This is a genomic window from Pseudomonas californiensis (assembly GCF_021147775.1).
GTDB classification, from domain to species: Bacteria; Pseudomonadota; Gammaproteobacteria; order Pseudomonadales; family Pseudomonadaceae; genus Aquipseudomonas; species Aquipseudomonas californiensis.
Genome location: NZ_JAGTPK010000004.1, coordinates 57,672 through 115,342, shown reverse-complemented (window position 1 = coordinate 115,342; position 57,671 = coordinate 57,672). Strand labels below are relative to the sequence as shown.

The 57,671-nt window shown below is 58.1% G+C and carries 52 protein-coding genes and 2 pseudogenes (2 of these 54 cut by a window edge); 26 read left to right on the top strand and 28 right to left on the bottom strand.

The window, feature by feature from the left end; translation table 11 throughout:
- From KDX37_RS05555 to KDX37_RS05545, 3 genes and pseudogenes are all read right to left on the bottom strand, one after another.
- Window positions 1–239, bottom strand: the 5' portion of a protein-coding gene (locus KDX37_RS05555; protein WP_231651684.1) for a lysozyme inhibitor LprI family protein. 148 nt of this gene lie to the left of the window's left edge; only the first 239 of its 387 coding nucleotides appear in the window; the start codon lies at window positions 237–239; its stop codon lies off the left edge, out of view.
- A 50-nt stretch (window positions 240–289) separates the two neighbouring features.
- Complete coding sequence (locus tag KDX37_RS05550; protein WP_231651683.1) at window positions 290–892, bottom strand: glutathione S-transferase family protein; 603 nt, start codon at window positions 890–892, stop codon at window positions 290–292.
- Between the two features lie 41 nt (window positions 893–933).
- Window positions 934–2,100, bottom strand: a pseudogene (locus tag KDX37_RS05545) (aminotransferase-like domain-containing protein).
- Window positions 2,101–2,182: 82 nt separating this feature from the next.
- Here KDX37_RS05545 and KDX37_RS05540 point away from each other — a divergent pair.
- On the top strand, window positions 2,183–2,653 hold the full coding sequence (locus tag KDX37_RS05540; RefSeq protein ID WP_231651682.1) for a MarR family winged helix-turn-helix transcriptional regulator: 471 nt from the start codon (window positions 2,183–2,185) through the stop codon (window positions 2,651–2,653).
- Window positions 2,654–2,799: 146 nt separating this feature from the next.
- The gene (locus KDX37_RS05535) at window positions 2,800–3,993 is read left to right on the top strand and encodes a benzoate/H(+) symporter BenE family transporter (RefSeq protein WP_231651681.1); all 1,194 of its coding nucleotides are present in this window, start codon (window positions 2,800–2,802) and stop codon (window positions 3,991–3,993) included.
- Between the two features lie 51 nt (window positions 3,994–4,044).
- On the opposite strand, the gene KDX37_RS29685 is transcribed toward KDX37_RS05535, so the two are convergent.
- The 3 genes and pseudogenes from KDX37_RS29685 to KDX37_RS05525 form a co-directional block, all read right to left on the bottom strand.
- Window positions 4,045–4,749: a methyl-accepting chemotaxis protein gene (locus tag KDX37_RS29685; RefSeq protein ID WP_406641397.1), complete on the bottom strand. Its 705-nt coding sequence runs from the start codon at window positions 4,747–4,749 to the stop codon at window positions 4,045–4,047.
- A 204-nt stretch (window positions 4,750–4,953) separates the two neighbouring features.
- A pseudogene (locus KDX37_RS29680) lies at window positions 4,954–5,130 on the bottom strand (hypothetical protein); the annotation flags it as partial.
- A gap of 1,117 nt (window positions 5,131–6,247) precedes the next feature.
- Window positions 6,248–7,183: a S66 peptidase family protein gene (locus KDX37_RS05525; protein WP_231651679.1), complete on the bottom strand. Its 936-nt coding sequence runs from the start codon at window positions 7,181–7,183 to the stop codon at window positions 6,248–6,250.
- Window positions 7,184–7,410: 227 nt separating this feature from the next.
- Here KDX37_RS05525 and KDX37_RS05520 point away from each other — a divergent pair, with 227 nt between their 5' ends.
- A complete protein-coding gene (locus KDX37_RS05520) occupies window positions 7,411–8,433 on the top strand; it encodes an NADP-dependent oxidoreductase (RefSeq protein WP_231651678.1) in 1,023 nt (340 codons plus the stop codon).
- A gap of 57 nt (window positions 8,434–8,490) precedes the next feature.
- On the opposite strand, the gene pyrF is transcribed toward KDX37_RS05520, so the two are convergent.
- Entirely contained in the window at window positions 8,491–9,189 is a 699-nt protein-coding gene (gene pyrF / locus KDX37_RS05515; protein WP_231651677.1) for an orotidine-5'-phosphate decarboxylase, read from the bottom strand.
- 349 nt (window positions 9,190–9,538) lie between these two features.
- Here pyrF and eat point away from each other — a divergent pair, with 349 nt between their 5' ends.
- Both eat and KDX37_RS05505 read left to right on the top strand, forming a co-directional pair.
- Window positions 9,539–10,903, top strand: a complete 1,365-nt coding sequence (gene eat / locus KDX37_RS05510) for an ethanolamine permease (protein WP_231651676.1) — start codon at window positions 9,539–9,541, stop codon at window positions 10,901–10,903.
- A 116-nt stretch (window positions 10,904–11,019) separates the two neighbouring features.
- A complete protein-coding gene (locus KDX37_RS05505; RefSeq protein WP_231651675.1) occupies window positions 11,020–11,187 on the top strand; it encodes a DUF2897 family protein in 168 nt (55 codons plus the stop codon).
- A 40-nt stretch (window positions 11,188–11,227) separates the two neighbouring features.
- Here the strand turns inward: KDX37_RS05505 and KDX37_RS05500 are convergent, their stop codons facing one another.
- Entirely contained in the window at window positions 11,228–12,055 is an 828-nt protein-coding gene (locus KDX37_RS05500; protein ID WP_231651674.1) for a substrate-binding periplasmic protein, read from the bottom strand.
- A gap of 261 nt (window positions 12,056–12,316) precedes the next feature.
- Between KDX37_RS05500 and KDX37_RS05495 the strand changes: the two genes are divergently transcribed.
- Both KDX37_RS05495 and ppnP read left to right on the top strand, forming a co-directional pair.
- Window positions 12,317–12,859 carry an exonuclease domain-containing protein gene (locus KDX37_RS05495; RefSeq protein ID WP_231651673.1) on the top strand — a complete coding sequence of 181 codons (543 nt, stop codon included), beginning with the start codon at window positions 12,317–12,319 and terminating at the stop codon, window positions 12,857–12,859.
- 130 nt (window positions 12,860–12,989) lie between these two features.
- Complete coding sequence (ppnP, locus tag KDX37_RS05490) at window positions 12,990–13,271, top strand: pyrimidine/purine nucleoside phosphorylase (RefSeq protein ID WP_231651672.1); 282 nt, start codon at window positions 12,990–12,992, stop codon at window positions 13,269–13,271.
- A gap of 69 nt (window positions 13,272–13,340) precedes the next feature.
- Here ppnP and KDX37_RS05485 read toward each other — a convergent pair whose 3' ends face one another.
- Entirely contained in the window at window positions 13,341–15,119 is a 1,779-nt protein-coding gene (locus tag KDX37_RS05485) for an ABC transporter transmembrane domain-containing protein (RefSeq protein WP_231651671.1), read from the bottom strand.
- Between the two features lie 291 nt (window positions 15,120–15,410).
- On the opposite strand from KDX37_RS05485, the gene KDX37_RS05480 reads away from it, so the two are divergent.
- Window positions 15,411–15,587, top strand: a complete 177-nt coding sequence (locus KDX37_RS05480; protein WP_231651670.1) for a PA1571 family protein — start codon at window positions 15,411–15,413, stop codon at window positions 15,585–15,587.
- 61 nt (window positions 15,588–15,648) lie between these two features.
- On the opposite strand, the gene pdxB is transcribed toward KDX37_RS05480, so the two are convergent.
- From pdxB to rlmM, 3 genes are all read right to left on the bottom strand, one after another.
- On the bottom strand, window positions 15,649–16,791 hold the full coding sequence (pdxB, locus tag KDX37_RS05475) for a 4-phosphoerythronate dehydrogenase PdxB (RefSeq protein ID WP_231651669.1): 1,143 nt from the start codon (window positions 16,789–16,791) through the stop codon (window positions 15,649–15,651).
- A 77-nt stretch (window positions 16,792–16,868) separates the two neighbouring features.
- Complete coding sequence (gene tusA / locus KDX37_RS05470) at window positions 16,869–17,123, bottom strand: sulfurtransferase TusA (RefSeq protein WP_231651668.1); 255 nt, start codon at window positions 17,121–17,123, stop codon at window positions 16,869–16,871.
- A gap of 104 nt (window positions 17,124–17,227) precedes the next feature.
- Window positions 17,228–18,310: a 23S rRNA (cytidine(2498)-2'-O)-methyltransferase RlmM gene (gene rlmM / locus KDX37_RS05465; protein ID WP_231651667.1), complete on the bottom strand. Its 1,083-nt coding sequence runs from the start codon at window positions 18,308–18,310 to the stop codon at window positions 17,228–17,230.
- Between the two features lie 189 nt (window positions 18,311–18,499).
- Between rlmM and acnA the strand changes: the two genes are divergently transcribed.
- From acnA to KDX37_RS05445, 4 genes are all read left to right on the top strand, one after another.
- Entirely contained in the window at window positions 18,500–21,244 is a 2,745-nt protein-coding gene (gene acnA / locus KDX37_RS05460; RefSeq protein ID WP_231651666.1) for an aconitate hydratase AcnA, read from the top strand.
- A 219-nt stretch (window positions 21,245–21,463) separates the two neighbouring features.
- On the top strand, window positions 21,464–23,029 hold the full coding sequence (locus KDX37_RS05455; protein ID WP_231651665.1) for a methyl-accepting chemotaxis protein: 1,566 nt from the start codon (window positions 21,464–21,466) through the stop codon (window positions 23,027–23,029).
- Between the two features lie 317 nt (window positions 23,030–23,346).
- Entirely contained in the window at window positions 23,347–24,012 is a 666-nt protein-coding gene (locus tag KDX37_RS05450; RefSeq protein WP_231651664.1) for a hypothetical protein, read from the top strand.
- Between the two features lie 418 nt (window positions 24,013–24,430).
- Window positions 24,431–24,964 (top strand): hypothetical protein, encoded by a 534-nt coding sequence (locus tag KDX37_RS05445; protein WP_406641321.1) that lies wholly within the window; start codon window positions 24,431–24,433, stop codon window positions 24,962–24,964.
- A 67-nt stretch (window positions 24,965–25,031) separates the two neighbouring features.
- On the opposite strand, the gene KDX37_RS05440 is transcribed toward KDX37_RS05445, so the two are convergent.
- Complete coding sequence (locus KDX37_RS05440) at window positions 25,032–27,128, bottom strand: autotransporter outer membrane beta-barrel domain-containing protein (RefSeq protein WP_231651663.1); 2,097 nt, start codon at window positions 27,126–27,128, stop codon at window positions 25,032–25,034.
- Between the two features lie 435 nt (window positions 27,129–27,563).
- Here KDX37_RS05440 and KDX37_RS05435 point away from each other — a divergent pair, with 435 nt between their 5' ends.
- The 3 genes from KDX37_RS05435 to KDX37_RS05425 all read left to right on the top strand — a co-directional run bounded on the left by KDX37_RS05435 (window position 27,564) and on the right by KDX37_RS05425 (window position 32,958).
- Window positions 27,564–29,393, top strand: a complete 1,830-nt coding sequence (locus tag KDX37_RS05435) for a hypothetical protein (RefSeq protein WP_231651662.1) — start codon at window positions 27,564–27,566, stop codon at window positions 29,391–29,393.
- 46 nt (window positions 29,394–29,439) lie between these two features.
- On the top strand, window positions 29,440–32,385 hold the full coding sequence (locus tag KDX37_RS05430) for a hypothetical protein (RefSeq protein WP_231651661.1): 2,946 nt from the start codon (window positions 29,440–29,442) through the stop codon (window positions 32,383–32,385).
- 114 nt (window positions 32,386–32,499) lie between these two features.
- Window positions 32,500–32,958 carry a hypothetical protein gene (locus tag KDX37_RS05425; RefSeq protein ID WP_231651660.1) on the top strand — a complete coding sequence of 153 codons (459 nt, stop codon included), beginning with the start codon at window positions 32,500–32,502 and terminating at the stop codon, window positions 32,956–32,958.
- Between the two features lie 49 nt (window positions 32,959–33,007).
- Here KDX37_RS05425 and KDX37_RS05420 read toward each other — a convergent pair whose 3' ends face one another.
- Window positions 33,008–33,697, bottom strand: a complete 690-nt coding sequence (locus KDX37_RS05420) for an alpha/beta family hydrolase (RefSeq protein WP_231651659.1) — start codon at window positions 33,695–33,697, stop codon at window positions 33,008–33,010.
- A gap of 743 nt (window positions 33,698–34,440) precedes the next feature.
- Between KDX37_RS05420 and ccoN the strand changes: the two genes are divergently transcribed.
- The 9 genes from ccoN to KDX37_RS05375 are packed head-to-tail and all read left to right on the top strand — an operon-like array spanning window position 34,441 to window position 43,024.
- Entirely contained in the window at window positions 34,441–35,886 is a 1,446-nt protein-coding gene (gene ccoN / locus KDX37_RS05415; RefSeq protein ID WP_231651658.1) for a cytochrome-c oxidase, cbb3-type subunit I, read from the top strand.
- Window positions 35,883–36,491, top strand: a complete 609-nt coding sequence (gene ccoO / locus KDX37_RS05410; RefSeq protein WP_231651657.1) for a cytochrome-c oxidase, cbb3-type subunit II — start codon at window positions 35,883–35,885, stop codon at window positions 36,489–36,491. The genes ccoN and ccoO overlap by 4 nt, the downstream gene beginning before the upstream one ends.
- Window positions 36,492–36,496: 5 nt before the next feature.
- Window positions 36,497–36,688, top strand: coding sequence for a cbb3-type cytochrome oxidase subunit 3 (locus KDX37_RS05405; RefSeq protein ID WP_231651656.1), 192 nt, complete (start codon window positions 36,497–36,499; stop codon window positions 36,686–36,688).
- Entirely contained in the window at window positions 36,685–37,662 is a 978-nt protein-coding gene (gene ccoP / locus KDX37_RS05400; protein WP_231651655.1) for a cytochrome-c oxidase, cbb3-type subunit III, read from the top strand. Before KDX37_RS05405 ends, ccoP begins: the two co-directional genes overlap by 4 nt.
- A 54-nt stretch (window positions 37,663–37,716) precedes the next feature.
- Window positions 37,717–39,129 carry a cytochrome c oxidase accessory protein CcoG gene (gene ccoG, locus KDX37_RS05395; protein ID WP_231651654.1) on the top strand — a complete coding sequence of 471 codons (1,413 nt, stop codon included), beginning with the start codon at window positions 37,717–37,719 and terminating at the stop codon, window positions 39,127–39,129.
- Between the two features lie 10 nt (window positions 39,130–39,139).
- Window positions 39,140–39,679 carry a FixH family protein gene (locus KDX37_RS05390; RefSeq protein WP_231651653.1) on the top strand — a complete coding sequence of 180 codons (540 nt, stop codon included), beginning with the start codon at window positions 39,140–39,142 and terminating at the stop codon, window positions 39,677–39,679.
- A 2-nt stretch (window positions 39,680–39,681) separates the two neighbouring features.
- Complete coding sequence (locus tag KDX37_RS05385) at window positions 39,682–42,102, top strand: heavy metal translocating P-type ATPase (RefSeq protein ID WP_231651652.1); 2,421 nt, start codon at window positions 39,682–39,684, stop codon at window positions 42,100–42,102.
- Window positions 42,102–42,320, top strand: coding sequence for a cbb3-type cytochrome oxidase assembly protein CcoS (gene ccoS, locus KDX37_RS05380; RefSeq protein ID WP_231651651.1), 219 nt, complete (start codon window positions 42,102–42,104; stop codon window positions 42,318–42,320). The genes KDX37_RS05385 and ccoS overlap by 1 nt, the downstream gene beginning before the upstream one ends.
- Window positions 42,321–42,340: 20 nt before the next feature.
- Window positions 42,341–43,024 carry a sulfite exporter TauE/SafE family protein gene (locus tag KDX37_RS05375; protein ID WP_231651650.1) on the top strand — a complete coding sequence of 228 codons (684 nt, stop codon included), beginning with the start codon at window positions 42,341–42,343 and terminating at the stop codon, window positions 43,022–43,024.
- A gap of 199 nt (window positions 43,025–43,223) precedes the next feature.
- Here KDX37_RS05375 and KDX37_RS05370 read toward each other — a convergent pair whose 3' ends face one another.
- Complete coding sequence (locus tag KDX37_RS05370) at window positions 43,224–43,703, bottom strand: FlxA-like family protein (protein ID WP_231651649.1); 480 nt, start codon at window positions 43,701–43,703, stop codon at window positions 43,224–43,226.
- Window positions 43,704–43,854: 151 nt separating this feature from the next.
- On the opposite strand from KDX37_RS05370, the gene fnr reads away from it, so the two are divergent.
- Window positions 43,855–44,589 carry a fumarate/nitrate reduction transcriptional regulator Fnr gene (fnr, locus tag KDX37_RS05365; protein WP_231651648.1) on the top strand — a complete coding sequence of 245 codons (735 nt, stop codon included), beginning with the start codon at window positions 43,855–43,857 and terminating at the stop codon, window positions 44,587–44,589.
- 63 nt (window positions 44,590–44,652) lie between these two features.
- Window positions 44,653–45,201, top strand: coding sequence for an adenine phosphoribosyltransferase (locus KDX37_RS05360; protein WP_231651647.1), 549 nt, complete (start codon window positions 44,653–44,655; stop codon window positions 45,199–45,201).
- A 131-nt stretch (window positions 45,202–45,332) separates the two neighbouring features.
- On the opposite strand, the gene KDX37_RS05355 is transcribed toward KDX37_RS05360, so the two are convergent.
- From KDX37_RS05355 to flhF, 13 genes are all read right to left on the bottom strand, one after another.
- Window positions 45,333–45,734: a DUF2802 domain-containing protein gene (locus KDX37_RS05355; RefSeq protein WP_231651646.1), complete on the bottom strand. Its 402-nt coding sequence runs from the start codon at window positions 45,732–45,734 to the stop codon at window positions 45,333–45,335.
- On the bottom strand, window positions 45,735–46,214 hold the full coding sequence (locus tag KDX37_RS05350) for a chemotaxis protein CheW (protein ID WP_231651645.1): 480 nt from the start codon (window positions 46,212–46,214) through the stop codon (window positions 45,735–45,737).
- A 57-nt stretch (window positions 46,215–46,271) separates the two neighbouring features.
- Window positions 46,272–47,201 carry a CheW domain-containing protein gene (locus KDX37_RS05345; protein ID WP_231651644.1) on the bottom strand — a complete coding sequence of 310 codons (930 nt, stop codon included), beginning with the start codon at window positions 47,199–47,201 and terminating at the stop codon, window positions 46,272–46,274.
- Window positions 47,202–47,303: 102 nt separating this feature from the next.
- On the bottom strand, window positions 47,304–48,092 hold the full coding sequence (locus KDX37_RS05340) for a ParA family protein (protein WP_231651643.1): 789 nt from the start codon (window positions 48,090–48,092) through the stop codon (window positions 47,304–47,306).
- Window positions 48,093–48,145: 53 nt separating this feature from the next.
- Complete coding sequence (gene motD / locus KDX37_RS05335) at window positions 48,146–49,033, bottom strand: flagellar motor protein MotD (protein ID WP_231651642.1); 888 nt, start codon at window positions 49,031–49,033, stop codon at window positions 48,146–48,148.
- 6 nt (window positions 49,034–49,039) lie between these two features.
- Window positions 49,040–49,780 carry a flagellar motor protein gene (locus KDX37_RS05330; RefSeq protein WP_231651641.1) on the bottom strand — a complete coding sequence of 247 codons (741 nt, stop codon included), beginning with the start codon at window positions 49,778–49,780 and terminating at the stop codon, window positions 49,040–49,042.
- Window positions 49,780–50,958, bottom strand: coding sequence for a protein-glutamate methylesterase/protein-glutamine glutaminase (locus tag KDX37_RS05325; RefSeq protein ID WP_231651640.1), 1,179 nt, complete (start codon window positions 50,956–50,958; stop codon window positions 49,780–49,782). Before KDX37_RS05325 ends, KDX37_RS05330 begins: the two co-directional genes overlap by 1 nt.
- Window positions 50,959–51,010: 52 nt before the next feature.
- Complete coding sequence (locus KDX37_RS05320; RefSeq protein WP_231651639.1) at window positions 51,011–53,254, bottom strand: chemotaxis protein CheA; 2,244 nt, start codon at window positions 53,252–53,254, stop codon at window positions 51,011–51,013.
- A gap of 31 nt (window positions 53,255–53,285) precedes the next feature.
- Window positions 53,286–54,071: a protein phosphatase CheZ gene (locus KDX37_RS05315; protein WP_231651638.1), complete on the bottom strand. Its 786-nt coding sequence runs from the start codon at window positions 54,069–54,071 to the stop codon at window positions 53,286–53,288.
- Between the two features lie 19 nt (window positions 54,072–54,090).
- Window positions 54,091–54,465: a chemotaxis response regulator CheY gene (locus KDX37_RS05310; protein ID WP_231651637.1), complete on the bottom strand. Its 375-nt coding sequence runs from the start codon at window positions 54,463–54,465 to the stop codon at window positions 54,091–54,093.
- Window positions 54,466–54,720: 255 nt separating this feature from the next.
- Window positions 54,721–55,461 (bottom strand): RNA polymerase sigma factor FliA, encoded by a 741-nt coding sequence (gene fliA, locus KDX37_RS05305; protein ID WP_002554271.1) that lies wholly within the window; start codon window positions 55,459–55,461, stop codon window positions 54,721–54,723.
- Window positions 55,458–56,291: a flagellar synthesis regulator FleN gene (gene fleN, locus KDX37_RS05300; protein WP_003412391.1), complete on the bottom strand. Its 834-nt coding sequence runs from the start codon at window positions 56,289–56,291 to the stop codon at window positions 55,458–55,460. Before fleN ends, fliA begins: the two co-directional genes overlap by 4 nt.
- A gap of 115 nt (window positions 56,292–56,406) precedes the next feature.
- A protein-coding gene (gene flhF / locus KDX37_RS05295; RefSeq protein WP_231651636.1) for a flagellar biosynthesis protein FlhF crosses the window boundary here: on the bottom strand, window positions 56,407–57,671 show its 3' portion. 64 nt of this gene lie beyond the right edge of the window; 1,265 of the gene's 1,329 nt are visible here — the last part of the coding sequence; the start codon falls outside the window, past its right edge — the gene reads right to left on this strand; its stop codon occupies window positions 56,407–56,409.

Here is a 57,671-nt window from a genome sequence, read left to right as displayed (position 1 = left end):
GCGTCACGCAGCGCGATCCACTTCAACTGCGCGTCCTTGAACGCCTGTCGGGTGGCCGGGGTTTTCAACCAGGCCATCTGCGCCTTGTAGTGCTTGTTCAACTGCGCATCGATGGTGGCCAGATCATCAGCGGCGCACTGGTTCATGCTCGCCTGATTGGCATTGCAATCCTTCGCCTGGGCAGAGCAGCCGACACCCAGTGCCAGCAGCGTCGCCAGAATGGTCATTGAAATACGCATGAGATCCCCTCTCCTGAGCGATGCATGTGTTTGCACCGCGTCCTGCTTCATCAATCCAGCATGCCTACATAGCCGGGCTGGCTTTGAACCCGGCTCAGCCAATGCAGGATTCCGGTGTAAGGCGTCAGGTCAAAACCGCCCTGATGGGCCACGTGGGTATAGGCGTAGAGCGCGATGTCAGCGATCGAAAAATGCTCGCCCACCAGAAAGGGCGTGCGGTCCAACTGCTGCTCCATGACGGCCAGTGCCCGGTAACCCGACTTCTGCATGGCGCGGTACTCATCCATGCGCTCGGCAGGCAAGCCCAGGTAGAACTGAATGAAGCGCGCCACCGCTACCGACGGTTCATGGCTGTACTGCTCGAAAAACTGCCATTGCAGCACTTGAGTACGCAGGCGCGGCTCACTCGGCAGGTAGGCGCTCCCGTCCGCAAGAAAGTTGAGAATCGCATTGGACTCCCAGAGGCAGGTGCCATCTTCCAGCTCCAGCACCGGAATCTTGCCGTTGGGGTTCTTTGCCAGGAAGGCCGAGGTCTGGGTTTCGCCCTTGAGAATATCGACCGGCACCCACTGGTATTCGCTGCCCAGCAGGCTGAGCATCAGTTTGACCTTGTAGCAGTTACCCGAATTGTAATCGCCGTAAACCTTGTACATCGCTCTGCTTCCTTGTTGGGGAGGTCATGATGTCAGTCAAATCAGGCCGCTTTCAGAGTCTGAGCCGTCCGCACAACCGACGCCAGCCGTTTTACGCCTTCGTTCAAGCGCGCAGGATCGATGTGGCTGAAATTGAGCCGCAAATGACCCGGGTTGGCGTCAGGATCGGCGAAGAACGGCTCGCCTGGCATAAACGCAACATCCAGCGCCAAGGCCGCGTCCAGCAAGGTGCGTGTGTCCAGTGGAACCTTGAGCGTCAACCAGAAGAACAGACCGCCCTGGGGGCTGTTCCAGTCAGCCAGATCAGCAAAGTGTTCCTGCAGAGCGCTTTCGAAAGCATCCCTTCGCCCACGATAGAACTCACGCAGCGTCGCCAGGTGTTCACGGTAGTGTTCAGTGCCGATCCACTGCAAGGCCTGCCATTGTCCAAGCCGGTTGGTGTGCAGGTCGGCCGACTGTTTGAGGCGCAGCAGGTGGGGAAACAGGTCGGGACTTGCGATCAGATAACCCACGCGCAGGCCCGGCAGCAATGTTTTCGACACAGTCCCTGTGTAGATCCAGCTGGCCTTTTTCAAACCGCTGACGATCGGCTTGGCACTGCCGCCGTCAAAGCTCAGCTCGCGGTAGGGCTCATCTTCGATCAGAGTGACGCCAAACTCGTCCATCAAGGCCGCAACACCCTCACGACTGGCCTGGTTGTAGCGTACGGCGGACGGGTTCTGGAACGTCGGGATCAGGTAGGCAAAGGCAGGAGCATGCCGCTCCAGACGCTGACGCATCGCGACCAGATCGGGGCCTTAGGCCTGCAAGGGCACGGTGATGCAATCGGCGCCAAACAACTGAAATATCTGTAAGGCGGCCAGATAGGTCGGCGCCTCCATCAGCACTTCGGTACCTTTGTCGATGTACAGCTTGGCGACCAGGTCGAGCGTCTGTTGAGATCCGCTGACGATCAGTACCTGACTGGCCTGACACGGTACGCCCAAAGCCCGCGCTTCTGCCGCCAGCGCCTCGCGCAACGCCGGCTCGCCCTCGCTCATGCCATATTGGCCGAGCGCCACGGGCATGTCGGCCCATTCCACTTTGGGCAGCATTGACTCGGCGGGCAGACCGCCAGCAAACGACATCACTTCCGGACGCTGAGCGGCGGCCAGGATCTCGCGGATCAAAGAACTTTTCAGTCGGGCAACGCGTTCGGAGAAAGCCATGATATTTACCTGTAGCCGAGCCAATTGAAAATACGTCAAACTTATTGACTCAAATTACGACGCCTAACCCGGATACGTCAATATGCTTGACCTTAAAAATCCTGCCAGTCAGCAACGCGCCATGGAAGCTTTCTTCTTCGGGTATCAGGCATTCACGGCCAAGGCCGACGAAATGCTGGCCAAACGTGGCTTCAGCCGTGTGCACCAGCGGATTGTATTTTTTATCGCGCGCTACCCCGCCCTGAGCGTCAAGGAGCTGCTCAATGTGCTGGGCGTCAGCAAGCAGGCCCTGAATGCGCCGCTGCGCCAATTGATCGCCATAGACCTGGTCTACAGCGAAGCGCCCGAGGCCGACAAACGCAAGCGATTGCTCGGGCTGACCGCAGAAGGCATAAAGTTTGAAGCCGCGCTGCGTCGTGAACAGGTCAAGCTGCTGCAACGGGTATTCGCTGACGCGGATCAGGCGGCTGTCGCAGGCTGGATGACGGTCAACGAAGCGCTGGGGCAGACTTTGCAATCGGGCGCCCGCCCGCCTGTACAGAAGGCCGAATGACCGACTGGGCACAATCAAAAACCTGGCGTGCCTGGCAGTGCCCAACTGTGCTGGTGATTACCCTGATCGCTGTATCGTAGCGCCCAGTCAGCGGACGTTTAGGCTTGGCGTCCTTTGATACCTGCCTGCATTAAGGAAAACCCCGCATGAACGAGCCCCTCAAGACGCCGTTGCGTCCATTGGCAGACTCTTCGCTCTCGTCAGTCGTTGCTGGGTTCATTGCCATGATGACCGGCTGCACCAGCTCGCTGGTGCTGATGTTCCAGGCCGGGCAGGCAGCAGGCCTGACCAACCTGCAGATATCTTCATGGCTGTGGGCGTTGTTCATGGGCATGGCGGTGTGCAGCATTGGCCTTTCGCTGCGGTATCGAGCACCCATTACAGTGGCGTGGTCCACGCCCGGTGCGGCACTGCTGATTACAAGCCTGGGTGGTGTGGCCTACCCAGAGGCCATCGGAGCCTTCATTACCTGCGCGCTTCTGGTCACTCTCTGCGGTCTGACCGGCAGCTTCGAGCGCCTGGTCAAACGGCTGCCCGCCTCGCTTGCGGCGGCTTTGCTGGCCGGGATTCTGTTCCGGATCGGCAGTGAAATCTTCATTGCTGCGCAACACCGTACCGGCCTGGTGCTGGGGATGTTTTTCACCTATCTGGTGGTCAAACGGCTGTCGCCACGCTACGCGGTGCTGGTGACGCTGCTGGTCGGTATCGCGCTGTCCGGCATGCTTGGCTTGCTGAACTTCGATGGCCTGGCGCTGGAAGTGGCTATGCCGGTCTGGACCACACCTGAGTTTTCGATGGCAGCCACTATCAGCATCAGTATCCCGCTGTTTGTCGTGGCCATGACCTCGCAAAATATGCCCGGCATTGCAGTGCTGCGTGCGGACGGCTATCACACGCCTGCTTCGCCGCTGATCTCGGTGACCGGCATTGCATCGCTGCTGACGGCACCGTTTGGCTCTCACGGGATCAACCTGGCCGCCATCAGCGCGGCGATCTGTACCGGCCCGCATGCTCACGAAGACAAGGACAAGCGCTACACGGCCGCCGTGTGGTGTGGAATTTTCTACGCCATCGCCGGTGTTTTCGGGGCCACCCTGGCTGCATTGTTCAGCGCATTTCCCAAGGAGTTGGTGCTGTCGATCGCCGCGCTGGCCCTGTTTGGCTCAATCATCAATGGCTTGACGGTGGCCATGGCTGAACCCAGGGAGCGCGAACCTGCGCTGATCACCTTCATGGTGACAGCGTCGGGACTGACCCTGTTTTCAATTGGCTCGGCGTTCTGGGGCATCGTTGCGGGCGTGCTGACCCTGCTGATACTGAACGCGCGAAAACCCGGTTGATCGAACGACACGACGATAAAGCAAGAGCGGACTGGCTGGCAGACCGCTCGATCAGAGTTTGAAATGCCCGACCATGCCGCGCAGCTCGTTGCCCAGCGAAGCCAGCTCGATGCTGGACGCGGCGTTGCCCTGCATGGCCAACGCAGACTGATCGGCGCTGGTGCGAATATGCGTGACGCTGCGATTGATCTCCTCTGCCACTGAGCTTTGCTGCTCGGCAGCGGCGGCAATCTGCTGGTTCATTTGCTGAATGATCGATACGGCATCGGCAATGCTGACCAGCGCGCTTTCTGTCTGTAGCGCATCGCTGACCGCCAGTTTCACGCACTCGCCACTGCTTAGCATTTCCTTGACCGAGGCTTGCGCGCCGCTGCGCAGGCGGGTCACCAGTCGCTCGATTTCTTCGGTGGACTGTTGAGTCCGTTTTGCCAGGGCGCGAACCTCGTCGGCCACCACCGCAAAGCCGCGACCCTGCTCGCCTGCCCGGGCCGCTTCGATGGCAGCGTTCAGAGCAAGCAGGTTGGTCTGCTCGGCCACACTCTTGATGACACCCAGCACCTGACCGATGTTCTGAATTTCGGCGCTGAGGCTTTCAATGCTCTGGCTGGCCGAGGCCGAAGAGCTGGCCAGCTGTTCAATACGCTGCATGCTCTGGCGCACGATGCTCTGCCCACTGCCCACTTTGGCATCAGCCGTCTGCGCCGCCAGGGCGGCCTGCTCGGCATTGCGCGCTACATCGTGAACCGTGGCCGTCATCTGGTTCATGGCCGTGGCGACCTGCTCGGTTTCCTCCTTCTGGTTGCCGACCTCCAGATTGGTCTGCTCAGTCACTGCCGACAACGCCTGAGCCGAACTGGACAACAACTCGATCCCTGACTGCAAGCCACTGACGACTCGGCTCAGCCCCGCGCCCATCTGCTGCATGGCGTCCATCAACTGGCCAATTTCATCACGGCGGTCAACCGGTTCGCTGCTTCTGAGATCGCCTGCAGCAATGCGCTGTGCAAAACCGATGACCGCGCGCAAAGGGCCGACGATCAGGCGTGTGATCAGCCAGGAAGCCAGCAGCCCGACCAACAGGGCCACCCCTGAAAAGCCAATAATTTTAAGGGTGCTGTCTGTAATCTGTGTCTGCATCGATTGGTCTTCAGCGGCGTAGACCTGTTGCACAAGGTCTACCACCTGACGGGCGTTGGCCGCCAATTGCGCCGACACCTGAGCGTCCCTGGCCAGCAGGTCGGTGTACTCGCGCAGCTTCTCGGTAAAGCTGACGATATGCGTACTGACCTCGCCAAGCACGGTCAGGTAACCGTCGTCCTTGATCAGCCCTTTGAGTTCTGCGGCCAATGAACTGGCCTGGTCAGCCTGTTCAATCGTGCCGGTTTTTGCAGCTTCGCCCGATGCGGTGCGGCGGCTCTTGTCCAGCCGAACCCTGGCCTCGTCCATGGCTTGCAACATCAGCCTGGATACCTGGCTGACCTTGCCAGCCTGCTCGACGAATTCCGCACCCTGCTGCCCTTGCGAGTCTTTCAGGTTCCAGGTGCCATCGTCAGCCAGACCGGCCTGCAGCACATCGAGATTGTTGGCGACACTGGACACCGACCAATTGGCCATTTCCAGCGCAAGGTCTTTGCTCTGGCTGATGTCGACGAACTGGTCAAAGGAGGCACGGTAGGCAGCCAGGCCTTGCTGCACCTGCTCCATCGCCACTTGATTGTTGGGTGAAAGGGTCTTGAATGCTTCGGCCAACGCGTTCAACTCGTCAACGCCCGCATGCAACTGGTCGACGGTTTTCGGATCGCTGTGCAGCGCATACTCCTGCTCCAGCAAGCGCACCCGGAGCAGCCCGTTATTGAGCGCCGACATCTGCTTGAGGTCTTCAAAATGCACGCCGACGCTCTTCAAGGACCAAACGCCAGTGGCCGCTACCAGCGCTGTCAGCAGCAACACCAGCAAGAAACCCACGCCCAGCTTCTTCGCCATCCCCAGATGGGCGAATCCATTTCGCACGGCCGATATCATAGCGCTCAGTCCCCGTTTGAATACGCGAAGCGCAGTCGCCTCGCATGACCTGCAACAGGCCATTCAATATTCGTGCAGATTCTCAACGCGCGCGGGAGGATACAAGTCTTTGACGCCTGAATAATGGCAAAGAGCTATGTAGGCGTCGCTTTTGGAATGGTTCCTGCCCTCAGCCTGCTATGCGCGCGCTCATAGCTGGCGCAACAGGCTGGAGCATAGAGGTGAACATGCGCTAAGTGCGTGCGGCGGCAGCAACAGTCAGCGTACCCGCTTCGACATCGAGGGTTGCATGAGTACCCAGTGGCAGCGCCTGATTGGCGTCGCCGTGACCGACAGGCAAGCCACCCAATACCGGTATGCCAAGCCCACCCAGGCGCTCGAGCAACACGTCCGCCGGGCTGATCGTACCGCCCGTATTGGCTGCCGGAGTGAACTCACCGATCGCAATACCGGCCAGACCGGCCAGAATGCCGCAGTTGCCCAGCTGGGTCAGCATACGATCGACCTTGTAGGCTGCCTCGCCGACGTCTTCGATCAACAGAATGGCGCCCGACAGATCAGGCATGAACGGTGTACCGACGCTGGTACTCAACATGCAAAGATTGCCGCCCAGCAGCAGGCCCTGAGCAATGCCTTGGGTGCGCACCCTCGCGGTTGGCGCGGCTGGATCGACAGTAAGCAAGACTGGCTCGGCGCTCATCAACACATGACGCATGCCACTGGTGAACAACCCGCCACGCTCGAACTGGGTGGCAACCGGGCCATGAATCGTGGCCAGACGCGCCTGATTCCAGAGCACGCCGTGCAGTGCAGTGATATCGGAAAAGCCGGTGACCAGTTTCGGATCCCGGCGCACCGCGTCCATGTCCACGCCTTGCAGAATACGTTGCACGCCATAGCCGCCACGGTTGCAGATCACCGCCCTGATCTGCGGATCGGCAAGTGCTGCGTTCAGGTCGGCAAGGCGTTCTTCGTCGGTACCCGAGTAAAACGAATGCTTGCCCAGCGCATGCGGATAGACCTGAGGGCGCAACCCCCACCCCTGCAAAACCTCGACCGCCGCGTCAATCTTGCGCGGATCTACCGGGCCTGCCGGAGACACCAGCGCCACCGCGTCGCCTGCGCGCAGTACCTGTGGATGAAGGGTCTGCAAACTTGTCGCGGTCATGCGTGTAAATCCAGAACTCAAGGAGCCCTCAATGTAGAGCAGCCTTTGGGCTGACTCAAGCTGCAACAGTGGCAAAAAGAAAGGCTCTGCGAATCGGTTTGAACGCGACAGCCCATACCGACTCCTATCAACTACATGGATACACCAGCATTCGCTCAACGACCGCTCCTTGCTCCATCAGCGATCCAGAGCTTGAATCTTTCCTTTAATCTTCTATGAGGCCTGCCATGACCGATCGATCGAACCGCCAGTTTCTACTCGCCAAACGCCCTTCAGGGGACGTGCGCCGTGATGACTTCACTTATCAGGACGTGCCTGTCAGCGCGCTGAGCGATGGCCATATTCTGGTCAGAAACAAGTACCTTTCGCTTGACCCGGCAATGCGTGGCTGGATGAACGAAGGCAAGTCCTACATTCCGCCCGTGCAACTGGGTGAAGTGATGCGTGCGCTGGGCGTGGGTGAAGTGATTGAGTCGAAAAACCCGAAATTTGCCGTGGGCGATCACGTGCAGGGCACATTGGGCATTCAGGACTATTTTGCTGGCGAGCCGAAAGGTTTTTACAAGGTAGATCCTTCCCTCGTCGAGTTGCCGCTGTATCTGTCGGCTCTGGGCATGACCGGCATGACTGCCTACTTCGCACTGCTGGATGTCGGTCAGCCGAAAAGCGGTGATACCGTGGTGATTTCCGGCGCGGCAGGTGCTGTTGGCAGCATTGCCGGGCAAATCGCCAAGCTGAAGGGTTGCCGTGTGGTTGGCATCGCAGGCGGCAAGGAAAAATGCAGTTCGCTGACGCAAGAGCTTGGCTTCGATGCGGCCATCGACTACAAGGCCGAGAACGTTCTGGATGCCCTCAAGCGTGAATGCCCGAACGGTGTGAACGTGTACTTCGATAACGTAGGTGGCGACATTCTTGACGCGGTCCTCAGCCAGTTGGCTGTAGGTGCGCGAGTCATCATTTGCGGCGCGATCAGCCAGTACAACAGCACCACCGCGCCCAAAGGTCCGGCCAATTACCTGTCACTGCTGGTCAACCGTGCGCGTATGGAAGGCTTCATCGTGCTGGACCACGCCGCTCGTTTCGAGGAAGCAGGCAAGGAACTGGCAGGCTGGGTCAACGAAGGCAAGCTCAAGAGCAAGGAGCACATTGTCGAAGGGCTTGAGACCTTCCCGGAAACCCTGCTCATGTTGTTCAGTGGTGAGAACTACGGCAAGCTGATGCTGAAGGTGGAAGACAAACAGGCGTCGTAAAAGCCGGAATCGCTGCTTTGCGCCACTTAGGGCGGCGCAGAGCACCGATCATGCGCCTCACGCCAGTTCGGCAACCACAGCAGCCAGCGCCCTGGACGGGTCTGCCGCCTGGCTGATTGGACGACCGATTACCAGGTAGTCGGACCCTGCATCCAGTGCCTGACGCGGAGTCAGAATGCGGCGTTGATCATCCTGAGCACTGCCGGCTGGCCGAATGCCAGGCGTCACCAGTTGCAAAGAAGGGTGAGCGGCTTTCAGGGCCTGCGCTTCAAGCGCCGAGCACACCAGACCATCCATACCGGCCTTCTCGGCCAGTGCAGCCAGGCGCAATACCTGGACCTGCGGATCGATGTCCAGACCAATCCCCGCCAGATCTTCGCGCTCCATGCTGGTCAGCACGGTCACGCCGATCAGCAACGGCTGAGGACCGCTGCGCTGCTCCAGTACCTCACGGCACGCCGCCATCATGCGCAACCCGCCAGAGCAGTGGACATTGACCATCCAGACGCCCATTTCCGCTGCGGCCTTTACAGCCATCGCAGTGGTGTTGGGGATGTCGTGAAACTTGAGGTCAAGAAACACCTCGAAGCCCTTGTCACGCAGCGTCTCGACAATGTCCGACGCGCAGCTGGTGAACAGCTCCTTGCCGACCTTTACCCGGCACAGCGCGGGGTCGAGCTGATCGGCCAACCGCAGCGCGGCTTCACGGGTTGGAAAATCCAGGGCGACGATGACAGGAGTCTGGCAGGCGGACATGAGCGGGCTCTCAGGTAAGTCGAAATCGGCGCGCATTGTAGCCGAAGCCACAGGCGGGCGGGACCCGTAGATCGGCATTTGCCTGTGAGTTGCCGTTTTTTATCTGTCAGCTCTGGTTGATCCACTCAGGTCAGCACACTCATGCCCGCGCACTAAAAACGTCTGCCTGCCTGCACCGACACCGAACATCATCCTTTTTGCACGCACCAAGCCCGCACAAGGGTGCGTAGCTGCTCGCCGATGCGTTCTGCATACGACCTGTTTTGAAGCAATGCGACGGCCATTCGTGCACTGGCACGGCCTCTGCAACAAGATGTTTCGACGATTTTCGACACTCAGGGAGACAACGATGAGTACTCAACTCAAGCCAACGCTGGGCACGCTTCATCTATGGGGGATTGCGGTCGGGCTGGTGATTTCAGGCGAATACTTTGGCTGGAGCTACGGCTGGGGTGTGGCAGGCACTCTGGGGTTTCTGGTAACAGCGCTGATGGTCGCAACCATGTACACCTGTTTCATTTTCAGTTTTACCGAACTGACCACCGCCATCCCGCACGCGGGCGGGCCATTCGCCTACAGCCGCCGTGCGTTCGGTGAAAAAGGCGGGCTGATTGCCGGCATGGCCACACTGATCGAATTTGTGTTCGCACCGCCGGCCATCGCGCTGGCAATCGGTGCTTATCTGAATGTGCAGTTCCCGACGCTGGACCCCAAACATGCCGCCGTCGGCGCTTATATTGTGTTCATGGCGCTCAATATCATGGGCGTCAAACTGGCCGCCACGTTTGAATTGGTAGTGTGCATCCTTGCAGTGGCCGAGCTGCTGGTGTTCATGGGTGTGGTTGCACCGGCCTTCAGCTTCAGCAATTTCGCGCTCAATGGCTGGGCAGGCTCGCAGACGTTCGGCCCTGGCGCGATTGCCGGGATGTTCGCAGCCATCCCGTTTGCGATCTGGTTTTTTCTGGCCATCGAAGGTGCGGCCATGGCCGCCGAAGAAGCCAAAGACCCGAAACGTACCATCCCCAAAGCCTACATCAGCGGGATTCTGACGCTGGTGGTGCTGGCAATCGGCGTGATGCTGTTCGCAGGTGGCGTGGGCGACTGGCGCACCCTGTCCAATATCAATGACCCATTGCCTCAGGCGATGAAAGCGGTGGTCGGTGACAGTTCCGGCTGGCTGCACATGCTGGTATGGATCGGCCTGTTCGGTCTGGTCGCCAGCTTCCACGGAATCATCCTGGGCTATTCACGCCAGTTCTTCGCTTTGGCCCGCGCCGGTTATCTGCCCGCTTCACTGGCAAAACTCTCGCGTTTCCAGACACCTCACCGGGCAATCATCGCAGGCGGCCTGATCGGCATCGCGGCGATCTACAGCGACGGCCTGATCAACCTCAGCGGCATGACCCTCACAGCGGCCATGATCACCATGGCGGTGTTTGGCGCCATCGTCATGTACATCATGAGCATGCTCAGCCTGTTCAAGCTGCGCAAGACCGAACCTCATCTGGAACGCACCTTCCGCGCACCGGGCTACCCGGTCGTGCCGGGTATCGCGCTGGGTCTGGCAATCGTGTGTCTGGTGGCGATGGCCTGGTTCAACGTGCTGATCGGCCTGATATTCCTGGGCCTGATGGGCATCGGTTTCATCTACTTCAGCCTGACCGCCAAGTCCCGCGCCGACGCACCCGCCGATGCCATGCTGACTGGCGTTTGATCCGTCAACCCATGGGCACGCGTGCACATTGCCGCACGCGGCCTATCCAGGGCGCTTACACTTGAACCATTGAGCCGCGTCGCTGCTCAAAGCGGTATCACAACAAGGAGAGCCTTATGCCCTGGTATGCCTGGTTAATTCTACTCGTTGCAATCGGCTCGATCGTAGGCGGCCTGATGATGCTGCGTGACACAGCAAAGAAGCTGCCCCTGACCGAAGATCAACTCAAGCGTGTCCATGAGCGCAATGCAGAAATGGATGCCAAGGAAGCCAAGGACCGCTGAAGCCAACCGAGTGACAGGCCTTGAGCCTGTCACTTCTGTTTTACGGTGTGGTGACTTCCATCGGTGTGGAAAGTACTTTGATGTCCAATGGGTTGAATATCCGAGCCAGCTCACCGTTCTCCCGCAGCCTCTCCAGCAACTCACTGAATTTTGTCACGCCAATATTGCCATTGGGCAACAGCAGCGCATATTGCCGATAGATCTGGTCGACGCGATCAGAGACCAGCAATTGCTCAGCTTCATCCTTGTTGTGCGCCATGAAATCGACCAGATAAGAGCGCGTGACCGGCGCAATGTCCGCCCGCCCCCGCGTGACCATCATCAGGTTGCTGTCGTGGGAATAGGTGGAGGTGATATTGAAATGTTCGTTGAGGTATTTAGGGTCGGTGTTGAAGTTGGCAAAGCCGTAGTGATACCCGCTGAAAATGGCCAATCGTTTGTTTGACAAGTTATTGAAGTAATCCTGATGACGCCCTTCGACGCGCCGAGCCACATACACTTCGGCGTCTTCAAGCCCAAGATCTACCTGTTTATGCGGAATGTCTTTCCAGCCCCAGTCGGGGTTTTCGAATATTGCGATATCAAAGCGGCCTTCGGAGAAGTCCCGGAATCTGCGCTGCACGGACGTCGGCACCATGACAAACTGATAGTCACGTTGTTCAGCATTCAATGCTGCCACCAACTGCGGTAAAAGGCCGGTTTCTTCACCCTTCTCAGGCCGAATCATATAGGGCGGAAAATGCACCGCAGCAATACGAATGATTTGTGCTGCCGAGACCTGCAACGCAATCAGCAGTGACCCGACCAGTAATGCACCCTGTGCAAAATGGCGTATTGACACATTGAGCCCCACTGCAGGTTTCTTCATATAAACGACATCAGTTCAAAACCGCACACGCTATGCGGTTTTGACGCTTTAAACAACTATAAGCTCCGCTGCAAGAGCAGTGTCTGCTCGACGAGTTCATCGGGTGCCAGAAGATGACCAAGGCACCAACGCCGGATTTGGCGGTCGATGTTAGGATTGTTTTACGCAGACACGCCGGTACAGGCCTGCAGATCGTCCTGCCGGGCATGTGAGCCTTGATATGGCTACGCTGAACTCATCGACTACGGATGGAGCTTGATAATGCCGCATTGGCTGGTGATTGACCTGGAGGCCACCACTGAGGAAGGGGGATGGCCGGTCGCTGAAATGGAAGTCATTGAGATAGGCGCGACACTGGTCAATCAGGACGGGCGTGAGCTGGATCATTTCGAGCGCTTTGTGCGTCCGGTCAGACGGCCGCTGCTGACCCACTTCTGTCGGGAGCTGACGCACATAAGCCAGAGCAGTATCGACACCGCAGCACCGCTGACAACCGTCTGGCCGCAATTCGAGCGCTGGTTGAGTCACCACCGGGCCCGAATCGTCGGGTGGGCGAGCTGGGGCGATTACGATCGGCAACAGTTGGAAGAAGAGTGGCGACGACACGATATTGTCAGCGCGCTGTCCAGCATGCCTCATGTCAACCTGAAGCAACGCTTTGCACAAGCGCGCCAATTGCAGAAACCTCCCGGCCTGAACGGCGCATTGCAATTGGCGGGCATGCAATTTGCCGGGCAACAACACCGGGCGCTGGTGGACGCGCGTAACACTGCCAGACTGCTGCCGTTGATTCTGCCTAATTGACTTCGCTACCTTGTGCATCGTCATCGGGACACTTTCGCAGTCACTCGCTGACGCCTGTTTATGAGTGACGAGTTTTCTCGGCTTGGGCATACTGGCCCGCCCTTTTTAACCCTTCCATAAGGAATTGCCCATGTTCAAGGTTAACGAGTACTTCGACGGCACCGTCAAATCAATTGCTTTCAGCCAGACCGAAGGCCAGGCGACCATCGGCGTGATGGCTGCGGGCGAATATGAGTTCGGCACGGCACAGCGTGAAATCATGCACGTGATCTCCGGCGAACTGAGCGTGAAACTTCCAGACAGCACTGACTGGGAAAGCTTTACCACGGGCAGCCAGTTCAACGTGCCTGCAAACAGCAAATTCCAGCTCAAAGTCAGCGTCGACACTGCTTATTTGTGCGAATACCGCTAAAGAGCTCGAGCGGGAGGGGCAATCCTCCCGCCGCTTTCACACAGCATCGCTTCGCTCACGAGGCGCTTTTTACCCCGCCTCCTCCATTCCTGCATTGAACTGCAACGCCGCGAGCCTCGCGTACAGTGGGTTGCTGGCGATCAGTTGCTGATGCGTTCCGACCGCCACCAGGCGCCCCTTGTCCATCACCGCAATGCGATCAGCGTTCTGTACTGTCGCCAACCGATGAGCAATCACTAACGTGGTACGGCCTTTCATCAGGCTTGGCAGTGCCTGCTGAATCAGGTGCTCGCTCTGTGCGTCCAGCGCACTCGTGGCCTCGTCCAGCAACAGGATTGGCGCATCCACCAGCAAGGCCCGGGCAATGGCCAGACGTTGACGCTGGCCACCGGACAGTCCCAGGCCACCGTCGCCCAGATGGGTACGATAGCCGTCGGCCATTTCCATGATGAACTCATGGGCGTGTGCGATGCGCGCCGCCGCCTCTACCTGTTCGATACTCGCGTTGGCGTTACCGTACCGAATGTTGTCTTCGACGCTGCCGTAAAACAGCGCCGGGGTTTGCGAGACAAACGCGAAACACCGGCGCAAGTCGAGCGGATCCAGTTGGCTGACCGGCAGGCCTTCGATCAGTATCCGCCCCTGCTGAGGGTCATAGAAACGCAACAGCAAATCGAACAGCGTCGACTTCCCTGCGCCGGACGGACCGACCAGGGCCAGCGTTTCTCCTGCTTCAACAGAGAGCGTCAGGCTATCGAGCGCATTGCGCTCCGGTCTGGAAGGATAGGCAAAGCTGACGTTTTCCAGCGCAAGCCTGCCGCTCACCCGCTCCGGTAATTGTTGGAGCCCTGTAACCGGGGCCCTGATTTCACTGCGAGCCTGCAGCAGTTCGCCAATACGTTCGGCGGCACCCGCCGCACGCTGAAGCTCACCGATGACTTCGCTCAGGGTACCGAACGCCGTCCCGACGATGAGGGCGTAGAACACGAACGCTGCCAATTCACCGCTGGTGATGCGCCCGTTGATCACATCCGTTCCACCCACCCAGAGCATCACGGCTACGGCGCCCAGCACCAGAACGATAACCAGCGTGATCAACCAGGAACGCTGGAGAATGCGCTTGCGCGCAGTGTCGAAGGCCTGTTCGGCGGTATTGGAGAAGCGTTGCTTGTCCTGTTTTTGATGGTTGTAGGCCTGAACGGTCTTGATCTGTCCGAGCGCCTCGGCGACGTAACTGCCAACGTCCGCCACGCGGTCCTGACTCTGACGGGAGAGGCTGCGCACGCGCCGGCCGAACATCAGAATCGGCGCAAGGATCAGTGGCAAGGCAACCACCACAATACTGGTGAGTTTGGGGTTGGTGATGAACAGCAGAATGATCCCGCCGATGACCATCAACGCATTGCGCAGGAACATGGAAAGCGAGGAGCCGATCACTGATTGCAGCAAAGTGGTGTCTGCCGTCAATCGCGACTGAATTTCAGAGCTGCGGTTGTTCTCATAAAAGCCCGGGTGCAGCTCGATCAAGTGATCGAAGACCCTTTTGCGCAGGTCCGCAACAACCCGTTCACCCATCCAGGAAACGAGATAAAACCGGGCGAACGTACCGATTGCCAGGCCGACCGTCAGCAGCATGAACAGGCCGATGGAGCGCTCGAGCAGTTGCGTCGAACGGGTCATGAAGCCCTGATCGACCATCAATTTGATGCCCTGCCCCATGGACAAGGTGATGCCCGCCGTGACGATCAGCGCGAGCAATGCGCCCAACGCCTGCCAGCGATAAGGAGCGATAAAACCTGCCGCCAGACGAATGGCCTGGCGTTGACGATGAGAAACCACTGAAATCATTAAGACCGAACCTGCCTGTGTGCCCGCGATGATTGTGCCGACAGCCTACACCCTCACAGCCGCACAAGCGGTGACACAGGACTCGCTGTGCCAGGAACTTGCGCGGCGCTTTGCGGGTCAGGATTATATCGACTCCACCTTGCCGCTATAAAAGATCGATCCAAGCAAAAGGTGGCAGATTTATATCATTTCTGTTGGAGTCGAGCTTCGCTTGGACGCCAGGTATCTGTCACCGGGCAGTCATCAAGCAAAGTTAACGTGATCGCTGAAACCTGATGAATGGAGAACACCATGAGCCTGCAAGAGAGCAGCAACGAAGTCACCGTCGTACGTGCGACACCCAACCTGCCTGTCGGTGGTGCGATTCTCGACCAGACGGGGCGTGAGGTGGTGATCACCGAAGAGATGGTTCAAGCCGCCTGCCAGGAATGCGAGAAGCTCTGGGTCACCCCTGAAAAACAAGATTGAGCTTGATCAAACACCTTGAAACCCGACCTTGGCGTCGGGTTTTTTATGCATTCAGATTCGCTCAGACCCGCACAGCGCCCAATGCGCTGATAATCCGCGTCAACACTTCAGACTCACCGTCCAACCGGACCCGGAGCCCTTCGATCTCCCGACGGGGCGGGTAATGCTTGCGCAACGCGTCGAAGGCCAGCCGCTGACTGGCTGTATCGCCCACCAGGCTGCGGCGAAAATCAGCATCATCGCGGCGTGGGTCATAGACGCCACGGCACAGCATGTTCAACGCCCAGAGCGGATCGGTATGTTGATCCAGGCTGACCTGCGCGAGCCACGGGCGCGGCAACAGATCGTCAAGGCTGATCAACGCTGGCTGGCCGAGGAAAGCACACAGCGCCTGATAAATCTGCGCGGTGCCTCGCTGCCTGCCATCAAGGCTGTAACCGGCGATGTGCGGAGTACCAATGATGCACAACTCAGCCAACGGCACATTGACTTGCGGCTCGCCTTCCCAGACATCAAGCACTGCCTGGATATCTTCGCGGTCCAGCAGCACGCCGAGCAATGCGGTGTTATCGACCACTGCGCCACGGCTCGCGTTGATCAGCCAGGCACCCTGTTTCAAATGGCGCAGACGCGCTTCGTCGAGCAAATGCCAGGTCGCCAGTTCTCCCGTCCGGGTCAACGGCGTGTGCAAGCTGATCACGTCACAACGCGCGATGATCTCGTCCAGGCTGACGAAGTCACCACGCTCCGCAGCCTGGCGTGGCGGGTCACAGGTGAGGACATTCCAGCCCAGCGCCTTGAGCACCTTGACCAGCCGCCCGCCGACCTGCCCTGCACCAACCACCCCGTAGGTTCGCTGCCTGAGATCCACGCCTTCGATTTCTGCCAGCGTGAGCAGGCTGCCCAACACATAATCCACCACGCCACGGGCGTTGCAACCCGGTGCGCTGGACCACTGGATACCGGCTTCCAGAAAATACGCCAGGTCCAGGTGATCAGTACCTATGGTGCAGGTCCCGACGAACCGGACCCGGCTGCCGTCGAGTATCTCGCGGGTCACCGATGTCACGGAACGCACCAGCAAAATATCGGCATCCGCCACGGCTGCGCGATCAATGGAGCGGCCAGGCATACGATGGATTTCACCCATGCCTGCAAAAAAGGCATCGAGCAGGGGAATATTTTCGTCGGCGACAATGCGCATGAAAAACTCTCTGAGAGCGGGCGTTGGCCCGTTCACAAGGGAACGGGCACGGGTGACGGCAACAGACTTTGCGTGAATCAGTCCAGCTTCTTGCGAATCCAGTAGAGGAACGTGCCTTCCTGAGCCTGCTGCTCAACCAGCTCATGGCCCAGAAACACACAAAACTTGGGGATGTCACGACGGGTCGACGGGTCGGTTGCAATCACTTTCAACAGCCCACCGGCGGGCAGGTCACGTACTTTCTGATGCAGCATCATCACCGGCTCAGGGCAGTTCAGCCCGCTGGCATCGAGGATGCCGTCAACCGCGACGTTTTCAATGGATTCAGACATGGGGCCTCCAGAAACAGGTCATCATTGTTGCTCAATTCCTTCAAGCAGACCAAATGTCGTGACACGCTGCGATGTACGGCACGACGCCAGGCATTGCCCGAACTTCAGCCCTTGCGCGGCGCGGCGGTCTTTTTCACATCCAGCCTGCGCAGGTGACAGGTCACTTCCTCGCGATCGTGGTAAAGCTGCTTGCAGCCAATCGATACCCTGACGCCACGCGCCTGGAAGCCTTCTTCGATCCGGTCGAGCAACCGCCGCACTTCAGCGTAGCGCTGTTTCATGGGCAGCTTGAGGTTGACTACGGCTTCGCGACACAGGCCTTCGCCCAGCCAGGTTTCCAGCAGGGCCGCATTACGAGCAGGCTTCTCGACGATGTCGCAGACCATCCAGTCCACCGGCTGCCGCGGCTTGTAGGTGAACCCGTCCGCCATCAAGTGCTGTACCAGGCCGGTGTCCATCAGGCTTTCGGCCATCGGACCATTGTCGATGGCCGTGACCAGCATGCCGCGACGCACCAGTTGGTAAGTCCAGCCACCCGGCGCAGCGCCAAGATCCACGCCGGTCATGTCGCCGGACAGACGCTCGTCCCATTGATCTCTGGGGATGAAGTGGTGCCAGGCCTCTTCCAGCTTCAAGGTCGAACGACTCGGCGCTTCGCGGGGGAATTTCAAACGGGGTATGCCCATGGGCCACATGGCCGAATTGCCCGCATCTGCGATACCAAGAAACACTTCACGACCGCTTTTGAAGGTCAACAGCAAGCGGGGCTTGCGTGGATCGTCGACCAGCTTGCCAGCCTGAACCAGCGCCTTGCGCAGCGGGACTTCGAATTTCTTGCAGAAATTCGACAGCTCTTTGCCGTCGTTGGTGTCGACGACTTCCAGCCACAGGCTGCCGCACGTCGCAAACGCTGACAATTGCGCAAGAATCACACTGATCCTGTCGGTTTCCGGCAGATCAAGAAACACGCCGCGCGCCCATTGCCGGGGAAAGATCAACTGGTCGAAGCGCTGGCCATTCATCAAGCGCTCGGCGCCATCGGGCTCGGTGCAGATGAATTCCGCGCAGGCGGTGTTGGGCCGGGCCTTGGCGTAACCGGCGACATCGAGACGCGCTGCGTGATCGGCTATTTCCGAGCAGACCTCGCTTTCGAAACCGGGCCGACAGTGCATAAACAGCGTATTCATGGGGACTCCTGGGCAACGGGCACTCGGGCGTAACCCCGCAGACTTGAAAGCCGCGCATGATAGCGGAATCAGGAACCACTGGCGCGACCGGACAGTCCACTAACCGTGAGGCCTCACGCGGCCCCCTCGACCTGATGCATGGGGGGCTTGCGAAAAGAGGCTGACAGATCATTTTACAAGGAGTCGTTCATGCCCTCCCTCGATAGCCTGAAAAGCCTGAAAACACTCGAGATTGATAGCAAGACCTACCACTATTTCAGCTTGCCGGAAGCGGCCCGATCGCTCGGCGACCTGAACAAGCTGCCCATGTCGCTCAAGGTATTGCTGGAAAACCTGCTGCGCTGGGAAGACAACAAGACCGTCACAGGCAATGACCTCAAGGCCATCGCCGACTGGCTGACGGAGCGCCGCTCGGACCGGGAGATTCAATACCGTCCTGCTCGGGTGCTGATGCAGGACTTCACCGGCGTACCCGCCGTGGTCGACCTCGCCGCAATGCGCGCCGCCGTGGCCAAGGCGGGTGGTGATCCGCAGCGCATCAACCCGCTGTCGCCAGTGGACCTGGTAATCGACCACTCGGTGATGGTCGACAAGTTCGGTGATTCCGAAGCCTTCGGTGAAAACGTCGAGATAGAAATGCAGCGCAACGGCGAGCGCTATGCGTTCCTGCGCTGGGGCCAAAGCGCTTTTGACAACTTCAGCGTGGTGCCGCCCGGCACCGGTATCTGCCACCAGGTGAATCTGGAATATCTCGGCAGAACTGTCTGGACCAAAGAAGAAGATGGCCGCACTTACGCATTCCCCGACACTCTCGTCGGCACTGACTCGCACACCACCATGATCAATGGGCTGGGTGTCCTGGGTTGGGGTGTGGGCGGCATCGAAGCAGAAGCGGCGATGCTCGGCCAACCCGTTTCGATGCTGATCCCGGAAGTGATCGGCTTCAAGCTGACCGGCAAGCTCAGAGAAGGCATTACCGCAACCGACCTGGTTTTGACTGTCACACAGATGCTGCGCAAGAAAGGCGTGGTCGGCAAGTTCGTCGAGTTCTACGGCGATGGTCTGGCTGACCTGCCGCTGGCTGACCGTGCCACGATTGCCAACATGGCGCCGGAGTACGGCGCGACCTGCGGCTTCTTCCCGGTCGATGAAGTCACACTGGATTATCTGCGGTTGTCCGGCCGCCCCGATGAAACCGTAAAACTGGTCGAGGCTTACAGCAAGGCGCAAGGCTTGTGGCGTCTGGCCGGTCAAGAGCCTGTGTTCACCGACAGCCTCGAACTGGACATGGGCACAGTAGAGGCCAGCCTGGCCGGGCCCAAGCGCCCGCAGGACCGTGTGGCCCTGCCAAACGTCGCCCAGGCGTTCAGCGACTTCCTCGGTTTGCAGGTCAAACCGGCCAAGGTCGATGAAGGTCGTCTGGAAAGCGAAGGCGGCGGCGGTGTCGCAGTCGGCAACGAGGCGCAGATCGGCGGCGAAGTCGATTACGAACACGAAGGCCAGACCCATCGCCTGAAAGACGGCGCGGTGGTGATCGCAGCGATTACCTCGTGCACCAACACCTCCAACCCCAGCGTCATGATGGCGGCCGGACTGGTGGCCAAAAAAGCGGTCGAGAAAGGCCTCAAGCGCAAACCATGGGTGAAAAGCTCACTTGCCCCTGGCTCCAAGGTGGTCACGGACTATTACAAGGCAGCGGGCTTGACCCAATACCTTGATGCGCTGGGTTTTGATCTGGTGGGCTATGGCTGCACCACGTGCATCGGCAACTCCGGCCCGCTGCTGGAGCCTATCGAGAAGGCCATCCAGCAGTCGGATCTGACCGTGGCATCAGTACTGTCCGGCAACCGCAACTTCGAAGGCCGCGTGCACCCGCTGGTCAAGACCAACTGGCTGGCATCGCCGCCGCTGGTCGTGGCTTACGCGTTGGCCGGGTCGGTGCGCATCGACATCAGCAGCGAATCGCTGGGTCAAGGCACAGACGGCCAGCCGGTCTACCTTCGCGACATCTGGCCGAGCCAGAAGGAGATCGCCGAAGCTGTGGAAAGCGTCAACACCAGCATGTTCCACAAGGAATACGCCGAAGTCTTTGCCGGTGACGAACAATGGCAGGCTATCGAGGTGCCGCAGGCAGCCACGTATGTCTGGCAGGAAGACTCTACCTACATCCAGCACCCGCCATTCTTCGAAGACATCGGCGGCCCGCTGCCTGTGATCGAAGATGTGGACGGCGCACGTGTGCTCGCGATTCTGGGCGACTCGGTGACCACCGACCACATCTCCCCCGCCGGTAATATCAAGGCGGACAGCCCGGCCGGTCGCTATCTGGCCGAGAAAGGCGTCGAGTACAAGGACTTCAACTCGTATGGCTCACGGCGCGGCAATCATGAAGTGATGATGCGTGGCACCTTCGCCAATATCCGGATTCGCAACGAAATGCTCGGTGGCGAAGAAGGCGGCAATACCGTGCACGTGCCGTCAGGCGAGAAACTGGCGATCTATGACGCGGCCATGCGCTATCAGGCCGAAGGGACGCCGCTGGTGATCATTGCCGGCCAGGAATACGGCACCGGTTCAAGCCGCGACTGGGCGGCCAAAGGCACCAATCTGCTGGGCGTCAAAGCGGTCATCGCGGAGAGCTTCGAACGTATCCATCGCTCCAACCTCGTCGGCATGGGCGTGCTGCCTTTACAGTTCAAGGGCGAGCAGAACCGCAAGACGTTAAAACTGACCGGCAAGGAGACGCTGAAAATCACTGGGCTGACCCACGCGGACGTGCAGCCGGGCATGAGCCTGACCTTGCACATCACTCGCGAAGACGGCAGCAAGGAGACGGTCGACGTGCTGTGCCGCATTGATACCCTCAACGAAGTCGAGTACTTCAAGGCCGGGGGCATTCTGCACTACGTGCTGCGCCAACTGATCGCGTCCTGACCTGGTGCATCGTCGAGCCTGAACCAGAAAACGGCCAGGCTCGCCGATGCTCGACCCTCCCACTCCCCTTTAATCCGGTTACTCAGCTGCCAACTTCGCGGCGCTGTAAAAACGGACCCGGCAGTCACTGCCGAGACCTGACCGGGACGGAACACTCAATTTATCGACACTTCGGCCGATACCCTGCGTACGCCTTATCGATCGAAGGACCGAAACCCCATGCGCAACAACCAGCCCATCACTCAACGTGAGCGGACTTTTCCTGCTGAACAACGGCTGATTTCTACCACCGACACGCGCGGCACGATCACTTACTGCAATGACGCCTTCGAGCAGATCAGTGGGTACAGCCAGGCAGAACTGGTCGGTGCTGCACACAACACCGTGCGCCATCCTGACGTACCGCCTGCGGTTTTCGAGCATATGTGGACCACCCTCAAAAACGGGCAACCGTGGATGGGCATCGTCAAGAACCGCTGCAAGAACGGCGACCATTATTGGGTCAACGCCTACGTGACACCGATGCTCGAGAACCGCCAGGTCGTGGGTTTCGAATCGGTACGCATCAAACCGAGCACCGAACAGATACGCCGCGCAGAAGCACTTTACTCACGCCTGAATCAAGGCAAGAGTGCAGTTCCGGGACGCGACAAATGGCTGCCACTGCTGCAGGACTGGCTGCCATTCATACTCGTCAGTCAGCTGAGTTTCATGATCGGAGTATGGCTCGACTCGCAATGGGGCTTCGCCCTGGCCGCCGCCCTTGCCGTGCCATTGGGCCTGCTTGGCCTGTCATGGCAGCAGCGGGGTACCAAGCGCTTGCTGCGCATGGCCGAACAGACCACCTCCGACCCGCTGATCGCTCAGATGTACACCGATAGTCGGGGACCACAGGCACGTCTGGAGATGTCGATCCTTAGCCAGGAAGCACGTCTGAAAACCTGCCTGACTCGTCTGCAAGACACTGCCGAGCACCTGAACAGTCAGGCACACCAGTCGAATACCCTGGCCAACGCCAGTTCGACCGGCCTGGAGCGCCAGCGCGTTGAAACCGAGCAAGTGGCCGCAGCCATCAATCAGATGGCCGCTACCACGCAGGAAGTCGCCAGCCACGTCAATCGCGCGGCCGAGGCCACTCAGCAGGCCAATGAGCTGACGCGTCGCGGCCGCGATATTGCCGGTGAAACCCGCGAAGCCATTCAACGCCTGTCCACCTCGGTGGGCGAAACCGGTCTGACTGTCACGCAACTGGCCAAGGACAGCGATGAAATCGGTGGCGTGGTCGATGTGATCAAAGGCATCGCCGATCAGACCAATCTGCTGGCCCTCAACGCCGCCATTGAAGCTGCCCGCGCCGGTGAAATGGGTCGTGGCTTTGCGGTGGTGGCCGATGAGGTCCGCCAGCTGGCGCAGCGCACAGCCGAGTCCACCGGGCAGATCCACGGCCTGATCGCCAAGCTGCAGCAGACCGCCAACGACGCGGTGCAGACCATGAACACAGGCCGTCGCCAGGCCGAAGAAGGTGTCGAGCGCGTACTGGAAGCCGATCAGGCGCTGGTGGGCATCAGCGAAGCGGTGGCGAACATCACCGACATGACCACCCAGATCGCGACGGCTACCGAAGAGCAGAGCTCAGTGGCTGAGGAGATCAATCGCAATATCGCGACCATCGCCAGCCTGGCTGACAAGACGTCCGATGAAGCCCACCGCTCTGCGGTGCTCAGCGCAGAACTGACCGACACGGCCCATTCGCAGTACTCACTGGTCGAGCGTTTTAATCGATAACGCCTTGGTCGAACAATAGCCTCCGCTCAACTTCAGTTGTCGGGGGTTTTTTATTACCCCACTTTAAAGAGCATTGCTTCTCGAATGATGAAGACTTACATAACCTACAAGTTGGTCCCAGTGCCAGGTAGGAAGTTTCTTTAAGTTTAGTACCTGCAGTGAAACTGCATTTCAAAGCATTGACAGGCCAAGCGTTCTCCGATTAGTTGAATTACTCAGGCTACCAGCAGCAGACATCATCGCCGCGGCCTGAAACTTAATAACAACAACACAACGCAGAGCGCCAACCAGTGGAAGCCTGCCAATTGGAGAACACCATGAACACTTTCAATCAGCACTTTGAATTTGCCGCACCACGTGTACCGGTGGCCAGCCCTGTTGATGGAATGATGCCTGTCGACAGTCTGGATCGACCGATCATCGTCGAGATTGTGCTGTGGTCGGGGGCGCAAAAAGGTTATTACCTGGAGCTTGTGCTCGACAGCGTGATCGCAGGCGAATCACGAATCCTGACAGAAACAGACATCCCTGGAGACATTATTAAACTTGCACTGGATGAACGTTATTTGAAGGATGCTGGCCGCTACACATTGGGCTTTCAAGTCACTAATCCGATTAACGAGGTCCAGGAAAACTCACCGCTGATCCCCCTCATCATCGACCGCACAGCCCCAGGCTCCACACTGCTCGCTGCGATCATCTTTCCGCACTTCAACTACGGAGAGGTGCTGAGCGGCGTAATCCCGGGCTACGCGGACATGCAGGTCGGTGACAGCATCCAGACGCTGTGCAACGGGGTTGCAGGCCCGGTGCATATTGTCGTTGCCGAGGACCTGACCGAGCGACCTCCGCACATCAGCTTCACCCGCGAGTTTCTGCAGGGACTGGACAGCGAAAACGTCACCTTTACCTATCAGGTCAGCGACCGCGCAGGCAATGCGTCAGTCATGGCGCAACGGGTAGAAATGTCGATGCAGCGCTGAACTCGAAAATTCCTATTCATTCGGATACACGACAGCGAGTTTTTCACGCAGATGCGTGAAAGACTCGAATGAGAGTTTTGAGTGAACAGTCCTACGCAAGAGTGGGACAAAGCTGATGACGAAATTTACCATGAAACTTTAGGAATTACCTGTAGTAAACGTCCTACATACTTCCTTACACCTTGAAACCACCCAATAGTGCCTGGCCCTTTGATTACGGGGATATTCTGATATTCGGAGAATTCCAACAGTCGCCAGACGAAACAAAATTTTACAATAACCGGATAAACACCTGCACAACATGGGTCGATCATTTCGTATTGACCTCGACAACTGTTTGGCTTGTAATATTTCCGCAGCAACAACATGACGCTGCAAATTACCAACACAATTCACTAAAACAAAACATGAGTTGATGATGTCAGAAGAAAACCCCGACACCACTTCAGCGATTAATCCGCCAGAAGAAACACCCACAACAACACGCACTGAAACTGTCATTGCAGAATCCGCGAGTACTTACTTATCGACCTATACACCGCTTGAACCCTCGGACATCTCCGACACGCTGAAGCAGGTTGTACTGCCGAACGTCAGCCCTGACGCAATCAGCCATGAACAGGCCCACGCAGGTGTCTCTGTGCACATCCCAGGCTCGGTCAAACTGTGCCAGGAAGATGTCATCGTTTTCTATTGGGGGAAAAACGTATCGTCCACCACTCTCTTCCACCGCGTTGGTGGCAACAGCATCGTTCGGGTGCTGTGCATCTCCTATAACTTTATCCCGTTCATTCAGTACGGCCTGATCGATCTTTACTACGAGGTCTTTCGCGACGAACGATTGATCGGTACATCTCCCGTGCTGCGGGTGAACGTGAATTACTCCGCACCGGTGACTCCCCGGCAACGGCAACGCAAACGCTCCATCAACGGCCGCTACCCAGGCAGCTGAATGAAAAGCCCCCGGTGATCACTCACCGGGGGCTTTATGGGTTTATCCAGGTCAAACGACTGATAGCCTAGAACGCCAGACGAAGTCCCACGTTCGCCCCCCAAGGCTGCTCGATATGCTTACCCTTCATGAAGTCGAAATCGGCGTGCACCTGCAAGCGTTCGGACAGCGACACCGAAACACCTGCACCCAACTCCGCTCGCGAGCCAAACAGGCCGTTGTCGAATCTCACGTCATTGACCTTTACCTCGTTGCGACGTGAAAACTCCTGAGCGACCGCTACCCGAACATAGGGCTGCACCATGCCTCCATCCTTGAGCGCGATGCTGCGACCTACCGAGGTACCGGCCTTCGCCAGCACTGATCGAGTGCGGTCATTTTTTGCCTGCAGCCCGTTGTCCATTCGGAAATCCTGGCCTTGAACCACTACGCTGGACAATTGAGCGAACGGCTCCAGGAAGTAATCATCGGCCAGCTTGATGTGCCGACCAAATTCCACCCAGCCGCCCACACCGTTGTTGGTGTAATCACCTTTGGCCTTGCTCGCATCACTCATGGCAACGTTCGCCTTGTTGCGAAAGCGGTTCAGCTTGAGCACTCCATCCAGGTAGTAGCCATCCTCGGACAACCAGGTACCGTACGCACCGACGTAATAACTGTCGATTTTGCCCGTGGTGCCACGGCTCAGGTCCAGATCGGATTTGCTGTAGCCACCCAACACGCCGAACAACAACTGTCCGCTACTGACTTCAACCGGCGCATCGGCACCCAACGACAGGCCACTCTGCGTCTGCCGATAATCAACATCAGGAGTGCTGGCATTCAGGCGGTTGCCATAGCCGCGCATCCAGGCCCCACCCTGACCACTGCTGCGCACTTCACCCATGCGCGAACGCAAGGTGGACAACTCACTCAACCAGATGGTCGGTGCAGCGTTGAACAGAGCCAAAGCACTTTGGGTGGAAGGGCTCACGACCTTGCCATCACCAACGATGAACCAGTCGTTACACTGCTGCTCAAGCAGGTAAGAATAAGCCCCCAGGTCCACACGCCCGCCGATCAGGCTGAACTGAGCATCGCCACCTTCGGTGTGCACAACCTTCAGCGGCTGCATGTCCGCAGAGACCACCTCTACACCGGTGTTACGCACTCGCAGCCCAAACTCACCATCAGCCTGCCCGTTCACTTTCAGCAAGTCGCCGACGCCGTTGTCCAGGTCAACGCGCATATCGAACGTTCCTCTGCCCGACAAACCGTTCGTGGACAGCGTGTAAAACCCTTCGCTGTCAAAACCGACATGCCCGCCGTCCATGGCCAGGGATTGAATAGCGCCATCACCCTGCATCTGCCAACCGCCGCCACTGGTGATCGCCAGTGCACTGCCGTTGACGATATCGCCAGTCAGTTGCGCATTGTTTTGCAGCGTCACGTTGAGGATGCTGGTGTCATCGGCAAACAGATTGCCGTTGAGGGCGCTGTCGTCGATGACCAGATTGACCGTGCTTCCAGAGATCCCCTCAACAAGGATTCCGTTACCCGATATTAACGTCGAGTGGTTCTGCACGCGGATGTCTGCGATATGATCAATACCGTCGCGTCCTTCTACACGAATGGCAGAGCCTTTAGTCGACTCGACAGTGGAGTTATCCAGAGTGAGACGGCCATGGTTGGGTGCTGCTCCACCAGGGAAATGCTGGTGAGTGAACCAGATACCATGATCAAAGCCTTTTATATAACTACCCAAAGTGACATTGGCCCGAGCACCAAAAATACCTAATCCCCATGCGGGTTCTTCCCAACTTGCGGAGGTCTGAGTGTCGACGTTAGTGTTTTTGAGCAAAATCGACGCTGTACTGACTACGCTTATTCCTCTACCGGCACCTTCAACTTTACTCCCATCCAGAATAGCGTACGAGTGATCTTGCACCACAAGTGTTGGCCCTCTTTGCGATCGGAGCGTCGAATCCTTGACCGTAGTCACGGTTTCTCCACCTGAAAGAAATGGGCCGTCGACCACAGTATTACCCTTCAGGTTGACTATCTTGGCCATTGAATAGATACCTGATAACGAAGCCCCGTCTGCGTAAAGCGCCGCACCGCCCGAAAGAATGAAGCTATCGACCGGACTGGAAGCGTCAAGATATTTCACCTCATCCTTGATCATCTCCCTCAATCCAGCGTTCGCCATAATGGACGTTGACACAGCACACACAAAGACACTCACTCCTGCCTTGGACAAAGCACGCCCCACGCTACGCTCACTCACAATAAGAAACTCCTTCAATCAAAAGAGTCACTATTCTCAAATCAATAACACCTAAAAAAACGCAAAAAACAAAACAAAAAAGTAGTCCGCTTCCTAAACAACCGTGAAACTTTTCTTACGGTCATAAGATTAAATATTTTTGCCGCGCGGCATAATTTTTTTTGCCAAAAAAAACCTTACACCCCCTATTGACAGCGCCCCAATTTTTCTATTAGTTGATTTTCAGACAAGCATTCAACTGCTTGTCCAACATCCATAACCTTTCAAATATCACCCGATTTTTCATGCAGCGCCCATCGCCTGCCATAAAACTTACCGTATAGGAATTCAAACATGGACAGCAATCGCCACCTTTACACTCGCAGCATAAAACTCGACCCTAGCCTCCAAAAACCCGCTGTTTCGGTCGCTGATGAATTAGATGGCCTTATCAAGACAGGCGATCTGGAAAGTGACGTAACCGTAGAGCTTCCGGTATGGAAAGGTGCCAAATTCAATGATTTTTACCAGTTACGACTGAACGGGCGTTACATAGGGGAGCGGTTGCGGCTTAATCCCTTACTGCCGGAGGGCACCGTTCTACAGATGACCATCCCGGTAGATGAAGAGTTGACCACGGATGGAAGTTACAATCTTGACTATGTGGTCACTGGCTTTCCAAGCGGCACTGATCTTTCATCTAATATTACAATAATCCAGGTTGACCGAACGCCTGCTGGAGCGCATCAACTGGGCTTCATGGATTTCCCTGACGAAGCCAAAGACGGCCTGACCGCAGATGAACTGAGTAACATGGGAGACACCCTAATCGGTAGTATTTACGGTTATTCAGGTTTGGAGCAATGGGACACCATTAATACGTACTGGGGTGATGTGCCGGGTCCAGAATGGGTATTGAATGGCTCAGAGGATGAAAACAAGGCTATTAACATCCCTTTTACGAAAACATTTTTGAAAAGTCTGCCAAGCCCAGCAGGCGCCACTTATTACACAGTCACAGACCGCGCGGGCAATGTGTCTGCGCCGTCGAAAAAATTTACTATCCCGCTATTTCTGACTGATGTAACCCCCGATTTACCGGCCCCTGTAATCGACAGTTATGATGGCATGATTGATCATGCAGACGCGCTGGCCAGCGTCGAAGTAAAGATCCCGAAGTCGGATGTTGTTGAGGAAGGGGATGAGATCCTGTTGCACTGGGGGACGCAAAGTCTTGGGCCAGCGCCTATCCAGACCGGGGATATAGACGAGCCTTTCATTCTGATTTTTGACGTCCAGTATTCGACAATTGAACTGGCTCAGAATGGTATTCGACAAGTCAAATATGAGGTCCTAAGAAGCGGACAGATCGTGGGAACGTCATTGATGCTGGACGTCAACGTCAATATCGAACTTCCTGTCCCTGGCGTTTTGGACAAACCCACCATCAAAGGCGCAAGCAGCACTCCTGGCAACGAAGACAACGTCATTGATGAAAATGACTTCGAACTAGATGCCACTGTGCTGATCAACTGGAACACGAGTTTCAGACCTTCTCAACTGATCACTGTTTATTGGGGAGGCCAACCAGTACTTGAACAGCCATACATGATTACAAACAGCGACGCTGCTGCAGGCCGCCCATTACTTTTGAAAGCACTCAACGAAAAATTTAAAGCCGTGGGCACAGGCAACGATATCAGGGTTTATTACACCGTTACATTAGCCGACAACCCAAATACTTCAATCTCGTTGGATCAGGGCATTATCGTACGTTCGAAAGACGAACTTCCTGGCGGTCCAGACGGCCCGGACGCACCACAATTTACATCATTGGCAGCCAACAATGTCATCACACGGGAAAACAGTGAACATGGCTCGCCCGTCTTCATAAAACCCTATGCCAATATAAAGCCAGGCCATGTCATTGTCTTCACGTATGAAGCCTATGACGAACTGGTGGACGGAACCAAGAAATCCGAATGGGTTCATACGTCGCGCACATTCACAGAGGCTGAGGTGGAGAGCGGCTACACCCTGCTTGTACCACGTACCATCCTTAATCAACATTGCTATGGACATACCGAAGCAAGTTTCCAGATCAGAAGCGATTCAGGCCAAGGGAATTCCAAACGCACCAATGCCTATGTTGACATGCGCCTGGGCGGTATTTGCGGCATTTAAATAAAGGTGGGGCTTGCCCCACCCTCCAATTAAACAAGGATGAATAATGAATACGCCACGCTTGCAAGAAAAACTTATGCCCCCTCTGGTGCTCAGCTATAACCCACAGGGTCTCGGATACATTGATGTAACTGATCCGTCGAAACCTATCGAAGTGCTTATCGGACCTATCAGTTTGAAACCCAGGGATCGCATTGATCTTTTTTGGGGGGCGAATGATGAGGTGATCGACTCCTATACTCACTCTCCGGATGCGCCAAATACCAACGGGATATTTTCTCTTTACGTGGATACGCGCTGGATCAAAACAGGCATTGTGGATGTAAGATATACGCTCACGCCTTTTCCATCCGATATCCAAGAGCATTCGCCCGTCAAGAAGGTCACCGTCAAGTTGTCCATTCCGGGCGGTTTTGATCCTGATCCGGCTACGCCGTACGAAAATGAAAAGCTTAAGATTCCTGTCGTTTTGCCATTGGGTATCATTACTGCCCCAGAAGACGTCTCAGTCACTGTTCAACCGTACGAAAACATGACCGAGGGCGATGTTCTTTCGGTGTATTGGCAAGGCATCGAGATCATGTGTCCGGCACTGACAGCCGACCAGGTAAGCAAACCAGTGGTCGTGAACATCGATAAGAAAATCGTTATCGAAGCCGGCGATTCCGAAAACATCATCGTTCGCTACGAAATCCGGGATGTCGTCAATAATTGGTCTCGGTTTTCTCTTCCAGCTTTTGTAGAGGTTGAAGCTGGCAACTCAAGCCTACCCGCCCCTATCGCCCCACAAGCGCCAGACATGAAGCTTGATCTGGACAAACTAGCGGGCGGCGACGTACAGGCGTTGGTCCTCTCCAATGCAAATATCGCCATCGGCGATACCCTCAATTTCATTGTGGAGCGCAACACGGCAGAAGGCATACCGCTGGAATCATACACGGTATCAAAACAGGTACAGATCGCAGGCAGTTTCGTGGAGTTTTTGATTCCGAACGATCAATTCCAGCCGGTTGCACAAGGGCGTGCCACATTCAAATACACGGTGGTCAAGGACTCTGGCGAGCTGCTGCGCTCCAAAAGCCTGCCCTTGGCTGTTCTCGGACAGATCCAGCTTCTTGAGCTGCCCCGCGTTCCAACGGCCATAAACGGGTTATTGGACCCTTCGCTGCACAATGTAATCGCAGAAGTCCCCCCATACTACTTCATGGCAGACGGCAATGACGTCAGTTTGGTCTGGATGGGCAAAGCCGTTACCGGAGATACCGTCCTGCATGAAGAAGTGAAAAATCTCAATAATGACGATGTTGGCAAAACACTCAGCTTTTTGATTCCTGACGACAAGGTCAGTGCGCTCGCAGGTGGCTCGCTGGAGGTGTACTACACGATAAAAACTTTCACCAAAGGGTTCTTTAAATCTCCTGCCCTGCAATTGCTTGTGGACATCGGGACCAGTGTGCCACTTTCGGCGCCTCTCGTTGACAAGGTCAGTCCAGAAGGCGTTCTCGATCCTTCAGACGTGGTTCTCGAAGCAACTGCTCGCGTTTTGCCATATCAGGGCATGGCCGAGGGTGACAAGGTAGTCATTCATTGGGATGGTAGCGCATCGGGCGGAACCTATAGCACCTTCACCACAATCAATAGCGGCACGGTCAATCGTGAAGTTGTCTTTCGCGTTCCCAAAAGCTACGTGGCCGCCAATGTCAATGGCGCAGTTGAGGTTTGGTATGAAATTCAGCGCCAAGACAGAACCGCGTTATCAGCGAAGCTGCTGATCAGTGTTCGGGAAGCTACGGTCACCCCACTCCCAACCCCCAAAATCAAGGAAGCCAACGGCAGCACGCTGGATCCGGCCGACGCACTGCAGGGTGCGACGGTGGTAGTGGGTGCGAGCGCCAATCTGAAGGCTGGCGATCGGGTCACGTTGCAGTGGCGTGGGCCGCTGGGCAGCGATACCAAAGAGAAGTCCATTACCGAAGCCGAGGCAGGCGCGGCGCTGGAGGTGGTTTTTGCGGCCGCGCTGGTAATGGCCAATGCCGGGCAGAGTGTAAGTGTGCTGTACACCATCAATCGCGCGAACGGTACGGTACAGACCTCCGCAACCTTGAATCTGCAGATTGTTGCTGGCCTGAGCGAATTGCCTGCGCCGCGCATGGATACCGTCGGTGCCGACGGCGTGGTGGTGCCATCGCTGATCCCGGCTTCCGGCGCGACAGTTCGCGTCACTTACCCGGCAATGGGCGCACAGGATTCTGTGGTGGTCAGTTGGCAGGGCGCATCGAGTTATCACACAGCGCCGCAAGCCGGCAATGGACGTGAGTTGCTGTTCACCGTGCCCAAGGCATTGATCGTGGCGACTGCGGGTGGTTCGGCGACTGCGAACTACACGGTGACCCGCGCAGGCGTGGCAAAAACGTCCGCCCCGCTGTGGTTGAAGGTCAAACAGGAGTTGGTGTTCGACACCTCACCTGCGAAGCTGACCGGCAAGGTCTACCTGATCCCGAGCACACCCGATCTCCTGCCAAACCTGCCAGCCGGCACATCGGTCCGACGCCAGGCCACGGGCGGACAAGCACCTTACCGTTACGCATCGAGCAATCCGCTGGTTGCCAAAGTAGACGGCAATGGTCTGACCACCGTACGAGGCAACGGCTCATCGTTGATTACTGTCACCGATGCTCTGGGGACCAGCCAGAGCTACACAGTGACTGTCACCGGCGTGATCCATTGCCTTGCGCTGGGCAGCGGCAGTTTTTCGCAGATGACCAGCGCAGCGTCCGGCAAAAGCGCGAGAATCCCGTCCATCCATGAACTACAGGAAATCTATGCGGCATACGGCAGTCGCTGGCCGCTTGGCAATGGTAACTACTGGTCCTCGACGGTCGCCTCGCAGAACCTGCTGGGCTGGAAGTGGTACTTCGTGAAAAACCTGGTCACAGGCAAAGACTTCAAATTGCTCCATCACAATGCCAGTCTTGGCGTCGCCATTCGCTAAGCCATGGCTGAGCAATCAGGCAAGACAACTCCGGGCGTTACGCGACACGCGTAGCGCCTTCTCCTTCATGTATGCGTGCAAGACGTACAGCCCTCCGGTTTTGAGAGCCCCAACATGCGCCCGACCCAATCCCCTGCCAAGCGCTTTACTCGCCATCCTTCCTGTGAAGGCAGTTTCGAAGCCCGTGTCAACCAAAAGCCATTTGTCATGACGTCGTTGCTGGGAGGGCTGGCGGAGCGTCCCGAATTGTCTCAAGTGTCTGATCACTGGGTATGGAAAGTGATCGCGGACGGCAAGGTGGGTAACGCGCGCACCAGCTTCGGCCTGTTCTTTGATCATGACCTGCGGCTTGGCACACACAACCTCATCGGCCATGACCGAATCAGGGTGATCTTCAACGAGACGCGTGCCAAACAGAGTGTCATCTATCACTCCGGGCATTTTCAGACCGGTGTTCTGACACTGATAGAAGCCAATCCAAGAACCTTGCGTTTGCGGGGTGAGTTCAGTTTTGGCATGTCGGCGATGGCGTTCGACGTGACGGACGGTGTCTTTGACGTGCAGGGCAGATAACTCGAGCCCTACCCTGCGGCAAGGCTGCGACGCTCTCGCGCTCAGGCGTTCAGGCGTTCAGAAAGTCGGCAATCCTGATCGCGGAGCGAGACAGGCACTGATCATGAGTCACGCCGGACACCTTCAGAGGTTTGAGGTCATGGTTGGCCGTCGGTAACCAGTGGACCTGAATTGCGTCAGACAACGCATACCCTTCCACTGCCTCGCGGTTGCCCAGCGCATCACGCTCACCCTGCACGATCAAGCTGCGGATGCGCAGTTCTGCCAGATGCGCCACGCGCGGCTTCTCCGGTTTGCCCACGGCATAAAACGGGTAGCCCAGGCACACCAGTGCATCAACCTCAAGCTCATCGGCGAGCAGACTCGCCATCCTGCCACCCATTGATTTGCCGCCTATCGCCAGGCGCCCTTCAACAATAGGACGCAGTTGCGCGTATACCTGACGCCAGCAGTCGAGCAGGCGTTCCTGTTTGTCCGGCGGCCGCTTGCTGCCACCCTCGCGTCGTTGCGCCATATATGGAAACTCGAAACGCAGCGTACTCACGCCTTGTGCCGCAAGATGTGCAGCCATGTCATTCATGAACTCACTGTCCATTGGCGCACCTGCGCCGTGGGCCAACACCAGGGTCAACGGCGAATGTCCGGACTGCGGGTTGGCGGCCACCCATAACCAGCCATTGTCCTGCGCCAGCAGTGCGCATTGCTCAATTGCCCTGGCGGAGTGTTGCTCCTGATTCATGTGTACCTCACGCGGGATCAGTTGCCCAAAACACCGCACTATAAACCTGTGCGCAAAGGCTGTGCACGATGGACTGCCATTAGCAAGCCCGTTCACGCGACGCCGGACAGCCACTGTTCAGTTATCAGCTGTCAGCATGAGAAGGTGCTGAAGGCGTCGCAGTGTGTCGACACCCTGAGCCGTGTACGTTGCGACGTCAGCCGCGCAGCGCTCTACAGACCAGTCCTGTAAATCGCCAAGGTCATTTCCTGCTCAGGCCAACGTGTTGGGCTATGACACGGTAAGGGTTTGGCAAGTTGCCTGTGCAGCCTTCCAGGAGTCCTGATCAACTCAATCATCGGAAGGTAATCGGTGTCACGTTTCAGCCCGGTAGCACGGTTGAAATCCGCACCCTGCAATGGGGTGTGGAATCCTCCTGCATGCCTTGGGGCACCTTCAAGACTCTTGCGACTTCCATCACTGTTCTTTCGAGGCTAAGCTTGCGGCCAGCAGGATAGCTGCTGCGGATCACCGTCCGTTCGAAGAGACGTTCCGTGACTTCACCCTCGTCACCCCAAGCTTACCTCTGACCTGCCCTGCCTCTCGACCAGCATCAAGGTTGCCTTGCGAAGTGACGCTGCTCCGCGGTCAGCCACGAGGGCCGGAAGACTGCCGACAAGCCGATTGGCTGCAGAGGTACCGATTGTCCGGTACGCCTTTTTAGAGCACTACCCTGCCAAACATCCGAATCGTGGAAATCAGTCATGAACACAGTAACCAGTCCGACGGCCTACAACTACACCGTAGTCCGCCAGTTCGCCGTCATGACTGTAGTCTGGGGCATCATTGGCATGAGCCTCGGGGTGTTCATTGCCGCACAACTGGTCTGGCCTGAACTGAATTTCGATCTGGAATGGACCACCTTTGGACGCCTGCGCCCGCTGCACACCAACCTGGTGATTTTCGCATTCGGCGGCTGCGCGCTGTTCGGCACCTCCTACTACGTGGTGCAGCGAACCTGTCAGACACGCTTGATCTCCGACGGGATGGCCGCGTTCACATTCTGGGGCTGGCAAGCGGTGATCGTCAGCGCAATCATTTCCTTGCCGATGGGCTATACCACGACCAAGGAATATGCCGAGCTCGAATGGCCGATCGCGATTCTGCTGGCCATCGTCTGGATAGCCTACGGAGCGGTTTTCTTCGGCACCATCGTGCAGCGCAAGACCCGGCACATTTATGTCGCCAACTGGTTCTACGGGGCGTTTATTGTGGTAACCGGCATGCTGCATGTGGTCAACCACATTGCCCTGCCGGTCAGCCTGTTCAAGTCCTATTCGGTGTACGCCGGGGCAACCGACGCCATGATTCAGTGGTGGTACGGGCACAACGCCGTAGGCTTTTTCCTGACCACGGGCTTTCTCGGGATGATGTACTACTTCGTGCCCAAGCAGGCAGAGCGTCCGATCTATTCGTATCGCCTGTCCATCGTGCATTTCTGGGCGCTGATCACGCTGTACATCTGGGCCGGGCCTCACCACCTGCATTACACGGCCTTGCCGGACTGGGCTCAGTCGCTGGGCATGGTCATGTCGATCATCCTGCTCGTACCCAGTTGGGGCGGCATGATCAACGGCATGATGACGCTGTCCGGTGCCTGGCATAAATTGCGCACCGATCCGATCCTGCGTTTTCTGGTGGTGTCGCTGGCGTTCTACGGCATGTCGACATTCGAAGGCCCGATGATGGCGATCAAGACGGTCAACTCCCTGTCTCATTACACCGACTGGGTCATTGGTCACGTGCACGCCGGTGCACTGGGCTGGGTCGCCATGATCACCATCGGCTCGACGTACCACATGCTGCCCAGGGTGTTCGGTCGCCAACAGATGCACAGCACCAGCCTGATCAATGCGCACTTCTGGCTGGCGACTGTCGGCACCGTGCTGTACATCTGCTCAATGTGGGTCAACGGCATGACTCAGGGCCTGATGTGGCGTGCCGTCGACGTTAACGGTCTGCTGACTTACTCCTTCATTCAGACCATGCAGGCCAGCCACCTGGGCTACATCGTGCGGTTGATCGGCGGCGTGATCTTCACCAGCGGTATGCTGCTGATGGCTTATAACGTGGTGCGAACCATCCGCGCCGCAGATCCGAAAGAGGCCCAGGCCGCCGCGGTGATCGCTGTATCGGGGGCCTCGCGATGAAACATGAGCGGCTGGAAAAGAATATCGGCCTGTTGGCATTCTTCATGGTTATCGCCGTGAGCATCGGTGGCTTGACGCAGATCGTGCCGCTGTTCTTTCAGGACGTGACCAACCAGCCCATCGAAGGCATGAAGCCGCGTACCGCGCTCGAAGTCGAAGGCCGTGACGTCTACATCGCCAATGGTTGTGTGGGCTGTCACTCGCAAATGATCCGACCGTTTCGCGCCGAAACCGAGCGCTACGGTCATTACTCCGTCGCTGGCGAAAGCGCGTGGGACCACCCTTTTCTGTGGGGTTCAAAGCGCACCGGTCCAGACCTGGCACGTATCGGCGGGCGGTACTCGGATGACTGGCATCGCGCACACCTGTACAACCCGCGTGATCTGGTCCCGACCTCGAAGATGCCGGCCTATCCGTTCCTGCTGGAAAAGAAACTCGACGGCAAGGACACCGCGAAAAAAATGGAAGTGCTGCGCACGCTCGGTACGCCGTACACCGACGCCGACATCGCCGGTGCCGCCGCTGCGGTGCAGGGCAAAACTGAAATGGACGCGCTGATTGCCTATCTGCAAGGCCTCGGCACCCTCATCAAAAGCAAGCGGTGAAGAAGATGGACATCGGAATGATTCGTGGCCTCGGCACGCTGGTGGTAATGCTGGCCTTCATAGGCCTGACTTTGTGGGTGTTCAGCCCCCGCCGCAAGGCAGCGTTCGCTGACGCCACCCTGCTGCCCTTCGCTGACGACCCCGACGCGATCCGCAAGGTTGAGCAAGCGAAGACACACGAGAAAGAGTCGCAATGAGCACGTTCTGGAGTCTTTACGTCACCGTCCTGACACTGGGCACTCTGGTGGCCTTGACATGGCTGCTGTTTGCGACCCGAAAAGGCCAGCGCAAGGACTCGACCGACGAAACGGTCGGGCACGACTTCGACGGGATCGAGGAATACGACAATCCGCTGCCCAAATGGTGGTTCGTACTGTTCCTGGCCACAATTGTTTTTTCCGTGGGCTATCTTTTGCTTTACCCGGGCCTGGGCAACTGGAGAGGATTACTGCCCGGCTATGAATACCTGGATGCAGAGAAGAAAACAGGCTTCTCCGATGGCCAACAAGGCTGGACCGCTGTCCATGAGTGGGAACGCGAAGTCGCTCGCGCCGAGGCTCGCTTCGGCCCGTTGTTCGCCAAATACGCCGCCCTGCCGGTCGAGCAAGTGGCCGAAGATCCGCAAGCGCTGAAAATGGGCGCTCGACTTTTCGCCTCCAATTGCTCGGTCTGTCATGGCTCTGACGCCAAGGGTGGCTATGGCTTTCCGAACCTGACCGATGCCGACTGGCGCTGGGGCGGCGACGCTCAAGCGATCAAGACATCCATTCTTGCCGGACGCCAGGCGGTGATGCCGCCATGGGGCGCGGTGCTTGGTGAGCAAGGCGTGCGCGATGTGTCGGCTTACGTGCTGACCCAATTAGGCGGCCGACCGCTACCGCAAGGCACCACGGCCGATTCACTCGCCGGACAGAAAACCTACGCAACGATGTGCGTCGCCTGTCACGGCCCGCAAGGCAAAGGCATGCCAGTGCTGGGTGCGCCGGACCTGACACATCCCGGCGCGTTCATCTATGGCTCAAGCCTGGCGCAGCTTCAGCAGTCTGTCTTCTACGGCCGTCAGGGACAGATGCCTGCCCAGCAGGAGACCCAGGGCAATGATCGTGTGCAAGTGCTGGCGGCTTATATCTACAGCCTGTCGCGTCCGGAAAAACCCGCGCCCCCTCAATGACCGCAGTGGGTTCATAATGGCCGGGGCGAAAGCCCGCGGCCATGGAATGCAGCAATGAACAAGCAGATCCCGCTACAGAACATCACGCCGGCTGACGGGCAATACGACGACCGCGTCGACCTCTACGCCCCGCGCGAAAAAATCTACACCCGCGCGTTCAAAGGGCTGTTTCGCAGCGTGCGCATGGCGGGCGGCGCCCTGTTGTTCCTGATTTTCTTTGGTACGGTCTGGCTCAACCACAGCGGGCATCAGGCGGTGTGGTGGAACCTGCCGGAGCGCAAGTTCTACATCTTTGGCTCAACGTTCTGGCCACAGGACTTCATTCTGCTGTCAGGTCTGCTGATCATCGCGGCATTCGGCCTGTTTTTCATTACCGTATATGCCGGGCGCATATGGTGTGGTTACACCTGCCCGCAAAGCGTCTGGACGTGGCTGTTTATGTGGTGCGAGAAGATCACCGAGGGCGACAGAAACCAGCGTATCCGGCTCGACCACTCGCCCGTCAGCGCCAACAAACTGTTGCGTAAATCCGCCAAACACAGCCTCTGGCTGGCGATCAGTCTGGCCACAGCGCTGACGTTCGTTGGCTATTTCTCGCCTGTTCGCGACCTGTGTAGCGACCTGCTCAGCGGGCAAGCGGACGGTTGGGTGTATTTCTGGATCAGTTTTTTTACCCTGGCCACTTACGGCAATGCAGGTTGGCTGCGCGAACAGGTGTGCATTTATATGTGCCCCTATGCGCGGTTCCAGAGCGTCATGTTCGACAAGAACACATTGACCGTCACCTACGATCCGCGTCGAGGTGAGCCGCGTGGGGCGCGCAAGCGCGATGCAGACTTCAGGTCACAGCAACTGGGCGACTGCATCGACTGCACCCTGTGCGTTCAGGTGTGTCCGACTGGTATCGACATTCGCGACGGGCTGCAAGTCGAGTGCATTGGCTGCGCGGCGTGTATTGATGTCTGCAACACGGTCATGGACAAGATGGCGTACCCTCGCGGCCTGATCAGCTACACCACTGAGCAGGCGCTTGCCGGGCAGACCAGCAGCATATTGCGTCCGCGGCTGATCGGTTACGCACTGGTACTGGTGTTGATGATCGGTTTGCTGACCAGTGCCTTTCTGAATCGATCACTGGCAGGTCTGGACGTCAGCAGAGACCGTATGCTGTTTCGCGAAAACGCCGAGGGACGCATCGAGAACGTCTACAGCCTCAACGTGATGAACAAGGATCAGGTCGACCACATCTACACGCTGGAGGCCAAAGGGTGGCCGGATCTTCAATGGCAGGGCTCACGCCAAATCAGGGTCGCTGCGGGAGACAGGCTCAACGTGCCGGTGGCGTTATCCAGCGCGCTGGAGAAAATGCCTTCGACGACCCACGAAGTGACCTTCATCCTCAGGGAAAAAGACAGCAACACCCAGGTTGAAGCCACGAGCCGGTTCATCGGCCCCACTACCCGTTAAGAGCACCGTCATGCCTGCCGCTATCGCTACAAACCCCTGGTACAAGCACCTTTGGCCATGGATCATCATCGCGATCCTGGGCGATTCGGTGTTTCTGAGCCTGGCGATGGTGACGATTGCAGTGACCCATCCCGACACGCTGGTCGCTGACAACTATTACGAAGCGGGCAAAGGCATCAACCGTTCCATTGACCGCGAAACGCTGGCCCAGACCTTGAAGCTGCGCGCCCATATCCAGCTGGATGAACTGACCGGCGAAGCTGATGTGCGCCTCAGCGGCAACAGCCAACCCGAGCGACTGCAGCTCAATCTGATTTCGCCAACCCAGCCGGAAAAAGACCAGACCGTCGTGCTCAACCGCAGTCAATCCGATGCCAGTCGCTATGTGGGCCAACTGCAGAATCGGGTCGAAGGGCGGCGCTTTGTCGAGTTGCTGGGGGTAGAGAGCGGCCAGACGTGGCGCCTGTTTGAAGAGGAACACGTTGTTCACGATCAGCCCTTGACGCTGGGCGATGAGCCGCTACAGGGCGCACAGGGCAGCAAGAATTGACCGTGCTTGCAACCGCGCTGTGCTATCACTGCGCCCTGCCCGTCCCGCGCGGCAGTCACTTCACCGCCGAGGTGTTGGGTGAAACCCGCGCATTGTGCTGCCCTGGCTGTCAGGCGGTGACGCAAGCCATTGTCGCAGGAGGGCTGGAAAGCTATTACCGCCATCGCAGCGAAGCCTCGGCCAACCCGGACAGCCTGCCAACAACTCTTGTTGAGGAGTGGACGCTGTACGACCGTAAGGACGTACAGGCGCCGTTCGTTCATCAACAGGCTGATGTGTCGGAAACCATCCTGCTTGTCGAAGGCATCAGTTGCGCCGCCTGTGGCTGGCTGATCGAGCAACGCCTAGGCAGGCTGCCGGGTGTGATCGAAGTCCGGCTGAACCTGAGCAATCATCGCCTGCATGTTCGCTGGACCCACGACCAACTGCTGCTCAGCCGATTGTTGATCGAGTTGCGCAACATCGGTTATGTCGCGCACCTCTGGCAGGCCGATCATGCCGCCGAGCAACTCGCCCGTGAAAACAGGCTGGCGTTGCGGCAGTTGGGTGTCGCAGGGCTGCTATGGTTTCAGGCCATGATGGCGACCATGGCAACCTGGCCGGAATTCAATATCGACCTCAGCCCGCAGATGCACACCATCCTGCGCTGGGTGGCAATGTTTCTGACTACGCCAATTGTGTTTTACAGCTGTGCACCTTTCTTTCGCGGCGCGCTACGAGACCTGCGTACCCGGCACCTGACGATGGATGTTTCAGTGTCGCTGGCGATTGGCGGTGCCTACGTCGCAGGCATCTGGACGGCAATGACAGGCACCGGCGAGTTGTACTTCGATGCAGTCGGCATGTTCGCGCTGTTGCTGCTGACTGGCCGCTATCTGGAGCGCCGCGCAAGGACGCGAACCGCTGTCGCGACTGCGCAACTGGTCAATGTGCTGCCTGCATCGTGTCTGCGGCTGACGCCGGACGGTCAAAGCGTGCGTGTGCTGCTCAGCGAGCTGCAAATGGCTGACGTCGTTCTGGTGCCTCCGGGCACGGTGATCCCTGCCGACGGCAGCATCCTCGACGGTCACTCCAGCATCGACGAATCGTTACTGACAGGCGAGTACCTGCCCAGGCCTTGCGCCGTGGGCGATGCGGTAACCGCCGGCACACTGAATGTCGAAGGGCCACTGATGGTCCAGGTGTCGGAATTGGGTCAAGGAACTCGACTGTCAGCCATTGTCCGCCTGCTGGAGCGGGTGCAGGCCGAGAAGCCTCGAATCGCAGAACTTGCAGACCGCGCAGCCCAGGTGTTCCTGTGGTGCTCGCTGATCGCGGCGGTATCGATTGGAGTGGTCTGGTGGCAGATCGACTCTACTCGCGCCTTCTGGGTTGTGTTGGCCATGTTGGTTGCCACCTGCCCCTGCGCCCTGTCGCTGGCAACCCCGACGGCACTGACCGCTGCAACCGGCACGCTGCACACACTGGGGTTGCTGCTGACCCGAGGTCATGTGCTGGAAGGGCTGAACCAGATCGACACGGTGATTTTCGACAAGACCGGCACGCTCACCGAAGGACGGTTGACCCTGCGCGGTATCGAGACGCTGGGCAATCTGGATGCAGACACCTGCCTGGGCCTGGCGGCTGCACTGGAGCGTCATTCCGAACACCCCATCGCCCGCGCGTTCGGGCATGCAACGCAGGCCGCCGAAGCCATTCACAACACGCCAGGGCTGGGCCTTGAAGGTCGCGCAGGATCACGCCGGTTGCGCATTGGCCGGCCCGACTTTGTCTGCGCCCTGAGTGGTACAGAACCGCCCGCCATCCCTGGCACGACAGGCCAGTGGTTATTGCTGGGCGACAGCGAAGGCCTGCTCGCCTGGTGCGTGCTGGATGACCGACTGCGCGATGATGCCGCCGAGCTGGTGCAGGCCTGCAAGGCGCGGGGCTGCAAGACGCTGCTGCTGTCCGGTGACAGCTCACCGATGGTCGCCCATATCGCCGCAGAACTGGGCATCGCTGATGCGCGGGGCAGTTTGCGCCCTGATGAAAAGCTGGCGGTGCTACAGCGATTGCAAGCGCTGGGGCACAAAGTCCTGATGATCGGTGATGGGGTAAACGATGTGCCGGTGATGGCGGCGGCCGATATCAGTATCGCGATGGGTTCGGCGACGGACCTCACCAAAACCGGCGCGGACGCGGTACTGCTGTCCAACCGGTTGCGCAGTCTGATCGAGGCCTTCGACCTGGCGCAACGCACGCGCCGCGTGATCGTCGAAAACCTGTTGTGGGCGGGGCTGTACAATGGCCTGATGCTGCCGTTCGCGGCGCTGGGCTGGATATCGCCAGCCTGGGCCGCGATCGGCATGTCCGTCAGCTCACTGGTTGTAGTGCTCAACGCCTTGCGCCTGAGCCGCCCGCCATCAGTCAAGGAGACCTGCTGATGCCTGCGCTATACATCATGATCCCGGTCGCGCTGGTGCTGGTGGTCCTCGCGATATATGTCTTCTTCTGGGCCGTGGACAGCGGTCAATACGACGATCTGGACGGTCCCGCGCACAGCATCCTGTTTGATGAACAGGCCCCTGATCACCAGTCCGCCCCTCGCAACCTCACAACCGAACCCAAGCGGCTACAGCATGAAGAGAAGCCCGATGCCTGAGCACTGCAACGACTGCCATAATGTCTGATCTGGCGCCCTTGCTGCTGTCAGCCCTGACCCTGGGGCTGCTCGGTGGCGGCCATTGTCTGGGCATGTGCAGCGGCCTGATGGGCGCTTTGACCCTGGCCATTCCTCCCGAACAGCGCAGCCGACGGTTGCGCCTGTTGCTGGCGTACAACCTGGGCCGCCTGTTCAGTTACACCCTGGCGGGCCTGCTGACGGGGCTGGTCGGCTGGGCCGTGGCCAATACCCCGCTGAACACTGCGTTACGCTCGATTGCTGCTCTGCTGCTGATCACCATGGGCCTGTACCTGGCAGGCTGGTGGAGTGGCCTGACACGCATCGAGCGCCTGGGGCGTGGCGTGTGGCGTCATGTACAGCCGTTCGCAGCACGCCTGCTGCCAGTAAAGAGCACGCCGCACGCCTTGTTGCTGGGTGCGCTGTGGGGCTGGCTGCCCTGCGGGCTGGTCTACAGCACGCTGCTTTGGGCCTCAAGCCAGGGTAATGCTTTGGAGAGTGCGCTGCTGATGCTGGCGTTCGGGCTGGGCACCTGGCCGGTGCTGATCGCCACCGGCCTGGCTGCCGAGCGGACCACTGCGTTGCTGCGCCGACGTGGTGTTCGTATCGCGGGTGGCCTGCTGGTGATCGCGTTCGGCATCTGGACCTTCCCGGGGCCGCACCAGCACTGGCTTATGAAACATTGATTCCCTCAAGTCTTCGCGAACAAATCACTCGCGCCAGCGGATACCGCGGGTAACTTAAACCGCGCCTGGCCGTGTGGGCCTCATATTCGAATTGATATACGCCTGCCCATTCGGGCCACGACTGCATGCTCGATACCCACCTCACACAGCACAATCAGCAACGCTGTTCACGGGATCCGAACCCGCCCACTTGACCCCATCACATATTGCTGAGGACCAGCATACCGGCCTTGAATTTGTCGTCATTGCTGGAATCGAGCCGGTTCATCAATGTGGACATATCAGCGCTGGTTGAGCTGATCTGCGCCTGCAGGATGCTCATCACGACCTGGAGCCCTGCCGCCCTGCTCTTGCGCTCGTCATCGCTGAGCGAAGGGTCCTTCATCACCTGCTGAATCTGCTCTGTGAGTTCGGCAATCTGACGCTGCAGTTCGCGAATGGCCTTGAGGAGTTTCTGAACCGAGGCCGGCAAACCGCTTTGCTCGATGTCCGAATCTCTGGAAGCCGACGAAGCAGCAGCCTTGCCCTTGCTCGACAGATCAACCTTCACACCTTCGGCTACCGCTGTTGCTGTTGGTATCGATTGGGCGGTTTCGGTGGCTGTGGGCGCGGCAACCGCAGTCGGCGGCTTGGCAATAGTCAGGCTTAATCCGCCAAACGGCGAAGTTGTTATCGACATGATGAAGCATCCTGCAACGATGAACGGATACAAGGTCATCGGCCGGCGCGCCCGAATCTTGATGTAGCAGGCGGCGTCGCAGACTGGCCCTACTTGCCTTGGGTGGGTTACCCTTACGACTTATGTGTGATTTCCCACAAGGAATTTAGTGATGTCCGAGCCCGTCAATGGTCGTGCCGCACCCCAGGCTCACTGCAAGGATTGCAGTCTCGCACCGCTCTGCCTGCCCCTGTCACTAGAATATGAAGACATGGACTCGCTCGACCAGATCGTCAAGCGGGGTCGTCCCCTGAAAAAAGGCGAATACCTGTTTCGCCAGGGTGACACGTTCGAGTCGGTGTACGCCGTGCGCTCCGGTGCCTTGAAAACATTCAGCCTCAGCGACAGTGGTGACGAACAGCTCACCGGCTTTCACTTGCCCAGCGAGCTGTTGGGCATGTCTGGCATGGATGCGCAAGCCTACCCGGTGTCTGCCCAGGCACTGGAAACCACATCGGTATGTGAAATTCCATTCGAGCGTCTGGATGAACTGTCTGCGCAGTTGCCGCAATTGCGTCGCCAACTGATGCGCGTCATGAGCCGGGAGATTCGCGACGACCAGCAAATGATGCTGTTGCTGTCGAAAAAAACTGCAGATGAGCGGATTGCCACATTCCTGGTCAATTTGTCGGCACGCTTTCGCGCACGCGGCTTTTCGGCGAATCAGTTCCGTTTGAGCATGTCGCGCAACGAAATCGGCAACTACCTGGGGTTGGCAGTCGAGACTGTCTCGCGGGTGTTCACCCGCTTCCAGCAGAATGAGCTGATCGAGGCAGAGGGCAAGGAAGTGCGTATCCTCGACTCCATCGAGCTGTGCGCATTGGCCGGCGGTGCCATGCAACGCTGAGGCGTGCGATTCGGGGCAGGTCGGCTTAAACTGTCGGCCAACTCTGCTCCCGGATCACCTCTGATGATTGTCGATGAATTCAGCTTCAAATCCTTGATACGTCCTGTTGTGGACTTCCCAAAGCCGGGCGTCGTGTTCCGCGACATCACTCCGCTTTTCCAGTCGCCCAAGGCCACTCGTCAGGTGATAGACAGCTTTGTGCAGCGCTACATCGAGGCCGACTTCAGCCACATTGGCGTTATGGATGCGCGCGGTTTTCTGATTGGTTCGATCGTGGCGTATCAGTTGAACAAGCCGCTGGTATTGTTTCGCAAACAAGGCAAGCTCCCCGCCGATGTATTGGCAGAGGGATATCAGACCGAGTACGGCGAAGCGTATCTGGAGGTGCATGCCGACAGCCTGTGCGATGGCGACTCGGTGGTGATGTTCGATGACCTGATCGCAACCGGCGGCACGCTGATCGCGGCAGCCAATCTGATTCGTCGCATGGGGGCGCAGGTGTATGAAGCAGCGGCAATCATCGACTTGCCCGAACTGGGCGGCTCGAAGCGTTTGCGCGCTATCGGCATCCCGACGCTCTGCTTGACCGAGTTTGCGCTGGACGAACAGTAAGATGTAAAAAGCCTGCGGCGAGCCGTGCGGGAATGACAGGGAGACAGGGAGACAGGGAGAAGGTATCGGCAGGCAGTTAGCGCGCACTGGAGAAACGGCCTGATCAAGCACTGATCAGGCTGTCTGGCAGATCAACCGGCCGTGTGGCCGTGCAATTTGCTCATCAGCTGCGCTTCGGCCTGAGTCAGTCCGCAGGACTGAGTCAGCTCATCGACGCTGGCACCCATGCCGACAAGGCGTGCGGCCTGGGCGAAAGACAGCGTGGAGGGATCGCGCTGTTCCAACGCCGTGAGCTTGTCCGGTAACGGGGCGACGACTGCACGCAGTTCATGCAAGTCCTCGCCCATACGCACTGTGCCGCTCTGAAAATTCTCCACGCGGCGGGCCAACTCTTTGATCCGCAGATCCCGCAAGGCAGCCGCCTCGTCACGCTCGGCATCAAGCTTGCGCTGACGCCTGGTATGGGCCAGGAACATCCCCAGAGTGATCACCCAAAGGATACCCAGAAAGACGACAGCTACCTCAAGAATCAATCAGATGTTCTCCAGATCGGACCATTCTTCTTCGGACATCATTTTGTCCAGTTCAACCAGAATCAACAGCTCACCGTTCTTGTTGCACACGCCTTGAATGAACTTGGCGGACTCGTCGTTACCGACGTTAGGTGCAGTTTCGACTTCTGACTGACGCAAGTAAACCACTTCAGCCACGCTGTCGACCAGAATACCGACCACTTGCTTGTCAGCTTCGATGATCACGATACGCGTGTTGTCGCTGACTTCAACCGGTGCCAGGCCGAAGCGCTGACGGGTGTCGATCACGGTCACAACGTTACCGCGCAGGTTGATGATACCCAGCACATAGCTCGGAGCGCCCGGCACCGGGGCAATTTCGGTGTAACGCAGCACTTCCTGAACCTGCATCACGTTGATGCCGTAGGACTCGTTGTCCAGACGGAACGTAACCCATTGCAGGATTGGATCTTCAGAACCTTGCGCAGACGACTTATTCATACCCCAAACCCCTCACGTGTGTACTCTTCGAGCGACGCAACCGGCGCCCACTCATGATTATTTAGACTTGTTCAACTGCTTGACCGCACCACTGGCTATCAGCTCGGCCAACTCTGCAACGTCCAGCAACGCACACATATGTTCGATCACCGTACCCGCCAGCCATGGACGCTGACCTCGCTGTGCGCGCCATTTGATCTCGTTGGGATCAAGGCGCAGCGAGCGGCTGACCTGATGCACCGCCAGCCCCCATTCATATCCTTGTACCGAGATCACATACTGCAATCCCTGGCGAAAATCGTCGCGGTAGCGATCAGGCATAATCCAGCGCGCCGTATCCAACACTTTCAGGTTGCCTGCCTGGCACGGCAGAATCCCGAGAAACCAGTCCGGCTGACCGAACAGCGGCGTCAGCTCCTGCCCCGCCAGCGGATAAATCGATCCCAGGCACACCAGCGGCACTGCCAGCGTCAGCCCTGCCACGTCGAACAACAGGCATTCAAACGGTTCAGCGGCCCAGGCCGGACGACCATCGATGGTTGGCGGCGGCGTGCGCCCGTGCTGGGTCACCATCGTGCTCAACTCGGCGACCGGCTCGACCAGCTCCTGCGTCGCTACAACCACATCAACCTGCGGCACTTCAACCTGCGGTAACTCGGCCACAATCACCGGCGCTACGTCGGCCATCGGCATCGGCATCATGACCGGCGTCATCACCGGTACTGCAACGGGAACGGCGACCGCTACCGGCGCGGCCTGTCTGACCGGCACCGCTACCGCAGCGGGTGCTGCAACCGCCACTGCCACCGGCTTGATCTGCGCCTGCCTGCGTGCGTCAAAAGCCTGCTCTTCAAGCACAGCCGCCTGAAACTCATCAATGCTGCTGGAAGGCTCCTGCAGTTCTTCGGTGGCGTCCTGAAGCAACGCATCCAGATAAGACTGCAAGGCCAGCTTGGGTCGTGTAGCAACTTCTAAAGGGCGGTTCATACCGGGGCCCAACAAAAAATGGAGCGTGTGCAGCCTGATAGAGTTATCGGCCGCATTGAGGCATCACTTGAGCTGAATGCACAGAAAGAATAACGGCGCACGTCAGGCCACCTGAGTATTGAGTTGCTCAGCGAGCATGTGTTTGAGCAATGCCCGGTACGCTATGACACCGCGGCTCTTGCCATCGTTCTGCGACGGCGTCAGACCCGCACGGCTGGCGTCACGCAAACGCGTGTCGACTGGCACGTAGGCTTGCCAGACATGCTCAGGGAAGCTGTCACGCAACAGTTTCAAGGTGCCCATCGAGGCTTGCGTGCGGCGGTCGAACAGCGTCGGTACGATGGTGTACGGCAACGGCACCTTGCGTGAGCGGTTGATCATGGCGAGAGTATTGACCATGCGCTCAAGACCTTTCACAGCGAGAAACTCGGTTTGTACCGGGATCGCCAGCTGCTGGCTGGCCGCCAGCGCGTTGACCATCAACACCCCCAGCAACGGCGGGCTGTCGATCAAGGCATAGTCAAAATCCTGCCACAATTGAGCAAGACTCTTGGCAATCACAAGCCCCAGGCCGCTCTGTCCCGGCGACTGACGCTCCAGGGTCGCAAGCGCAGTACTGGACGGGATCAAGGAGATACGCTGGTCACTGGTCGGTAATAACAATTGGCCGGGCAACCCATCCGGGACGACGCCCTTGTGCAGGAAAAGATCGTACGCACTGTGTTCGAGCTCGTCAGGATTGTGCCCGAAATAGCTGGTCATCGAGCCATGCGGGTCCAGATCGACCACCACCACGCGCTTGCCCGCATCTGCCAGTAATCCGGCCAGGGCAATGGTCGTGGTGGTCTTTCCGACTCCACCTTTCTGATTGGCTACTGCCCAGACTCTCATTGATCTTTTTCCTTCAGAACAGCAGTGGCCATACCGACGATGACTGACGATAACTAGGGAGCTGGTGACGGAGAATTGACGGCGTTCGCACGTACCGGCGGCTTTGCTGGCACCGGTGCAGTTTGTGTGCCAGCACGCTTCAATGCAGCGTCAGGTTGCGTATTGGCCGTGCCGGTACTGGTCAGACTGCGCCGCACATCCAGATTGCGCGAAATCACCAGCACCACGCGGCGGTTTTTGGCGCGCCCGGTGACAGAAGTGTTAGGCGCAATTGGCTGGAATTCGCCATAGCCTACGGATGCCAGACGGGCCGGGTTGACGCCGTCAATGGCCAGCATGCGCACGATACTGGCCGAACGCGCCGATGACAGTTCCCAGTTGGTCGGGAACTGCGAGGTGCTTATCGGCTGGTCGTCAGTGAAGCCTTCCACATGAATAGGGTTGTCGAAGCGTTTGACGATGCCCGCGACCTTCTCGATGATGGTGAATGCCTTGTCGCTGGGCATCGCGTCACCGCTGCCGAACAACATGCTGGAATTGAGTTCGATCTCGATCCAGAGCTCATTGCCGCGAACAGTCATCTGGTCCGACTTGATCAGGTCACCGAACGCATCGCGCACATCCTGAGCGATGGTCTTCAGAGGGTCGTCGGAAGCCTGGCCAATGCCCGCGTCCGTCTGCTCGCTTTCCTTGAGCAACGGCTCGGCAGGTTTTACCGACACCGGGCGCTGCTCACCGATGGGGATCGGCTTCATGGTGCGCTCAGCGTCGTTGAACACGCCTACCAATGCCTGGGAAAGGATTTTGTACTTGCCTTCGTTGACCGACGAAATCGAATACATGACCACGAAGAACGCGAACAGCAGGGTGATGAAGTCGGCGTAGGACACCAGCCAGCGTTCATGATTTTCGTGATCTTCGGGCGGACGACGTCGGGCCATGTCCTGTTACTCCATGAAGCCTTGCAGCTTGAGTTCGATGGAGCGCGGATTTTCACCTTCGGCAATCGACAGCAGGCCTTCGAGCAGCATTTCGCGATAGCGCGACTGACGATGGGCAATTGCCTTGAGCTTGTTGGCAACCGGCAGCAGGATCAGGTTGGCCGTCGCGACACCGTAAATGGTCGCGACGAACGCCACGGCAATACCGCTGCCCAACTGGCTCGGATCGGCCAGATTGCCCATCACATGAATCAAGCCCATCACAGCGCCGATGATGCCCACGGTCGGCGCGTAGCCGCCCATGCTTTCGAACACCTTGGCGGCCTGAATATCACGGGTTTCCTGAGTAATGAAATCCACCTCAAGAATACTGCGAATCGCTTCTGGCTCAGCGCCGTCAACCAGCAACTGCAAGCCCTTGCGGGCGTAGCTGTCAGGCTCGGCGTCCGCGACGGACTCAAGACCCAGCAGGCCTTCCTTGCGAGCCGTCATACTCCAGCCGATCACCCGATCAACGCCGCCCGGCAGATCGATGCGCGGCGGAAAAAGAATCCAGCGGATGATTTTCATGGCGCGCATGAACGCACTCATTGGTGATTGCAACAACGAAGCGCCCAATGTACCGCCCAGCACAATCAGTGCGGCCGGACCATTGAGCAGCGCGCTGAGGTGACCGCCTTCGAGAAAGTTACCGCCGATGATCGCGACAAACGCCAGGATAAGACCGATAAGACTCAGTACATCCATCAGATACACGCCTCGACCAGATGCCGGCCAATGTCATCCAGGCTGTAGATCGCATCGGCGAGCTCCGCCTTGACGATTGCCATCGGCATGCCGTAGATCACGCAGCTCGCTTCGTCCTGCGCCCATACCGTACTGCCGACCTGCTTGAGCAGACGAGCACCTTCACGGCCGTCAGCCCCCATACCGGTCAGCACGACGGACAGCACTTTGTCGCCGTACGACTTGGCCGCCGAGCCGAAAGTAATGTCCACGCACGGCTTGTAGTTGAGGCGCTCGTCACCCGGCAGAATCTTCACCGTGCCACGGCTGTCGACCATCATCTGTTTGCCGCCAGGCGCCAGCAAGGCCAGCCCTGGACGCAACACATCGCCGTCTTCGGCTTCCTTGACGCTGATCTTGCACAGCTTGTCGAGACGCTCGGCGAAGGCCTTGGTAAACGCGGCAGGCATGTGCTGGATCAGCACCAGCGGTGCAGGGAAACTGGCGGGCAGTTGGGTCAATACACGCTGCAAGGCAACCGGACCGCCCGTGGAAGTACCAATTGCAACCAGCTTGTAGGCTTTGCGCTTGGGCGTGCCAGACGTCGTCGGATGTGCCGGAGCATGAGCGTGTGAGTGAGTGGCAGGCGCAACGGGCGCAGCAGTGCGCGTCGGCAATGGCGCTCGTGCAGGTGCAGCCGGTGCAGGTGCGCGGCTGGACAGCGGCGGCGCGCCTGGCGTTACCGCAGGGGCATGTAACGGAGCATGCGCGGGCGCGGCGCCAAAACTGCTGACGCGGCGGTTACTGCGCGAAATGCTGTTGATCTTCTCGCACAGCAGTTGCTTGACCTTCTGCGGGTTGCGCGAGATATCTTCAAAGTTCTTGGGCAGAAAATCGACTGCACCGGCGTCCAGCGCATCCAGTGTGACGCGTGCGCCTTCATGGGTGAGCGACGAGAACATCAGTACCGGAGTGGGGATGCGTTGCATGATATGGCGGACGGCTGTGATGCCATCCATCATCGGCATCTCGTAGTCCATGGTGATCACATCAGGCTTGAGCGCCAGTGCCTGTTCAATCGCTTCCTTGCCATTGGTTGCAGTGCCGACGACCTCAATGTTGGGGTCCGAAGAAAGGATTTCCGTAACACGGCGGCGGAAGAAACCGGAATCATCCACCACCAGGACCTTGACTGCCATAAACACTCCAATAGGCGCCGCAGGCAGTCAGAGACTGCCCGCAACCCCAGAATCAAATACGCCGGGCGGCGTAACGCTTGAGCATGCTCGGTACATCGAGAATCAAGGCAATACGACCGTCACCGGTAATGGTGGCGCCCGACATACCCGGCGTACCCTGCAACATCTTGCCCAGCGGTTTGATCACCACCTCTTCCTGACCCACCAACTGGTCGACGACGAAGCCGATCCGCTGGGTGCCGACAGTAAGGATCACGACATGCCCTTCACGCTGTTCTTCGTGCGCGGCAGAACTGATCAGCCAACGCTTGAGGTAAAACAGCGGCAGCGCCTTGTCACGTACGATCACCACTTCCTGGCCATCAACGACGTTGGTGGTTGAAAGGTTCAGGTGGAAGATTTCGTTGACGTTGACCAGAGGGAACGCAAACGCCTGGTTGCCCAGCATCACCATCAGGGTCGGCATGATCGCCAGGGTCAACGGGACCTTGATGACGATCTTCGAACCCTGGCCCTTGGTCGAGTAGATATTGATCGAACCATTGAGCTGGGAGATCTTGGTCTTTACCACGTCCATGCCCACACCGCGGCCGGAGACGTCGGAAATCTCGGTCTTGGTCGAGAAACCCGGTGCAAAGATCAGGTTGTAGCAGTCGGTATCGCTGAGGCGATCGGCAGCATCCTTGTCCATCACCCCGCGCTTGACCGCAATCGAACGCAGGACATTGGGGTCCATGCCTTTGCCGTCATCGGAAATCGACAGCAGGATATGGTCGCCTTCCTGTTCGGCCGAGAGAATCACGCGGCCACCGCGGGACTTGCCCGTGGCTTCGCGCTCTTCCGGTGTCTCGATACCGTGGTCTACCGCGTTGCGCACCAAGTGGACCAGCGGGTCGGCAAGCGCCTCGACGAGGTTCTTGTCCAGGTCGGTTTCTTCACCGACCAGTTCCAGATTGATCTCTTTCTTGAGCTGACGCGCCAGGTCACGAACCAGACGCGGGAAGCGACCGAAGACTTTCTTGATCGGCTGCATGCGGGTTTTCATCACCGCAGTCTGCAGATCGGCTGTCACCACATCAAGGTTGGAAACCGCCTTGGACATGGCTTCGTCGCCACTGTTGAGGCCCAGGCGCACCAGACGATTACGCACCAGCACCAACTCGCCGACCATGTTCATGATCTCGTCAAGACGCGCAGTGTCGACCCGTACCGTGGTTTCCGCTTCCGAAGCTGCGGGCTTTTCGCTTGGCGCAGGAGCGCGGGCCGGTGCCGCTGCAGCCTTGGCGGGTGCAGCTTCGGCCTTGGCAGCAGGTGCAGGCTTGGCGACGGGCGCTGGCGCAGCAGCAGGCGCTGGCGCCTTGGCCACTACCGCCTGAGGCTCGAATTTGCCTTTGCCGTGCAACTCATCCAGCAGGTTTTCAAATTCGTGATCGGTGATCTCGTCAGACGCCACAGCAGCGACCGGAGCTTTGGCAGCGACGGCCTCTGCAGCGACTGGCGCGACTACGGCACCGTCGAAGGAGCCCTTGCCATGCAACTGATCAAGAAGCGCCTCGAATTCGTCGTCGGTAATCTCGTCGCTCGCAGGTGCAGCTGTGCCTGCTCGGGCAGCAGGGGACGGTGCCGGGGCGACCGCAGCGTCAGCCGCGAACTTGCCCTTGCCATGCAACTGATCGAGCAGGGACTCAAATTCCTGATCGGTGATTTCATCGCTGGCAGGCGCTTGGGCCGCCGGTGCAGGCGCACTGACCGCTGCAACAGGCTTGCTGCCATGCAGCGAGTCGAGCAATTGTTCGAATTCATCGTCAGTGATGTCGTCGCTGGCCGCAGCAGGTTGGACGGCTTCGGCCACCGCCTCTACGACAGGTTCAGGTTCCGGCTCGGCCGCAACGACCTCGTCGGCAGACTGAGGCTCGGCCAGACGCGACAGCGCGGCCAGAAGCTCTGGGGTCGCTGCGGTCACATCCGTACGCTCACGAACCTGGCCAAACATGCTGTTGACCGTGTCCAGTGCTTCAAGAACCACGTCCATGAGTTCGGAATCAACGCGCCGCTCACCCTTGCGAAGAATGTCGAACACGTTTTCGGCGATGTGGCAGCACTCCACCAGCTCGTGGAGCTGGAGGAAGCCGGCGCCCCCTTTAACAGTGTGAAAACCGCGAAAAATTGCATTGAGCAGATCAGCATCATCCGGTCGGCTTTCCAGCTCGACCAATTGTTCTGACAACTGCTCCAGAATCTCGCCGGCCTCTACCAGAAAATCCTGAAGGATCTCTTCATCGGCGCCGAAGCTCATGGGGTGCTCCCTAAAATTATCGTCAACAGACCTAGAAGCCGAGGCTCGATAGCAGATCGTCTACATCATCCTGTCCGGATACGACGTCTTCACGTTTATCGGCATGAATCTGCGGACCTTCACCCTGAGCGAGATGTTTTTTAGGATCTTTTTCAGCAAGGATGGATTCAGCGTCATGTTCGATGCCCGCAAAGCGATCAACCTGACTGGCCATGAGCACCAGTTTCAGCAGATTGCTTTCGACTTCAGTGACCAATTGCGTGACGCGCTTGATCACCTGACCTGTAAGGTCCTGATAGTCCTGCGCCAACAGAATGTCATTGAGGTGACCGGCAACCTCGTGAGTTTCCTTTTCGCTACGCGTCAGAAACCCGTCAACGCGTTTGGCCAACTCACGAAATTCGTCTGCACCGATTTCACGGCGCATGAAACGCCCCCAATCGGCACTCAGCGACTTGGCTTCGCTGCTCAAGCCATGCATCAATGGCGTGCTTTGCTCAACCAGGTCCATCGTGCGGTTGGCTGCACCTTCGGTCAGCCTCACAACGTACGACAAGCGCTCGGTCGCGTCAGTGATCTGGGACACTTCTTCGGCTTGCGGCATGTGCGGGTCAATCTGAAAATTGACAATTGCACTGTGCAACTCGCGTGTCAGCTTGCCCACTTCCTGATACAGGCCGCGATCGCGCGTCTGATTGAGCTCATGGATCAGTTGCACAGCTTCGCCGAATCGGCCTTTTTCAAGGCTGGTGACCAGTTCCTGCGCGTGTTTCTTTAGGGTCGACTCAAAGTCACCCATCGAATCTTTGGTATCCATAGCGCCCTCGCGGCATGCATCAGCTATTGACGCGTTCGAAGATCTTGTCGATCTTTTCGCTCAGCACTTGGGCCGTGAAAGGCTTGACGACATAACCGTTCACCCCGGCCTGGGCAGCTTCGATGATCTGCTCACGCTTGGCTTCTGCTGTAACCATCAGAACGGGAAGGTTCTTGAGGCGCTCGTCCAGGCGAACCTGACGCAGCAGATCGATACCGGACATGCCAGGCATGTTCCAGTCCGTCACCAGAAAATCAAAGGCGCCGCTTTGCAGCATCGGCAGAGCGGTCAGACCGTCATCTGCTTCAGATGTGTTGGTAAACCCCAGGTCACGCAACAGGTTCTTGATGATCCGCCGCATCGTTGAGAAGTCATCAACGATGAGGATTTTCATGTTCTTGTCCAATTCGACCTCCAAGCAGTCTTTAACGCGTTCAGCACCTGAACACGCTGTTCAATCAAATACTGGCACAGCACAACCCAGCTGTACGAAACGACGACGGGCTTGGTAAAACGACAGGCACAGACCCCAAGCGACAGCCCATCGAGGCGCTGCCCGACAGGCTCCTGCCGTGTCTATCCTGTTACCACGTAACGCTCTGCACAGCCGGCTTGCAGATACCGCCCGACGTATGTCGGGCGCTACCTGTCAACGCGCTCGCCACTCCCCCAAACGCCCTCGCAAACGAGCTGCGCACTGGCTGTGTAACTGACTGACTCGCGATTCGCTGACCCCCAGGACCTCTCCGATCTCTTTGAGGTTCAGTTCTTCGTCGTAGTACAGCGCCAGGACCAGCCGCTCACGCTCCGGCAGGTTGGCAATTGCATCGGCCAACGCAGCCTGGAAGCGTTCGTCTTCCAGGTCGCGCGACGGTTCGAGCGAACCGCTGGCCCCGTCCTCGTGCAGCCCTTCATGATCGCCATCCTGTAAAAGGTCGTCGAAACTGAAAAGGCGACTGCCCAAGGTGTCATTCAAAATCCCGTAATAATCATCGAGACTCAACTGGAGTTCGGCAGCAACCTCGTGATCTTTAGCGTCACGTCCGGTTTTCGCTTCAATTGCCCGTATTGCATCACTGACCATGCGCGTATTGCGATGCACCGAGCGGGGTGCCCAGTCACCTTTGCGCACTTCATCGAGCATCGCGCCACGTATGCGAATACCGGCATAAGTTTCGAAACTCGCGCCCTTGGTCGAGTCGTATTTGGTCGAAACCTCGAGCAGACCGATCATCCCTGCCTGGATCAGGTCTTCGACCTGAACACTGGCTGGCAAACGGGCCAACAGATGATAAGCGATACGTTTGACCAGCGGCGCGTAGCGCTCGATCAGCTCGTACTGCGAATTACGGGAGGCCTTGCTGTACATCTGGTAGCCGCTCGCTGTCATTGGACAGGCCCCGCGCTGGTCTGGTGAACAAGTCGCTCAACGAAGAACTCAAGGTGGCCCCTTGGGTTGGCTGGCAGCGGCCAGGTATCAACCTTCTGGGCGATAGCCTTGAAAGCAAGCGCGCATTTGGAACGCGGAAACGCTTCATAGACGGCCCGCTGCTTCTGCACTGCCTTGCGAACGCATTCGTCGTAAGGCACAGCACCGACGTATTGCAGCGCGACATCAAGAAAGCGATCCGTCACCTTGGTCAGCTTGGCAAACAGGTTGCGGCCTTCCTGAGGGCTCTGTGCCATGTTGGCCAGAACACGGAAGCGGTTCATACCGTAATCGCGGTTCAGCAGCTTGATCAGGGCATAGGCGTCAGTGATTGAGGTGGGCTCATCGCACACCACCAACAACACCTCCTGAGCGGCACGCACGAAGCTCACGACCGATTCACCGATCCCCGCAGCAGTGTCGATGACCAGCACGTCGAGGTTGTCGCCAATCTCGCTGAACGCCTGGATCAACCCTGCGTGTTGCGCAGGCGACAGGTGCACCATGCTTTGAGTGCCGGAAGCAGCAGGTACGATGCGAACACCGCCCGGCCCCTGCAAGAGCACATCACGCAATTCGCAACGCCCTTCAATGACGTCCGCCAGCGTGCGCTTGGGCGTCAGCCCCAGAAGGACATCGACATTGGCCAGACCCAGATCGGCATCCAGCAGCATGACGCGTCGGCCAAGCTCGGCCAGAGCCAGTGAAAGATTCACTGAAACGTTAGTCTTACCGACGCCACCTTTGCCGCCGGTCACCGCGATAACCTGTACGGGATGCATGCTGCCCATGTTATTTCTTTACCTTGTCTTGCGTAGACCGAAACCACATTACAGGCTGCACGGTGGCGAAAGAACAGCGCCGGGCAGACCATCGATGCAGGGACATTCCAATCATATCCATCACTTAACCCACCCTCTTGCCCGGTGTGTGGTAGAGGTCGGCGAACATATCAGCCATCGCTTCCTCGCTAGGCTCGTCTTGCATTTGTATGCTCACCGCGCGGCTTACCAGTTGATGACGGCGCGGAAGATGCAAATCGTCCGGAATACGAGGGCCGTCAGTCAGGTAAGCAACAGGCAATTCGTGACTGATCGCCAGGCTCAACACTTCGCCGAGACTGGCTGTTTCATCCAGCTTGGTCAGAATGCATCCGGCCAGGCCACAACGTTTGTAACTGTGATAGGCCGCCGACAGCACCTGCTTCTGGCTGGTAGTTGCCAGGACCAGGTAATTGCGCGACTTGATGCCACGGCCCGCCAGGCTCTCCAGTTGCATGCGCAACGCAGGATCGCTGGCTTGCAGGCCTGCGGTATCAATCAACACCACACGCTTGCGCAAAAGGGGCTCAAGCGCCTGAACCAGCGACTGGCCAGGATCGACATGAGTGACCGGCACGTTGAGGATGCGACCCAGTGTCTTGAGCTGCTCCTGCGCGCCGATACGGAAACTGTCCATGCTGACCAGCGCGATGTTCTGCGGGCCGTATTTCAGGACGTAGCGGGCAGCCAGTTTGGCCAGCGTCGTGGTCTTGCCCATGCCGGCAGGGCCGACCATGGCGATCACACCGCCCTCTTCCAATGGCTCGGTATCCGGTACGGCAATCATCCGCGCCAAGTGCGCGAGCAACATGCGCCAGGCCTGACGAGGCTCGTCGATTTCAGGAATCATCGACAACAGGTCACGTGAGAGCGGACCGGACAAGCCGACCCGCTGCAGACGGCGCCACAGGTTGGCCTGCTGCGGACGGCTGCCTTGCAACTGGTTCCAGGCCAGGGAGCCGAGCTGGACTTCCAGCAACTCGCGCAGGCCGTTCAATTCGGAACGCATCGAATCATACGCGCGCTGCCCGCCAGCAGGTTCGGCGGCAGGCGCTGGCGCGTAGGCGAAAGGACGTGGTGGCTCTTCAAGCGTCGGTTCGATATGAGTGTCGACTGCGCTGACCGGCTTGCCGGAAAACAGCTGCAGATTGACCGAGGCATCGCTGTCGCTGCGATTGTTCAGCTCGGCCTGAGCCGAGACGATGCGCGACTGTGTCTTGCGCAGTTCGTCTTCAAGCTCCATGTTCGGTACACGAGGTGCCAGCGCCGACAGCTTGTAATCCAGAGCGGCAGTCAGCTCGACGCCACCGGCGATGCGGCGGTTGCCAATGATGGCCGCCTCGGCGCCCA

Coding starts and splice junctions, on each gene's coding strand:
- KDX37_RS05550 (WP_231651683.1), bottom strand. CDS start 892: ATGTACAAGGTTTACGGCGATTACAATTCGGGTAACTGCTACAAGGTC.
- KDX37_RS05540 (WP_231651682.1), top strand. CDS start 2,183: ATGCTTGACCTTAAAAATCCTGCCAGTCAGCAACGCGCCATGGAAGCT.
- KDX37_RS05535 (WP_231651681.1), top strand. CDS start 2,800: ATGAACGAGCCCCTCAAGACGCCGTTGCGTCCATTGGCAGACTCTTCG.
- KDX37_RS29685 (WP_406641397.1), bottom strand. CDS start 4,749: ATGACGGCCACGGTTCACGATGTAGCGCGCAATGCCGAGCAGGCCGCC.
- KDX37_RS05525 (WP_231651679.1), bottom strand. CDS start 7,183: ATGACCGCGACAAGTTTGCAGACCCTTCATCCACAGGTACTGCGCGCA.
- KDX37_RS05520 (WP_231651678.1), top strand. CDS start 7,411: ATGACCGATCGATCGAACCGCCAGTTTCTACTCGCCAAACGCCCTTCA.
- pyrF (WP_231651677.1), bottom strand. CDS start 9,189: ATGTCCGCCTGCCAGACTCCTGTCATCGTCGCCCTGGATTTTCCAACC.
- eat (WP_231651676.1), top strand. CDS start 9,539: ATGAGTACTCAACTCAAGCCAACGCTGGGCACGCTTCATCTATGGGGG.
- KDX37_RS05505 (WP_231651675.1), top strand. CDS start 11,020: ATGCCCTGGTATGCCTGGTTAATTCTACTCGTTGCAATCGGCTCGATC.
- KDX37_RS05500 (WP_231651674.1), bottom strand. CDS start 12,055: ATGAAGAAACCTGCAGTGGGGCTCAATGTGTCAATACGCCATTTTGCA.
- KDX37_RS05495 (WP_231651673.1), top strand. CDS start 12,317: ATGCCGCATTGGCTGGTGATTGACCTGGAGGCCACCACTGAGGAAGGG.
- ppnP (WP_231651672.1), top strand. CDS start 12,990: ATGTTCAAGGTTAACGAGTACTTCGACGGCACCGTCAAATCAATTGCT.
- KDX37_RS05485 (WP_231651671.1), bottom strand. CDS start 15,119: ATGATTTCAGTGGTTTCTCATCGTCAACGCCAGGCCATTCGTCTGGCG.
- KDX37_RS05480 (WP_231651670.1), top strand. CDS start 15,411: ATGAGCCTGCAAGAGAGCAGCAACGAAGTCACCGTCGTACGTGCGACA.
- pdxB (WP_231651669.1), bottom strand. CDS start 16,791: ATGCGCATTGTCGCCGACGAAAATATTCCCCTGCTCGATGCCTTTTTT.
- tusA (WP_231651668.1), bottom strand. CDS start 17,123: ATGTCTGAATCCATTGAAAACGTCGCGGTTGACGGCATCCTCGATGCC.
- rlmM (WP_231651667.1), bottom strand. CDS start 18,310: ATGAATACGCTGTTTATGCACTGTCGGCCCGGTTTCGAAAGCGAGGTC.
- acnA (WP_231651666.1), top strand. CDS start 18,500: ATGCCCTCCCTCGATAGCCTGAAAAGCCTGAAAACACTCGAGATTGAT.
- KDX37_RS05455 (WP_231651665.1), top strand. CDS start 21,464: ATGCGCAACAACCAGCCCATCACTCAACGTGAGCGGACTTTTCCTGCT.
- KDX37_RS05450 (WP_231651664.1), top strand. CDS start 23,347: ATGAACACTTTCAATCAGCACTTTGAATTTGCCGCACCACGTGTACCG.
- KDX37_RS05445 (WP_406641321.1), top strand. CDS start 24,431: ATGTCAGAAGAAAACCCCGACACCACTTCAGCGATTAATCCGCCAGAA.
- KDX37_RS05440 (WP_231651663.1), bottom strand. CDS start 27,128: ATGATCAAGGATGAGGTGAAATATCTTGACGCTTCCAGTCCGGTCGAT.
- KDX37_RS05435 (WP_231651662.1), top strand. CDS start 27,564: ATGGACAGCAATCGCCACCTTTACACTCGCAGCATAAAACTCGACCCT.
- KDX37_RS05430 (WP_231651661.1), top strand. CDS start 29,440: ATGAATACGCCACGCTTGCAAGAAAAACTTATGCCCCCTCTGGTGCTC.
- KDX37_RS05425 (WP_231651660.1), top strand. CDS start 32,500: ATGCGCCCGACCCAATCCCCTGCCAAGCGCTTTACTCGCCATCCTTCC.
- KDX37_RS05420 (WP_231651659.1), bottom strand. CDS start 33,697: ATGAATCAGGAGCAACACTCCGCCAGGGCAATTGAGCAATGCGCACTG.
- ccoN (WP_231651658.1), top strand. CDS start 34,441: ATGAACACAGTAACCAGTCCGACGGCCTACAACTACACCGTAGTCCGC.
- ccoO (WP_231651657.1), top strand. CDS start 35,883: ATGAAACATGAGCGGCTGGAAAAGAATATCGGCCTGTTGGCATTCTTC.
- KDX37_RS05405 (WP_231651656.1), top strand. CDS start 36,497: ATGGACATCGGAATGATTCGTGGCCTCGGCACGCTGGTGGTAATGCTG.
- ccoP (WP_231651655.1), top strand. CDS start 36,685: ATGAGCACGTTCTGGAGTCTTTACGTCACCGTCCTGACACTGGGCACT.
- ccoG (WP_231651654.1), top strand. CDS start 37,717: ATGAACAAGCAGATCCCGCTACAGAACATCACGCCGGCTGACGGGCAA.
- KDX37_RS05390 (WP_231651653.1), top strand. CDS start 39,140: ATGCCTGCCGCTATCGCTACAAACCCCTGGTACAAGCACCTTTGGCCA.
- ccoS (WP_231651651.1), top strand. CDS start 42,102: ATGCCTGCGCTATACATCATGATCCCGGTCGCGCTGGTGCTGGTGGTC.
- KDX37_RS05375 (WP_231651650.1), top strand. CDS start 42,341: ATGTCTGATCTGGCGCCCTTGCTGCTGTCAGCCCTGACCCTGGGGCTG.
- KDX37_RS05370 (WP_231651649.1), bottom strand. CDS start 43,703: ATGTCGATAACAACTTCGCCGTTTGGCGGATTAAGCCTGACTATTGCC.
- fnr (WP_231651648.1), top strand. CDS start 43,855: ATGTCCGAGCCCGTCAATGGTCGTGCCGCACCCCAGGCTCACTGCAAG.
- KDX37_RS05360 (WP_231651647.1), top strand. CDS start 44,653: ATGATTGTCGATGAATTCAGCTTCAAATCCTTGATACGTCCTGTTGTG.
- KDX37_RS05350 (WP_231651645.1), bottom strand. CDS start 46,214: ATGAATAAGTCGTCTGCGCAAGGTTCTGAAGATCCAATCCTGCAATGG.
- KDX37_RS05345 (WP_231651644.1), bottom strand. CDS start 47,201: ATGAACCGCCCTTTAGAAGTTGCTACACGACCCAAGCTGGCCTTGCAG.
- KDX37_RS05340 (WP_231651643.1), bottom strand. CDS start 48,092: ATGAGAGTCTGGGCAGTAGCCAATCAGAAAGGTGGAGTCGGAAAGACC.
- motD (WP_231651642.1), bottom strand. CDS start 49,033: ATGGCCCGACGTCGTCCGCCCGAAGATCACGAAAATCATGAACGCTGG.
- KDX37_RS05330 (WP_231651641.1), bottom strand. CDS start 49,780: ATGGATGTACTGAGTCTTATCGGTCTTATCCTGGCGTTTGTCGCGATC.
- KDX37_RS05325 (WP_231651640.1), bottom strand. CDS start 50,958: ATGGCAGTCAAGGTCCTGGTGGTGGATGATTCCGGTTTCTTCCGCCGC.
- KDX37_RS05320 (WP_231651639.1), bottom strand. CDS start 53,254: ATGAGCTTCGGCGCCGATGAAGAGATCCTTCAGGATTTTCTGGTAGAG.
- KDX37_RS05315 (WP_231651638.1), bottom strand. CDS start 54,071: ATGGATACCAAAGATTCGATGGGTGACTTTGAGTCGACCCTAAAGAAA.
- KDX37_RS05310 (WP_231651637.1), bottom strand. CDS start 54,465: ATGAAAATCCTCATCGTTGATGACTTCTCAACGATGCGGCGGATCATC.
- fliA (WP_002554271.1), bottom strand. CDS start 55,461: ATGACAGCGAGCGGCTACCAGATGTACAGCAAGGCCTCCCGTAATTCG.
- fleN (WP_003412391.1), bottom strand. CDS start 56,291: ATGGGCAGCATGCATCCCGTACAGGTTATCGCGGTGACCGGCGGCAAA.